This is a genomic window from Flavobacterium tructae, assembly GCF_002217475.1.
GTDB lineage: Bacteria > Bacteroidota > Bacteroidia > Flavobacteriales > Flavobacteriaceae > Flavobacterium > Flavobacterium tructae.
In genome coordinates this window covers 1-57671 of record NZ_MUHH01000036.1, presented here as the reverse complement: position 1 = coordinate 57671, position 57671 = coordinate 1, and the positions used below count along the sequence as shown (strand labels likewise).

At 35.4% G+C, this 57671-nt stretch carries 49 protein-coding genes (1 of these 49 running past the window's edge); 35 read left to right on the top strand and 14 right to left on the bottom strand.

The genetic code is table 11. The features are described from left to right. The 3 genes from B0A80_RS16485 to B0A80_RS16475 form a co-directional block, all read right to left on the bottom strand. Window positions 1–306: the beginning of a LytR/AlgR family response regulator transcription factor gene (locus tag B0A80_RS16485; RefSeq protein ID WP_070908526.1), read on the bottom strand. 417 nt of this gene lie to the left of the window's left edge; only the first 306 of its 723 coding nucleotides appear in the window; the start codon lies at window positions 304–306; its stop codon lies off the left edge, out of view. A 2-nt stretch (window positions 307–308) separates the two neighbouring features. After that, window positions 309–1382, bottom strand: coding sequence for a sensor histidine kinase (locus B0A80_RS16480; RefSeq protein ID WP_089077991.1), 1074 nt, complete (start codon window positions 1380–1382; stop codon window positions 309–311). Window positions 1383–1635: 253 nt separating this feature from the next. After that, window positions 1636–3819: a prolyl oligopeptidase family serine peptidase gene (locus B0A80_RS16475; RefSeq protein ID WP_089077990.1), complete on the bottom strand. Its 2184-nt coding sequence runs from the start codon at window positions 3817–3819 to the stop codon at window positions 1636–1638. 379 nt (window positions 3820–4198) lie between these two features. Here B0A80_RS16475 and B0A80_RS16470 point away from each other — a divergent pair, with 379 nt between their 5' ends. Further along, the gene (locus B0A80_RS16470; protein WP_017497113.1) at window positions 4199–4840 is read left to right on the top strand and encodes a protein-L-isoaspartate(D-aspartate) O-methyltransferase; all 642 of its coding nucleotides are present in this window, start codon (window positions 4199–4201) and stop codon (window positions 4838–4840) included. Window positions 4841–4872: 32 nt separating this feature from the next. Here the strand turns inward: B0A80_RS16470 and B0A80_RS16465 are convergent, their stop codons facing one another. Next, a complete protein-coding gene (locus B0A80_RS16465) occupies window positions 4873–5922 on the bottom strand; it encodes a Fic family protein (protein WP_089077989.1) in 1050 nt (349 codons plus the stop codon). A gap of 200 nt (window positions 5923–6122) precedes the next feature. Beyond that, window positions 6123–6578 (bottom strand): SsrA-binding protein SmpB, encoded by a 456-nt coding sequence (gene smpB / locus B0A80_RS16460; RefSeq protein WP_017497111.1) that lies wholly within the window; start codon window positions 6576–6578, stop codon window positions 6123–6125. Window positions 6579–6719: 141 nt separating this feature from the next. On the opposite strand from smpB, the gene B0A80_RS16455 reads away from it, so the two are divergent. Beyond that, window positions 6720–7358 carry a hypothetical protein gene (locus B0A80_RS16455; RefSeq protein WP_089077988.1) on the top strand — a complete coding sequence of 213 codons (639 nt, stop codon included), beginning with the start codon at window positions 6720–6722 and terminating at the stop codon, window positions 7356–7358. Between the two features lie 104 nt (window positions 7359–7462). Then, window positions 7463–7690: a VF530 family protein gene (locus B0A80_RS16450; protein WP_089077987.1), complete on the top strand. Its 228-nt coding sequence runs from the start codon at window positions 7463–7465 to the stop codon at window positions 7688–7690. A 1-nt stretch (window position 7691) separates the two neighbouring features. Here B0A80_RS16450 and B0A80_RS16445 read toward each other — a convergent pair whose 3' ends face one another. The 3 genes from B0A80_RS16445 to B0A80_RS16435 form a co-directional block, all read right to left on the bottom strand. After that, entirely contained in the window at window positions 7692–8246 is a 555-nt protein-coding gene (locus B0A80_RS16445) for a DUF3575 domain-containing protein (RefSeq protein ID WP_089077986.1), read from the bottom strand. A 126-nt stretch (window positions 8247–8372) separates the two neighbouring features. Next, a complete protein-coding gene (locus tag B0A80_RS16440; protein ID WP_017497107.1) occupies window positions 8373–8930 on the bottom strand; it encodes a GNAT family N-acetyltransferase in 558 nt (185 codons plus the stop codon). 11 nt (window positions 8931–8941) lie between these two features. Beyond that, window positions 8942–9793 carry an aldose 1-epimerase family protein gene (locus B0A80_RS16435; protein ID WP_089078014.1) on the bottom strand — a complete coding sequence of 284 codons (852 nt, stop codon included), beginning with the start codon at window positions 9791–9793 and terminating at the stop codon, window positions 8942–8944. 186 nt (window positions 9794–9979) lie between these two features. On the opposite strand from B0A80_RS16435, the gene B0A80_RS16430 reads away from it, so the two are divergent. The 13 genes from B0A80_RS16430 to B0A80_RS16370 all read left to right on the top strand — a co-directional run bounded on the left by B0A80_RS16430 (window position 9980) and on the right by B0A80_RS16370 (window position 26141). After that, the gene (locus B0A80_RS16430; RefSeq protein WP_089077985.1) at window positions 9980–12250 is read left to right on the top strand and encodes a M1 family metallopeptidase; all 2271 of its coding nucleotides are present in this window, start codon (window positions 9980–9982) and stop codon (window positions 12248–12250) included. Window positions 12251–12718: 468 nt separating this feature from the next. Then, on the top strand, window positions 12719–13360 hold the full coding sequence (locus B0A80_RS16425; protein WP_017497103.1) for a GNAT family N-acetyltransferase: 642 nt from the start codon (window positions 12719–12721) through the stop codon (window positions 13358–13360). 66 nt (window positions 13361–13426) lie between these two features. After that, window positions 13427–14620 (top strand): argininosuccinate synthase, encoded by a 1194-nt coding sequence (locus B0A80_RS16420; RefSeq protein ID WP_089077984.1) that lies wholly within the window; start codon window positions 13427–13429, stop codon window positions 14618–14620. Further along, window positions 14613–15590, top strand: coding sequence for an N-acetyl-gamma-glutamyl-phosphate reductase (argC, locus tag B0A80_RS16415; RefSeq protein ID WP_089077983.1), 978 nt, complete (start codon window positions 14613–14615; stop codon window positions 15588–15590). Before B0A80_RS16420 ends, argC begins: the two co-directional genes overlap by 8 nt. Window positions 15591–15734: 144 nt before the next feature. Then, on the top strand, window positions 15735–16874 hold the full coding sequence (locus tag B0A80_RS16410; protein WP_089077982.1) for an aspartate aminotransferase family protein: 1140 nt from the start codon (window positions 15735–15737) through the stop codon (window positions 16872–16874). Window positions 16875–16960: 86 nt separating this feature from the next. After that, window positions 16961–18154 carry a glutamate-5-semialdehyde dehydrogenase gene (locus B0A80_RS16405; RefSeq protein ID WP_089077981.1) on the top strand — a complete coding sequence of 398 codons (1194 nt, stop codon included), beginning with the start codon at window positions 16961–16963 and terminating at the stop codon, window positions 18152–18154. Window positions 18155–18427: 273 nt separating this feature from the next. Next, window positions 18428–19189 (top strand): glutamate 5-kinase, encoded by a 762-nt coding sequence (gene proB, locus B0A80_RS16400; protein WP_089077980.1) that lies wholly within the window; start codon window positions 18428–18430, stop codon window positions 19187–19189. Between the two features lie 120 nt (window positions 19190–19309). Continuing rightward, on the top strand, window positions 19310–20257 hold the full coding sequence (locus tag B0A80_RS16395; protein WP_089077979.1) for an N-acetylornithine carbamoyltransferase: 948 nt from the start codon (window positions 19310–19312) through the stop codon (window positions 20255–20257). A gap of 92 nt (window positions 20258–20349) precedes the next feature. Continuing rightward, on the top strand, window positions 20350–21126 hold the full coding sequence (gene argB, locus B0A80_RS16390) for an acetylglutamate kinase (RefSeq protein WP_089077978.1): 777 nt from the start codon (window positions 20350–20352) through the stop codon (window positions 21124–21126). An 85-nt stretch (window positions 21127–21211) separates the two neighbouring features. Then, window positions 21212–22282: a M20 family metallo-hydrolase gene (locus tag B0A80_RS16385; protein WP_089077977.1), complete on the top strand. Its 1071-nt coding sequence runs from the start codon at window positions 21212–21214 to the stop codon at window positions 22280–22282. 231 nt (window positions 22283–22513) lie between these two features. Then, window positions 22514–23794 (top strand): argininosuccinate lyase, encoded by a 1281-nt coding sequence (gene argH, locus B0A80_RS16380; RefSeq protein WP_089077976.1) that lies wholly within the window; start codon window positions 22514–22516, stop codon window positions 23792–23794. A gap of 182 nt (window positions 23795–23976) precedes the next feature. Continuing rightward, window positions 23977–24978, top strand: a complete 1002-nt coding sequence (locus tag B0A80_RS16375; RefSeq protein WP_089077975.1) for a DUF2157 domain-containing protein — start codon at window positions 23977–23979, stop codon at window positions 24976–24978. Beyond that, window positions 24975–26141: a hypothetical protein gene (locus B0A80_RS16370; RefSeq protein WP_089077974.1), complete on the top strand. Its 1167-nt coding sequence runs from the start codon at window positions 24975–24977 to the stop codon at window positions 26139–26141. The genes B0A80_RS16375 and B0A80_RS16370 overlap by 4 nt, the downstream gene beginning before the upstream one ends. Before the next feature lie 72 nt (window positions 26142–26213). On the opposite strand, the gene ytxJ is transcribed toward B0A80_RS16370, so the two are convergent. Next, on the bottom strand, window positions 26214–26603 hold the full coding sequence (gene ytxJ, locus B0A80_RS16365; RefSeq protein ID WP_089077973.1) for a bacillithiol system redox-active protein YtxJ: 390 nt from the start codon (window positions 26601–26603) through the stop codon (window positions 26214–26216). A 208-nt stretch (window positions 26604–26811) separates the two neighbouring features. Between ytxJ and clpB the strand changes: the two genes are divergently transcribed. The 7 genes from clpB to B0A80_RS16330 all read left to right on the top strand — a co-directional run bounded on the left by clpB (window position 26812) and on the right by B0A80_RS16330 (window position 35380). Next, window positions 26812–29415 (top strand): ATP-dependent chaperone ClpB, encoded by a 2604-nt coding sequence (gene clpB, locus B0A80_RS16360; protein ID WP_089077972.1) that lies wholly within the window; start codon window positions 26812–26814, stop codon window positions 29413–29415. 147 nt (window positions 29416–29562) lie between these two features. Then, window positions 29563–30057 (top strand): T9SS type A sorting domain-containing protein, encoded by a 495-nt coding sequence (locus B0A80_RS16355; protein ID WP_070908503.1) that lies wholly within the window; start codon window positions 29563–29565, stop codon window positions 30055–30057. A gap of 22 nt (window positions 30058–30079) precedes the next feature. Continuing rightward, entirely contained in the window at window positions 30080–31117 is a 1038-nt protein-coding gene (locus B0A80_RS16350) for a hypothetical protein (RefSeq protein WP_089077971.1), read from the top strand. Between the two features lie 94 nt (window positions 31118–31211). After that, window positions 31212–32246: a hypothetical protein gene (locus tag B0A80_RS16345; protein ID WP_165769273.1), complete on the top strand. Its 1035-nt coding sequence runs from the start codon at window positions 31212–31214 to the stop codon at window positions 32244–32246. A gap of 438 nt (window positions 32247–32684) precedes the next feature. Next, window positions 32685–33572 (top strand): DUF808 domain-containing protein, encoded by an 888-nt coding sequence (locus tag B0A80_RS16340; RefSeq protein ID WP_089077970.1) that lies wholly within the window; start codon window positions 32685–32687, stop codon window positions 33570–33572. Window positions 33573–33908: 336 nt separating this feature from the next. Next, window positions 33909–34322: a hypothetical protein gene (locus B0A80_RS16335; protein ID WP_017497082.1), complete on the top strand. Its 414-nt coding sequence runs from the start codon at window positions 33909–33911 to the stop codon at window positions 34320–34322. 170 nt (window positions 34323–34492) lie between these two features. Beyond that, window positions 34493–35380, top strand: coding sequence for a carbon-nitrogen hydrolase (locus B0A80_RS16330; protein ID WP_070908498.1), 888 nt, complete (start codon window positions 34493–34495; stop codon window positions 35378–35380). A gap of 118 nt (window positions 35381–35498) precedes the next feature. Here B0A80_RS16330 and B0A80_RS16325 read toward each other — a convergent pair whose 3' ends face one another. Together B0A80_RS16325 and B0A80_RS16320 are read right to left on the bottom strand one after the other, a co-directional pair. Continuing rightward, window positions 35499–36767 carry an OmpA family protein gene (locus B0A80_RS16325; protein WP_089077969.1) on the bottom strand — a complete coding sequence of 423 codons (1269 nt, stop codon included), beginning with the start codon at window positions 36765–36767 and terminating at the stop codon, window positions 35499–35501. A 218-nt stretch (window positions 36768–36985) separates the two neighbouring features. Then, window positions 36986–38506 carry a choice-of-anchor I family protein gene (locus B0A80_RS16320; RefSeq protein WP_089077968.1) on the bottom strand — a complete coding sequence of 507 codons (1521 nt, stop codon included), beginning with the start codon at window positions 38504–38506 and terminating at the stop codon, window positions 36986–36988. A 229-nt stretch (window positions 38507–38735) separates the two neighbouring features. On the opposite strand from B0A80_RS16320, the gene B0A80_RS16315 reads away from it, so the two are divergent. Next, the gene (locus B0A80_RS16315; RefSeq protein WP_089077967.1) at window positions 38736–39776 is read left to right on the top strand and encodes an agmatine deiminase family protein; all 1041 of its coding nucleotides are present in this window, start codon (window positions 38736–38738) and stop codon (window positions 39774–39776) included. 173 nt (window positions 39777–39949) lie between these two features. Here the strand turns inward: B0A80_RS16315 and fahA are convergent, their stop codons facing one another. Beyond that, a complete protein-coding gene (gene fahA / locus B0A80_RS16310; RefSeq protein WP_089077966.1) occupies window positions 39950–41233 on the bottom strand; it encodes a fumarylacetoacetase in 1284 nt (427 codons plus the stop codon). 108 nt (window positions 41234–41341) lie between these two features. Here fahA and glyA point away from each other — a divergent pair, with 108 nt between their 5' ends. The 4 genes from glyA to B0A80_RS16290 all read left to right on the top strand — a co-directional run bounded on the left by glyA (window position 41342) and on the right by B0A80_RS16290 (window position 45161). Further along, on the top strand, window positions 41342–42616 hold the full coding sequence (gene glyA, locus B0A80_RS16305; protein ID WP_089077965.1) for a serine hydroxymethyltransferase: 1275 nt from the start codon (window positions 41342–41344) through the stop codon (window positions 42614–42616). Between the two features lie 227 nt (window positions 42617–42843). Then, on the top strand, window positions 42844–43437 hold the full coding sequence (gene miaE / locus B0A80_RS16300; protein WP_089077964.1) for a tRNA-(ms[2]io[6]A)-hydroxylase: 594 nt from the start codon (window positions 42844–42846) through the stop codon (window positions 43435–43437). Between the two features lie 163 nt (window positions 43438–43600). Next, on the top strand, window positions 43601–44641 hold the full coding sequence (locus tag B0A80_RS16295) for a GMP reductase (RefSeq protein WP_089077963.1): 1041 nt from the start codon (window positions 43601–43603) through the stop codon (window positions 44639–44641). A gap of 22 nt (window positions 44642–44663) precedes the next feature. Then, complete coding sequence (locus tag B0A80_RS16290) at window positions 44664–45161, top strand: GNAT family N-acetyltransferase (protein ID WP_089077962.1); 498 nt, start codon at window positions 44664–44666, stop codon at window positions 45159–45161. Between the two features lie 571 nt (window positions 45162–45732). On the opposite strand, the gene B0A80_RS16285 is transcribed toward B0A80_RS16290, so the two are convergent. Further along, window positions 45733–46311 (bottom strand): pentapeptide repeat-containing protein, encoded by a 579-nt coding sequence (locus tag B0A80_RS16285; RefSeq protein ID WP_089077961.1) that lies wholly within the window; start codon window positions 46309–46311, stop codon window positions 45733–45735. Window positions 46312–46646: 335 nt separating this feature from the next. On the opposite strand from B0A80_RS16285, the gene aspA reads away from it, so the two are divergent. The 5 genes from aspA to B0A80_RS16260 all read left to right on the top strand — a co-directional run bounded on the left by aspA (window position 46647) and on the right by B0A80_RS16260 (window position 52090). Next, the gene (aspA, locus tag B0A80_RS16280) at window positions 46647–48056 is read left to right on the top strand and encodes an aspartate ammonia-lyase (RefSeq protein ID WP_017497071.1); all 1410 of its coding nucleotides are present in this window, start codon (window positions 46647–46649) and stop codon (window positions 48054–48056) included. Window positions 48057–48215: 159 nt separating this feature from the next. Continuing rightward, on the top strand, window positions 48216–48890 hold the full coding sequence (locus tag B0A80_RS16275; RefSeq protein ID WP_017497070.1) for a response regulator transcription factor: 675 nt from the start codon (window positions 48216–48218) through the stop codon (window positions 48888–48890). A 1-nt stretch (window position 48891) separates the two neighbouring features. After that, window positions 48892–50295: a sensor histidine kinase gene (locus B0A80_RS16270; protein WP_017497069.1), complete on the top strand. Its 1404-nt coding sequence runs from the start codon at window positions 48892–48894 to the stop codon at window positions 50293–50295. Window positions 50296–50372: 77 nt separating this feature from the next. After that, window positions 50373–51095, top strand: a complete 723-nt coding sequence (locus tag B0A80_RS16265) for an adenine nucleotide alpha hydrolase family protein (RefSeq protein WP_017497068.1) — start codon at window positions 50373–50375, stop codon at window positions 51093–51095. Between the two features lie 47 nt (window positions 51096–51142). Next, on the top strand, window positions 51143–52090 hold the full coding sequence (locus tag B0A80_RS16260; RefSeq protein WP_017497067.1) for a bestrophin family protein: 948 nt from the start codon (window positions 51143–51145) through the stop codon (window positions 52088–52090). Between the two features lie 194 nt (window positions 52091–52284). Here B0A80_RS16260 and B0A80_RS16255 read toward each other — a convergent pair whose 3' ends face one another. After that, the gene (locus B0A80_RS16255) at window positions 52285–53703 is read right to left on the bottom strand and encodes an aminotransferase-like domain-containing protein (RefSeq protein ID WP_017497066.1); all 1419 of its coding nucleotides are present in this window, start codon (window positions 53701–53703) and stop codon (window positions 52285–52287) included. 105 nt (window positions 53704–53808) lie between these two features. On the opposite strand from B0A80_RS16255, the gene B0A80_RS16250 reads away from it, so the two are divergent. After that, window positions 53809–54726 (top strand): EamA family transporter, encoded by a 918-nt coding sequence (locus B0A80_RS16250; protein WP_089077960.1) that lies wholly within the window; start codon window positions 53809–53811, stop codon window positions 54724–54726. A gap of 664 nt (window positions 54727–55390) precedes the next feature. Then, complete coding sequence (locus tag B0A80_RS16245; protein WP_089077959.1) at window positions 55391–57649, top strand: acyl-CoA dehydrogenase family protein; 2259 nt, start codon at window positions 55391–55393, stop codon at window positions 57647–57649. The last annotated feature ends 22 nt before the right edge of the window (window positions 57650–57671 follow it).

The window sequence follows — 57671 nt, the reverse complement described above, 5'->3', positions numbered from 1 at the left end:
AGGTTTTAGTAAATAATCTAAAGCATTGTATTCGAAAGATTTAATAGCGTACTCATCAAAAGCCGTTGTGAATATTGTAATGGGAACTTTGTCAAGCATTTCCAACAATTCAAAACCATCTTTTTCGGGCATATTGATATCCAGAAAAAGCAAATCGGGTTGGGTTTCTTGTATTAATTTAAAGCCTGAATCTACATTTTCTGCTTCTCCAATAATTTCAATTTCCGGATGATTTTTAATTAATTCTTTAAGCTCATTTCTGGCCAGACGGGAATCTTCAACAATAACAGCTTTTATTTTTTTCATACTTAAAGTATTGGAATTGTTATTTTTGCAATTACTTTATTTTCTATTTCCTGCAATTTAAAACGAGCTTTCTCGCCATAGATTAAATGCAGTCTTTTCTCAATATTTTTGATACCTAGTTGTGTAGAATCTTTTTCAATGGTAAGTACACCTGTATTCGAAACTTCAATGGTCAAATTGTTGTTTTCCATATTGGTTTCTAATGCAATTTGACCTCCTTCTTTTAATTTTGCAATCCCATGTTTAGCTGCATTTTCGATCAGCATTTGGATGATCATAGGGGGGATTTGCAGCTGTAAAGTATTTGGGGCAATTTGAGAAGTAAAATTCAAACGTTCTTCCATCTGAATTTTTGAAATTTCAATGAAGTTTTCTACCATTTCAATTTCTTCTTCCAATGCAATTGTTGTAATCTCGTTTTTGGTGAGGGAATATCGAAGCATTTCGGACAATCGAGTGATCATTTCTCTTGATTTTTCAGGATTTTCCAGAATTAATCCGCGAATATTATTTAAGCTGTTAAACATAAAATGAGGATTGATTTGCCCTTTTAAAGCATTCAGTTGAGAATCTTTTAAAGTATTTTCAATTTCCATTCGATCCATTTTATTGTTCTTGATTTGTGAGGTCGTTTTGTAAATGGTGTACACAACTATCCAAAGAAAGAACAGAAATCCCATCACAAAAACAAATAAAACTTGTCTTTTTGCGGATTGAGACGGATGATCAAAAACTTCCGGGTTTTCATAAACATAAGTGATCATTAGATAATTATACGCGGTTAGCGCCCCATAATAAAAAAGGGCAGAGGCGAAAATTAGAAAAAGCAGTTTAATAATTTCCCAAAGCTTAAAATCGTCCAGTTTTATGTATCGATCATAAAAATGTTTTAAAGCTATCGAAACTAATGTAAGCACGCAAACACTAAAGAAGTAGTCTAACAGAAGCTGCCAATTTTTATATCCCAGGAAATTTAATTCCGGAATGATAATTTGAGGAATAAAAATTATTCCTGTATAGATAGTCCATATAATGATCTGAACTAAAATGAAAACGTGATTCTTTTTTTGAAACATTTTTATAAGTTATTTTACCTTTAGCGGTGTGTGGTACCCATAATACATTCCTGCGATAAAAGCGCCTAAAAAGAGCAGACAGAATAGTACGACTAAAGTCATCAGAATTTTTGCGGTTAATTTCACTAAGATAAAATTTTAAATAACAAATTGCTTATTTCAATTGTCAAAGCTATAATTATTTTGATCATAATTTTAAGTTTTAAAAACTTTGGCAATGCTACCAGCATTGCCAAAGTTACATTTTAAATAACTAATTTTTAGGTTGAAAATCCGGGTGACCCACTTGCCATAGTGCAAAGCTTAAAACATCAGCAACTTCTTCATACGATTTTGCTTTTGAAGCTCCGCCAAAATGACCTGCTTCATAATCGACTTTTAACAAAGTTGGTTTTTTAGACGCATTTACCTCAAGCAATCGAGCAGCAAATTTAGCAGGTGACCAAACAATGATTCTAGGGTCATTGAATCCTGCTGTTGTTAGGGTTGCAGGATATTTAACCCCTTCTTTTAGTTGTAAATAGGAGTCCATTTCTATAAGAGCTTTGGCTTCATCTTCGATTTTCATAGTTCCAAATTCAGGTGTATTTGCAGGTCCGTTTGGTGCATTTTCACCTCTAACGGTATTCATGCTTCCTACTCCCGGAATGGCTACGGCATATAAATCGGGTCTTTCAGTAATGGCTCTTCCTACCAGAATTCCACCGGCGCTTCTGCTGTAGATTGCCGTTTTTGTCGGATTTGTATACCCTTCTTTAATCATATATTCGGTACAGGCAATTACGTCTTTCCAGGTATTTGGTTTTGTGCTTTTTTGACCTTCCAAATGCCATTTTTCGCCTAATTCTCCACCGCCTCTTACGTGAGCAACAGCAAGTATTCCGCCTCTTTCTACCCATAAAAGCAGACTAGGATTAAAAGTAGGAGACATAGACATTCCGTAGGCACCATAACCATAGAATAAAACAGGATTGTTTGCATCTTTTTTGATTCCTTTTTTATAAATAAGGGATAGTGGAACTTCGACACCATCATACGATTTTACCATTAATTCTTCAATTTCAAAATTTTCAAATTCTGGATATTCAGTAATAGTGGAGAGCTCTTCTCTGACAAAATTGTTTTTCTTTACATCGTATTTATAACGCTCTCCTTTGGTGGTCCAGCCTGTTGTTCGAACCCATAAGTCTGAAAACTTACTTCCTCTTGAGCTTAAAACAATAGTAGCGGATTTTTTTGGTGTTTTGATTTCACTGTGTTTTTTTCCTTCAAAATCAGTGAAGAACAATTTACTTTCGATTCCGTTTTTTGTTTTGGTATAAAAAATCCCGTCTTTGGTAATCGTAATAGGGTTCAAATTGGCTTCTTTGTCTTCAGGGATCACCAGTGTTGCAGTTGCTAAATTTGGATTAGCCATACTGGTTTTTGTTACTTTAAATTTTGGAGCATTTAAACTTGTGAAAAAATAAATGTCTTTATCGCTGAAAGCAAAATTTTTAATTTCATCTTTTCTGTCCGTTAATAATTTCCAGCTAATTTTAGCACTTTTCAACTCTGAACCTTTGGCAATAAACATTTTCATGTTCGGATTTACAGAATAAGGCATCAGAAAAAGCATCTTGCTGTCTACGTCATAACCCATAATAGGGATTTCTTCTTCTGCAATTTTTAATTCAGGATAGATGGCCTTCGAAAAAATCACTTTATCCTTTGTAATTTCATTTCCTATAACGTGCAGTTTTGTAACGATATTCAATTGCGCTTTTGCATCATGAATATCGGCTGTTGGTGATTGTGAGTACAAAAATGATTTGTCATCGTCTAACCAATTGGCATTTCCAAATCTTAACTTGTCGATTTTATCCGCCAAAATTTTATTGTCGGCTGTATTTATTAAAAACATTTCGCTCATTTCACCACCATTTTTGGAAATGTTTACAGCAATTAGTTTTCCGCTCTTATTGGGAGAGAAAGAACTAATAGTAAAGATGTCTTTTGCTTCACCTTTTAGCGTTTGTGGGTCAAAGATTAACGTCTCTTTTCCTTTTAAACCAGCTCTTTTATACAGTTTTGCAACCTGATCTTTTGGAGTTGTTTTTTGATAAAAATAAGTGCCATCTTCCATAATCTGCGTTCCGCTGATCGCTTCGGTAACTCTGTCATTTATAGAAGTCAACTCATCAATAAGAGTTTTTTTTCCCGGAATTGAGTTTAAAATATTGTTTGTATAATCTGCCTGAGCCTTTAACCAGCTTAAGGTTTGTTCATTTTTTAAATCCTCAAGGTTTCTGTATTTGTCTTCCACCGTAATTCCAAAATAAGTGTCTTTAGCAGGGACAGAGGGTGCTTTTTCGGGTTTGTTTTGTGCAAATAAATTTCCTGTCGAAATAACTCCTAGAGATAGAAAAGCGATCTTTTTAAGTGTATTGGTTTTCATGATTGATATTTTTTGATTGAAGATTAGATTAATTCAGTACGACTACAGTGATAAATTTATAAAGCGCAAATCCGATTATAAATCCTACGATAAATGATTTAACAATTTTGTAAACGTTTACTTCTTTTTGGGTTTCCATAATTTTGGTTTTACTTATTGGTTAATTTTATTGATTGATTGATTGATTGATGTTTCAAAAGTAGGAACACATCAGCTGAAAATTTTGAAAAAAATGACGAACGGTTGATACAAGCATTTGAGTGGTAAATGGTTCTGATTACATTAAATTGAAAGAAGTTTCTGAGTTGAAAACATTCTGCGTGAAAGCATTTAAAATTGATTTACTTTCCTATTTTTGCAAAAATAAAACCAATCCATTTTGAAAGATACTGCCAAACATCAAGGACTTCGCAATCAATTAGTAAGCACTTTAGAACAAAAAGGAATTACTGATAAAGCAGTTTTAGATGCGATAAAAAAAATCCCGAGACACCTTTTTTTAAATTCAAGTTTTGAAGATTATGCATATCAGGATAAGGCATTTCCTATAGGAGCAGGGCAAACTATTTCGCAACCTTATACAGTTGCTTTTCAATCGCAATTATTGGAGGTTAAAAAAGATCATAAGATTTTAGAAATTGGTACAGGATCGGGGTATCAAACAGCGGTTTTGTTTATGTTGGGAGCAAAAGTGTACAGTGTGGAAAGACAGAGTGAGTTGTTTAGAACAACTTCTAATTTGTTTCCAAAATTAAACATTCGTCCAAAACACTTGTCTTTCGGAGACGGTTATAAAGGGTTGCCGAGCTACGCGCCTTTTGATAGTATTATTGTTACTGCCGGAGCTCCGTTTATTCCACAGCCTTTAATGGCACAGCTTAAAATAGGAGGAAGACTTGTTATTCCGTTAGGAGAAGATGTTCAGATTATGACTCTATTGATTCGAAAGAATGAAACACAATTCGAAAAACATGAGTTTGGAGAATTTAGATTCGTTCCTTTATTAGAAGATAAAAATTAAAATAAAACCCACTAGCAATAGTGGGTTTTGTTTTATTGGCCAATAATACTAATATAACGCTCCAGACTTTCTTTTTCGATTTTGGCGATGAAGAATAAAAAATCTTCTTTGTCTTTTTTTATTTGAGCGGTTTCCAGAGATTGATAGTATTGCATTCTGTTTTCATAATCTCCTTTTATATTGGCGATCAGATAGCCTTTTTGCATTAAAATTAAATTCATGACTAATCTGGAGGTTCTGCCGTTTCCATCGATAAAAGGGTGAATAGTAACTAGCCTTTCGTGTATTTCGGCTGCAAGAATAACTGGATGTAATTTATTTTTGTTGATTTCATACCAAATAAAATACTCTTCCATTTCCTTTGCAATTAAAAAAGGCTGTGGAGGCATGTGACTGCTTCCCTGAATCATGACTTGCACTTTTCGATAACGGCCTGCATCTTCGGGAATTATACCTCGCAGAATTAAATTATGGATAGCTAAAAGATCGCGTTCATTTAAGCTGTTGTTTTTTTGTATTAAATCTTTGATCAAACCTATAGCTTCCTGATGATTAATGATTTCAAGATGTTCTCTCATACTTTTTCCTGAAATGGTCAAGCCTTCGTTGATGACCATATCGGTCTCACGAAGCGTCATGGTATTTCCTTCAATTCGATTACTTTCAAAAGTATATTCGAGCTCAAGTGCCTGACTAATTTTATAGCTATCGAACTGTCTGTAAGTATCCAGTTTTTCTTTTAAAACATCTATTTCACTAAGGATTTTTTCTAAAGTGGTTGATAATTTTAATTTGGAGACTGTTTTATTGTATTTGATTTCTTTCTCTGCAACTTCAAGCGCTTTTAAAGCAAATTCGTTATCACCAATTTCATATAGAATTTTTTCTTTCAGCCATGCGATCATTAAAGTCTCATAGTCTATTTCTAGAAGTTGAGACAGCTTAACAATTTGATCTTTGGTTGGTTTTCGCGAACCGCTTTCAAATTTGCTTATTAAAGCCTGATCGATGCCAAGTAGTTGTGCTACTTCACGGGTTTTTAGACCTTTTTGTTCTCTTGCATTTTTAAGGAGCGATTTCATTTTTATTTTATTTAAAATGTCTTGACAAATTTGGTCATAAATTTAGTAAAAAAAAAAGCAATATCAAAATATTGCTTTTTAAAATACTATTTAAGAGGAAGTGAACCGTCTTTTTTCATTTCTTTTGCCACTGTTTGCATAATTGTATCAACGGTTTGACCAAGGTCGATAACATATCCTGATTTGGAAAGATGTTCTCTTTAGTTGTATGCTTTTTTGATTCGGTCTAAATCACGTTTGGTATCCTGTTCTTTCAGAGATTCGCGTTTGTCGTAGTTTTTCTTTCCTTTACAAAGACCTATTTGCAGTTTGGCAAGTCCTTTTTCGTTGGTAAATAATTTCAATGGGACAATAGTTAGTCCTTTGGCCTGAACATTTTTATGCAACGTTTTAAGCTCCTTTTTGTTCAAAAGTAATTTTCTTTCACTTCTGGATTTATGATTGAATTGATTCCCAAAAGAATACTCTTCGATATAGGTATTAATGGCAAAGAGTTCCATGTTGTTAAATTCACAAAAGCTTTCAGTAATATTAGCTTTACCTAGACGTATGGATTTAATTTCGGTTCCCGACAAAACAATTCCCGCTGTATAAGTGTCGATTATTTCATAATCAAAACGGGCTCTTTTATTAAGTATATTGACTGTTTTTAACATAGTGTACAAATGTAAAACAAAAAAGAAAAACTTTAATAAAATCTGAAAAAATTAAAGCTTTTTTTGCAATCTATGATTTTAATCATATTCAAGGAAAAAACTTACACATAAGTTTGTTGAATAATTTAAACAAACTAAAACATGAAAAAAATTTTAACATTAGTAAGTATTGCATTTATTGGTTTAACAGCAAAAGCACAGGATACAAATCAGGGTTTAAAAGGGACCTGGTTTGCAACATCACAATTTGGATATCAGCAAACTAAGACAGGCGACGTTAAAAATACAAATCTTTCTGTATTACCAATTGTGGGAACATTTGTAACGCCTTCCGTTGCAGTAGGAACGGGGTTTGGTATTATTAATATAAAAGCTGATGCAAAAGCAGGAACTGTAGCAAAAACAGATTTGCTTGTTATTCAGCCGTTGGCTAGAAAATACTGGAATGTAGCAGGTTCGCTATATTTCTTCGGACAGGTAGCAGCTCCTATTATCACAGGAAAAGAGAAAGAAAGTGATTTGAAGATTAGTCAATATGGCTTATCAGTTTCAGGAGGGTTTGATTATTTTATTAGTAAAAATTTCTCGGTTGAGTTTTCATACGATCTGGCAAACTTTACGTCTACGACATTAGATCCAAAAAATGGTGAGAAAACCACAGTAACCAATTTTGGACTGGCACATGTTGCAAATGTTGACCCTTTTTATAATACAGCTTTGGCAGGAAGCAGGCCAAATTTGACTTCTCCACTTTCTTTTGGGTTTAAGTTTCTCTTTTAAAAAGACGATGAAATAGATGTAAATTAATTTACTAGTTTTGTAAAAAAAAAAGACCGTACTTTCAAAAAGTACGGTCTTTTAGTAAGATTATTTAAAAGTATAAAATGCAAAATCAATCGAAAGATCCTTTACATGGTATAACGCTTCAGAAAATTGTAGAAGCATTAGTAGAATACTATGGTTTTGATACTCTGGCGGAATTAATTCCGATAAAGTGCTTTGTTTCAAATCCAAGTGTAAAATCAAGCTTGACTTTTTTAAGAAAAACCGATTGGGCAAGAAAAAAAGTTGAAAACTTATATGTAAAAACATTGTCTAAATTAGCAAAGTAGTTTACAATTTATAAGAAATCATAACACCTCCGCGGTAGGGAAGCCATTCGCCACTTTTGTTCCAGTTTTGTGCTTTTTCATATCTACCCGGAGTTCCATCGTTGTAATAACCGTGGTAAAAACCTTGGTGCCATCCACCTCCTGCAAAAATATCCAGTAAAAATTTATCATTTAGTTTAATGTTATACCCAACAGTAACTCCTAAGCGGTAACCAAAACCATGTTCATATTTATTAGTATCCCAGTAATTCCATTTTTGAATTTGGTAAATATCTGGTCCTGCATGGCCACCCACATAAAAACCTTTATAGTTTTCTTTAAAATGATAACGAAGTTCAGGTGTTAGTGTGTAGAGTTTCATTGGGCTATGTCCGTTAAAAGACTCCCAAAATGACGCCATTACGTCAACACTAAAAGTTAGATTTTTCCCAATACTGGTTTCAACTCCAACATTTGGCACTGCCAATAAAGCGGTTGCGGCATTAAACTTGATAAAAGTTTGACTTTGAGACTGAATCGAAAAGAAAAGAACAAGGGCAATAAATATTTTTTTCATAAAAAGGGCTTTCGTGATGTCGAAATAAGCTCTTTTTTCTTATTTCGACTGCAAATATAACGCAAACCAATAGTTACTATTATCCGGAACCATTAATTTAACAGGAATATTTTTTTTCAAAAAAAGCTATTGTTTTTTATTGCTTAATAATGAGTAGATTACGCTATCGATGAACTTGCCGTCATAAAATTCACATTCTTTAAAATGCCCTTCTTTTACAAAGCCGCACTTTTGTAATACTTTTTCAGAGGCATAATTTTCAGGGTCAATTACTGCTTCAATCGAATGTAATTTTAATTCTTCAAAACCATAAGTGATCAATCCGTTTACTGATTCCGGGATGATTCCTTTTCCGTGAAATTCCGGTAGTAAAATATATCCAATTTCAGCACGATGATGCTCTGGCTGCATTCTGTAATAGCCAATGATTCCCAATAATTTTGGGTTGTCTTTTAGCGTAATTCCCCAATTGATTCCTTCATTTGCGACAATTTTGTCTTCAATCATCTTAATATGTGCTAAGGCATCTTCAGAATCTTTAACTAAGGGACGAGGGATGAATTTCATCGTTTCAGGATTTGAACGCAACTCGAAAACTTCATTAACGTCGTCATTTGTGATTCTTCGTAAAAGCAAACGTTCTGTTTCGATTACAGGGAAGGGAGTAAAATTAAATTCCAGCATTTTTTTGTAGATTATAATATTGAGATACTAAATTTTGAATTAAAGTTTTGATTAGCTTCGAGAACTAAAATTCCTTCTTTTTCGAATAAATTTCCCGAATTTTCAGCAGTGTCAGAGTATCCAAGCCAGGGTTCTATACAAATAAAAGGAGCTTGTGGTTTTGTCCAGATTCCTAAACTAGGGAAATCTTCAAAATCTACTTTGACATAGGGTTTGGAGTTTTGAAGCAGTATTAGCGATTTTGATTCCAGGGTTTTAAAAATTAATGCATCGTTTTCGAATAATTGATAGTCAAACGGAATTAATCCATTTTCATTTTTCAAGGTTTCTGTTTGATTAGAAATCAAATCATTCTCTAAGAGATAATATTTTAAAACTTCTTGTTTTTCGAATTGGAAAGCATAATTTTTAAAATCTCCCGGTAGAGCTATTGCAGGGTGAGCTCCAATCGAAAATGGCATTTTGCTTTTTCCTGTATTGATTACTTTATATTCAATATTCAAAGTTGTGTTTTCAACGCTGTAAATAAGCTGTAGTTCAAATTCAAAAGGATATTTTTCTAATGTTTCGGCATTTGATTTTAAAGAGAAGATTGCTGTATTTTCAGTCTTTTCGATCAATTCAAAGTTCATATCACGTGCAAAACCGTGTCTTGGTAGCTGGTATGCTTTTTCGTCGATTGTATAAGTATTGTTTTTAAGGGTTCCTACAATAGGAAAAAGTACCGGAGAATGTTTACCCCAAAAGTCTGGATTGCCCTCCCAGATGTATTCTTTATTTTGATTGTCTTTTAATGAAAATAATTCTGCTCCGGAATGTTTTATTGAGACGCTTATAGCTGAATTGTTGATAGTTGTGTTCAAAGTGTTTGACATTGAAAAAGATTACTGATATACTGATGTAAATATATTTTATAAATTTTATTTTTTTAGGAAAATGGCTTAAAATATTTTTTGCATAAAATTTTGCTAAAATTGAATTTACGTTTTATAATTTCTCTGTAAATAGCTTTTTTTTTCATTAATTTGCTACATAAACAGCTAAAAATTATGAAAAAACAATCCTCAAAAGCCTTATTAACCATGGCTTTGTTTGTTGGAGTTTCTTCTGTCTGGGCACAGCAAACACCTCCTGCAACAGTAGTAAATCCTGTTAACAATTACGATTACCACGATGCGTTTGGACCAAATTTCTATACCAAAAACGGAACACCAACGCGCTCTGCAAACGGTCAGCCGGGAGTTGAATATTGGCAAAACAGAGCCGATTATCAGATTACGGCAAAATTAAACGGAATTACGAATGAAATTACCGGTACAGATGAAATTACCTATACCAATAATAGTCCGGAAAAAATGTCATTTGTATGGTTGAATTTAGATCAGAATTTATTCAAAAATGATTCAAGAGGAAATGCGGTGGTGCCGCTTTCAGGAAGTCGTAACGGTGCTCAGGGACAGGTTTTTGACGGAGGAAACAAAATTAAATCGGTTAAAGTAATTTCAGGTGGAAAGAAAAAGACTGAAATTGAAGCAAAATATATAGTTACAGATACCAGAATGCAGATATTTCTTCCGGAAATATTGGCATCAAAAGGAGGAGCTGTAAAAATTAAAATTGAGTTTTCGTTCGTTGCACCTTTTGAAGGATCAGACAGAATGGGAGTTTTGGAAACTAAAAACGGTAAAATTTTTACGATTGCGCAATGGTATCCGCGTATGTGTGTGTACGATGACGTAAAAGGATGGAATACTGCCCCTTACTTGGGGGCATCAGAGTTTTATTTAGAATATGGAAATTTTGATGTAAAGTTAACGGTACCTGCAAATCATTATGTTGTAGGATCAGGAGAATTGATAAACGGTGCAGAAGTATTACCGGCAGAACAGCTTAAACGCTATAAAGAAGCTGGTCAGAGCGACAAAACCGTAACAATTCGTTCTGCTGAAGAAGTTGCTGCTACGGCAAATTCAAAAACAACAGGAGAGAAAACATGGCATTATCAAATAAAAAATGCTCGTGATTTTTCATGGGCTTCTTCAGCAGCTTTTGTTTTAGACGGTGCCAAAATTAATCTGCCTAGTGGTAAAAAAGCACTCGCTTTATCAGCTTATCCGGTAGAAAGTGGCGGAAATGAAGCTTACGGACGTTCCACTGAATATGTAAAAGCATCGATTGAGCACTATTCTAAAAAATGGTTCGAATATCCTTATCCAGTAGCCACAAACGTTGCAGGAAACGAAGGCGGAATGGAATATCCGGGAATTGTTTTTTGCAGCTGGGAGTCAAAAGGACAAGATTTATGGGGGGTAACCGATCATGAATTTGGGCATATCTGGTTTCCTATGATTGTAGGTTCAAACGAAAGATTATTCGCCTGGATGGATGAAGGATTTAATACTTTTATTAATTCATTAAGCACTGAGGAATTTAATAAAGGCGAATATAAAGAAGCGCCATCGAATTTGCACAAATTAGCAGAGCCGTTCACAAGACCGGATCTGGAAACGATAATGAGTTCTCCTGATAATATGAAAGAGGCTAATATTGGGATGCTGTGTTATTTTAAGCCAAGTTCAGGTTTGGTAATTTTAAGAGAGCAGATTTTAGGAAAAGAGCGTTTTGATCTTGCTTTCCGTACTTACATAGAGCGTTGGGCTTATAAACATCCTCAGCCGGATGATTTCTTCCGATCAATGGAAAATGTTGCAGGTGAAGATTTAAGCTGGTTCTGGAGAAGCTGGTTTGTAAACAATTGGCGCTTTAATCAGGGGATCAATTCAATTAAGTACATAAAAAATGATCCGTCAAAAGGAGTTGCAATCACAGTTGAAAATTTTGATAAAATGCCTATGCCGGTTATTTTAGATGTGAAAACAAAAAGTGGGAAAGTGACAAGAGTTAAATTGCCTGTTGAAGTATGGCAACGTAACAATGTTTGGACATTTAAACACAATTCTACTGAAGAAATAGAAAGTATCACGCTTGATCCGGATAATGTTTTTCCAGACAATAATCAAGCTAATAATGTTTGGACAGCCAGTAACGGTAAAATAGAAAAAGATGTAGTTTTAGATGGTTATTTAGGAACATATTCGACTTCAAAAGCTCCTTTGAAAATTGATTTTACAGAAAAGAATAATGTATTGAATGTTCTGATAACAAATTATCCGAAGTTTACAGTTAAGGCGGTAGAAAATGAAAAAGATGTCTTTCAATCAGCTGAAGCCGGACTAAAGTTCAAATTTAATGAGGCTAAAACAGGTTTTGATATGATTATTTTGAGCAACGGTAATGCAATACCGTTTACTAAAAATTAAAAGATAAAAAAGTAAATACTTAAGAACCCGATAGTTATTTTGAACTATCGGGTTTTTTATGGACCAATATTAACATTCTGTAAAAAAAATGTTAGAATTTTATTTTTTTGTTTTGTAAATAAAAAAATAGTGTACTTTTGCAGTCGATGAATAAAATAAGTTTACATATAACTTCTTTGTCACGGACAAACTCAGCTGTAACTTCTCCCGAAGTACGGACACTATCTCTATAGTATCCACAGAGTTTTTCGCCGCGTATTTATTTATATTCATTTTTCATTTTGAAATCACATCATTTGTCCATTGGACAAACATATCCTAAAAGTATATATTATTTTTTAAATTTTCTTAATCAAGTTTTTGATTTTGAGAATGTTACTTCTATTTTGCTTATTTTTATTGGATTGAATTCAGGATTTCAAACTAAACAATACGTTTTAATTTTTAACTCTAACTTCAACTATTGAAATGAAAATCTCTATTGTTGTTACTCAGGAAGAACACTTCAAATTCGCACAGGAAATTTGCGATACAATAGAATCATCAGCCTTATTAAGAGGCACCGGGATTGCTAAAAGAACTCCTGAATACATTCAGAAAAAAATGTCAAATGGTGATGCGATGATTGCTTTGGCAGACGGAAAATTTGCAGGTTTTTGTTACATCGAAAGTTGGGAGCACGGAAAGTTTGTTGCTCATTCCGGCTTAATTGTGCATCCGGATTACAGAAGTTTAGGCTTAGCCAAAAAAATCAAATCAAAAGTTTTCGATTACTCTCTTGAAAGATATCCTGATGCCAAGATATTTGGAATTACAACAGGTTTGGCGGTTATGAAAATAAATTCTGACTTAGGATATAAACCTGTACCTTTTTCTGAACTGACTACCGATCCAAGTTTTTGGGCTGGCTGTAAAACCTGCACGAATTACGAAATTTTAAAAAGTAAAGAAAACAAAATGTGTCTTTGTACAGGGATGTTGCATGATCCGAAAGACAAACAAAAAGATCCGCCAAAACACCCATTTAACGTAGCCGTTTTAAGCAGATTGAAAAAAATCAAACAAGCTTTGTTCCTGAATAAAACATTGTTTTTCGGGTTCTTATCTTAAAAATTAAACTAAAAATTAGAATCTCAAACTTGCTAAATACGAAAGTATTGGCCTAAATTATAAAAAATGAAAAAAGTTGTATTAGCTTATAGTGGAGGATTAGATACCTCGTATTGTTTGAAATATTTAAAAAATGAAAAAGGATACGAAGTTCATACGGTTCTGGTAGATACAGGAGGATTTGATGAAGAAGAATTGTCAGCTATCGAAAAGAGAGCGTATGAGTTAGGAAGTGCACAACATGCAAACCTAACAATTGTAGACAAATATTATGACAAAGCTATAAAATATTTGATTTTCGGAAATGTGTTAAAAAACAACACCTATCCTTTATCTGTGAGCGCTGAACGTGTTTTTCAGGCAATTGAAGCAATCAAATATGCTAAAAAAGTTGGAGCAAGTGCCATTGCACATGGAAGTACAGGTGCAGGAAATGATCAAATCCGTTTCGATTTGATTTTCCAGACTATTGCTCCTGAAATTGAAATCATTACTCCAATTAGAGATTTAAAACTTTCAAGACAAGAAGAAGTAGATTATTTATCTAAAAATGGAGTGCATTATTCTTGGGAGAAAGCACAATATTCAATTAACAAAGGACTTTGGGGAACAAGTGTTGGAGGTAAAGAAACCTTAACATCAAGTGAGCCTTTGCCAAGTGAAGCTTATCCTTCGCAATTGCAAAAAGAAGGAGAAGAAAAAGTGACTTTGCATTTTGAGCAGGGAGAATTAGTAGCCTTAAACGGTAAAAAAGATGTTCCTGAAAAAAATATTGTCAAACTTGAAAAGCTGGCAAATGCGTATGCTATCGGGAGAGATATTCACGTAGGTGATACCATTATCGGAATTAAAGGAAGAGTTGGTTTTGAAGCTGCCGCACCTTTAATTATCATCAAAGCTCACCATTTATTGGAGAAACATACACTTGGTAAATGGCAGCAATACTGGAAAGAACAATTAGGAAACTGGTACGGAATGTTATTTCACGAAGGGCAGTTTTTAGATCCGGTAATGCGTAATATCGAAACCTTTTTGCAGGACACACAGAAAACAGTGAATGGAATCGTAACAGTTTCATTAAAACCATATCATTTTTCACTTGACGGAATTGAATCTAAAAATGATTTAATGAATACAGGTTTTGGTCAGTATGGAGAAATGAATAATGCGTGGACATCTGACGATGCAAAAGGATTTATTAAGATTTTAGGTAATGCTCAAAACATATTTTCATCTGTAAACCATTTAGATCATGATTAATATCGGAATAATTGGTGGCTCAGGCTATACAGCCGGAGAGCTCATCAGAATCTTAATGAATCATCCCAAAGTAAACATTGATTTTGTTTACAGTACAACCAATTCGGGAAAACCGCTTTCTGTGGCACATCAGGATTTGATGGGAGATATCGAAATGAACTTTACAGATGTGGTTAATCCGAATGTAAACGTGGTGTTTTTATGTCTTGGTCACGGAAAATCTATTTCGTTTTTGAAAGAGAATCAGTTTGCAAGCCACACGAAAATCATCGACCTAGGAAATGATTTCAGATTGAACAAAGATGCCCATTTTGAAGGAAAAGATTTTGTTTATGGTCTTCCGGAATTGAATAAATCAGCGATCAAAAAGGCAAATTATATTGCAAATCCGGGTTGTTTTGCCACAGCGATCCAATTGGCTTTACTGCCTTTGGCAAACAGTGATTTATTGCTTAATGATGTACATATTAATGCAACAACCGGAAGTACCGGAGCCGGAGTAGGACTTTCAGAAACGTCCCATTTTAGCTGGAGAAACAACAATATGTCACATTACAAAGCTTTTGAACACCAGCATTTGGGAGAAATTGGAGAAAGTTTGGTTCAGTTACAAGATGATTTTGAAAGTGAATTACTTTTTATTCCAAACAGAGGAGATTTTCCAAGAGGAATTTTTGCCACCTTATATACAATTTCTGACGAGAGTCTGGAACAAACAGTGACCAGATACGAAGAATTCTATAAAAATGAGCCTTTTGTTACCATAACAACGACAAACATCAATATGAAACAAGTCGTTCAAACTAACAAATGTATCATTAGTTTAATGAAAAAAGGAAACCGGATTCTGATCACCTCAATTATTGATAATTTAACCAAAGGTGCTTCGGGACAAGCCATTCAAAACATGAATTTAATGTTCGGATTAGAAGAAACCACCGGTTTAAAATTGAAACCAAGCGGATTTTAGGAAAAATTTGTTTCAAGTTTCAGGTTTCACGTTCTATACGTAACTTGAGATTTGAAACTCAAATCAAGTTCAGGTTGAAGTTCCAGGTTTAACGTTTAGCGAGCAACCTGAAACATGAAACATGAAACAAAATAAACAAAAAAAATGAACTTATTCAACGTTTATCCATTATACGACATCACTCCGGTTAAAGCTATAGATTGTACAATTGTAGATGACAAAGGAGTAGAATACTTAGATTTATACAGCGGACATGGCGTAATTTCGATTGGCCATACACAACCGGATTATGTAGCTAAATTAAAAGATCAATTAGATCACTTAGGATTTTATTCTAACGCGATTCAGAATCCGTTACAGGTAGAATTGGCGCAGAAATTAGGAAAGCTTTCCGGATTAGAAGATTATGAATTGTTTTTATGCAGTTCAGGTGCTGAAGCAAACGAAAATGCTTTGAAATTAGCCTCTTTTCATAACGGAAAATCAAGAGTGGTAGCTTTTGATAATTCTTTTCACGGAAGAACCTCTGCAGCAGTTGCTGTTACCGATAATAAAAAAATTGTTGCGCCAATAAATGCGCAACAGGAAGTTACTTTTTTACCCTTAAATCAAATCGAATTAGTTGAAGAAGAACTTGCAAAAGGTGATGTTACAGCAGTAATTATTGAAGGAATTCAGGGAGTTGGAGGTTTAGACGAGGGAACAACTGAATTTTTTCAGGCCCTGGAAAAAGCCTGTAAAAAGTACGATGTGGTTTTGATTTTAGACGAAGTACAGTCAGGATATGGAAGAAGCGGAAAATTCTTTGCCTTTCAACATCACGGAATCAACGCTGATATTATTTCTGTTGCCAAAGGAATGGGGAATGGTTTTCCGGTTGGAGCTATTTTAATCTCTCCAAAATTTGAAGCAAGTTTCGGATTGTTGGGAACCACTTTTGGAGGTAGTCATTTATCATGTGCTGCCGGAATTGCAGTGCTGGATGTAATTGAAAAATTGGATCTACAGAAGAATGTAAACGAAGTTTCGGCTTATTTCTTAGAAAAAATTAAAGAAGTTGAAGGAATTAAAAAAGTAAAAGGAAAAGGTTTGATGCTTGGAGTAGAGTTTGATTTTGATGTAGCAGCTTTAAGGAAAAAACTAATCATCGAAAAACATATTTTCACCGGAAGTGCCAACAATAAAAATCTGTTAAGAATTCTTCCTCCATTAACAGTAAAGAAATCAGATATTGATACTTTCATTGCAGCTTTAAAAGAAAGTTTGGAAGAACTTAAAAATTAAAGTTTACCCATATACATAATACTGTTGATTCGTTTAATTGGTTAAACGATTAAACGAATTAACGGCTAACCAATTAAACCAAAAAAATGAACCCATTATCAATTGAAAAACGTAATCTGGTTTTGCGTGCTATGGCGCAGCTGGTCGAGCAGGAGCGGAACCAGATTATCTTAACCAATCAGGAAGATCTTGCCGATTACGACGGCTCAGATTTAGCGATGGAAGAACGCCTGAAAGTAGATGATAAAAAAGTCGACGAGATGATTTTATCTCTCAATCAACTAGCTTCGCAAGAAGATCCGGTTGGAGTAGAGCGTTTTCATTTTGTTCATGATAATGGCATAAAAGTGATTAACAAAACGGCCGCTTTCGGGACGATCTTAATCATTTACGAATCCCGCCCGGATGTTACGATTGAAGCGGGTGGAATAGCTTTTAAATCCGGAAATAAGATTTTATTGAAAGGTGGAAAAGAAGCTTTAAAATCGAATTTGAAAATTGTGGATTTGTGGCATCAGGCTTTAGAGAAAAACGGAGTTTCAAAGGACTGGGTGGAGTATTTGAATTATAATCGCACAGAAACTCAGGCCTTTTTAGAAAAACCAACTCAAAAAGTAGATTTAATTGTTCCCAGAGGAGGAGAAAAGTTAATTGAGTTTGTAAAAGCACATGCCAGTTGCCCGGTTATTGTAAGCGGACGAGGAAATAATTTTGTTTACGTTCATGAAAAGGCAGATACGGATTTGGCTTTAAAAATCATTATAAATGCCAAAACCTCTAAAATCTCAGCGTGTAATGCAGTTGATAAGGTTTTAATAGATTCGAAGCTGCCTAATTTTGAAGGATTTACAGCTATTTTAATTGAAGAATTAAAACAGTATAAAGTAGAAGTAATTGTAGATGAATCTCTAAAAAGCTTTGAAGATACAACAACACTTCAAAACGAAGATATTTGGTACGAAGAGTTTCTGGATTATAAAATAGTAATCGGAAGCATTGATTCTGAAGAAAATGCAATCGAAAAAATAAATAAATATTGCGGAGGGCACTCGGCAGTAATAATTACAAGAGATAATAAGGCAGCACAGGAATTTATGGATGCCGTGGATACTGCAGCCGTTTATCAAAATGCCTCAACACGTTTTACAGATGGAGGACAGTTTGGTCTGGGAGGAGAATTAGCGATAAGTACCGATAAATTACATCAGCGAGGCCCTATCGGACTTCAGCATCTCGTAACCAATAAATGGTATGTGTACGGAGAAGGGCAAATTAGGTAATTGAGGCAATTAGATAATTAGACAGTTAGATCGTTGGACTTTCTTAGGATTTTAGATTGTAATTATTAGAATTTGGAATTTTAAAATTTGGAATTTATAAAAACAAAGCTTTGCGAGCTTAGCGTTTATCCAGACAAAGAAATTAAAAAACCTTGCGCCCTTTGTGGTTAAATAGAGAATATGGCAAATAAGATAATTAAGGGAATTAGATAATTAGACAATTCTGAAAAAACTTAGAATCTCAGCATCTTAGAACCTTAGCACCTTTAAAAAATGAGTAAGAAGAGGATTTTATTAAAAATTGGAAGTAATACTTTAACCAAAGAAACCAATCATATTTCACGGGGAAAGATTGAAGACCTCGGAATGCAGATTGCAGCTTTAAACAAAGAGTACGAGTTTGTAATTGTGAGTTCCGGAGCAATCGCAGCTGCAAAGCAATTTGTAAAGCTCGAAAGTAAAGGAAAAGAAATTGTTGTGAAACAAGCCCTAGCTTCAATTGGTCAGCCACATTTGATGCGGATTTTCCACGAGAATTTCAGTGATTTGGGATTATTGACTTCTCAATGTTTATTATCTTATTCTGATTTTGAGAAAGAGCAGTCTAAAGTCAATATTGTCAATACGATAAACGTTTTGGTAGAGAACAATTACATTCCGATTATTAATGAAAATGATACGGTTGCCACAGATGAGATTCGGTTTGGAGACAACGATAAACTGGCAGCTCTGACAGCCGTTCTTTTAAATGTTGATATTCTGATTATTGCCACCAATACAAACGGAATTTATACCAAAGATTCTATTCACGATGAAATTCCTGAAACGATCAAAGTGGTAAAGGATTTAAAAGTATTGGAAAATGAAATTGGAGAATCAAAATCATCACATGGAACAGGGGGGATGCAGTCGAAGATAGAAGCAGCCGCAATTGCAAAAGCTGCCAATATTGAAACCTGGATCGTAAATGGATTAGATGATAATTTTATTTTAAAGGCTTTAAAGGATGAAATTCCATTTACCAGGATTGTGTAAAGATGTTTATTTGTTTAACCGTTAATTTGGTTAATCGAAGTAATATCACTAGAAAAAAATAAAAGTTAATAAGTTTTATCAAATAAACAAATTAACGATTAACCGATTAAACAGAAAGAGATGAACTATATTTCAATTCAAGATATCGACTCATTATCAAAATGGGTAAAAAGTGCGTTAAAAATTAAAAAGAACCCGCTTAAAAATCAAAGTTTAGGAAAAAATAAAACCTTAGGGATGTTATTTTTTAACCCAAGTTTAAGAACGCGTCTGAGTACTCAGAAGGCAGCAATGAACTTAGGGATGAATGTTATGGTAATGAATTTTACCAACGAAGGCTGGACGTTAGAATTCGAAGATGGTGCCATTATGGATTCCGGTGCGTCAGAGCACATTAAAGAAGCTGCAGAAGTAGTGTCACAATATTGCGATATTATTGCCATTCGTGCTTTCGCAGGTTTGGCAGACAAAGAAAAAGATTATGCTGAAACGGTGATTTCAGGATTCTTGAAACACGCAACTGTACCCATCGTAAATATGGAAAGCGCCGTTCGTCATCCGATGCAATCTTTAGCGGATGCTATTACCATGGAAGAATACAAAACCAAGCATAAACCAAAAGTAGTACTTTCCTGGGCGCCTCACCCGAAAGCTTTGCCACAGGCCGTTGCCAATTCATTCGTAGAAATGATGCAAATGCAAAAAGATATGGATTTTGTAATCACACACCCCGAAGGTTACGAACTTAGCCCTGAAATTACGAAAGACTGTAAAATAGAATACGATCAGAACAAAGCGTTTGAAAATGCCGATTTTGTGTACGTAAAAAACTGGAGTAATTTTAACGATTACGGAAAAGTAACCAATACAGACCCAAACTGGACTGTTACAGCCGAGAAAATGGCTTTAACTAATAATGGGAAATTCATGCATTGTCTTCCCGTTCGTCGTAACGTTATTGTAAGTGATGAAGTGCTCGACGGTAAGAATTCAATCGTAATTCAACAGGCGAATAACAGAACGTATTCGGCACAGTTAGTTTTACAGAAGATTTTGAAGAAATTATAATTTTGGAGGTACTAAGGTTCTGAGTTTCTAAGATGCTGAGAAACTGTTGAAAAAAAACTTAGTCCCTCAGAACCTTAGCAACTTAGAACCTCATGGAAAAAGTTACAATAATAAAAATAGGCGGAAACATCATTGATAATCCACAGGAACTAGAGCAATTCTTAACTGATTTTTCTAAAATAAAAGGTCATAAAGTACTAGTTCATGGTGGAGGAAAATCCGCTACAAAAATGGCTCAGAGTATTGGATTGGTACCACAAATGATTGAGGGACGCCGAATTACAGATGCCGCAATGCTTGATGTTGTGGTCATGATTTACGCAGGCCAAATCAACAAACATATTGTAGCGCAATTACAGTCAAAAGACAACAATGCGATAGGGTTCTCTGGAGCTGATGGAAATTTAATCCAGTCTGTAAAACGAAACCATCCTACAATCGATTATGGCTTTGTGGGAGATGTAAAACAAGTTAACACTAAGTTATTGGCTACGTTATTAGAAAACGGAATTATTCCTGTTTTCTGTGCTATCACACACGACAAAAACGGACAATTGTTAAACACCAATGCCGATACCATTGCAAGTGAGTTATCCATTGCTTTGTCTGAAGTTTTTGAGGTTACATTGACTTATTGTTTTGAAAAGCAGGGAGTTTTGCAGGATTCAGAAGACGATACATCAGTAATAACCGAAATCAACGAAGCCTTATACAACAAACTTAAAGAAGAAAAAGTAATCCATTCCGGAATGATTCCAAAATTAGATAATTGCTTCAATAGTTTGTCAAGAGGAGTACAGCAAATTAAAATTGGACACCACAAAATGCTTCAAAATTCAGAGATTCCGCATACAACGATTACGTTATAAAAGAAAAAGTTGCTAAGTTCCCAAGAAACTAAGACTTTTGCAGTCTTAGAACCTTAGAATCTTAGTGCCTCAGTACCTAATAAAAATGAAAAACATAGAAACGCTTACCCAGGAAGCAATTAGTTTATTAAAAAGTCTTATCGAGACCCCTTCCTTTTCAAGTGAAGAAGACCAAACAGCCCTTTTAATCGAAAATTGGTTCAATCAAAACGAAATTCCTTTCCAAAGAGAAAACAATAATGTGTGGGCTTTCAACAAATATTTCGATGAAAATAAACCGACACTTTTATTAAACTCACATCACGATACCGTAAAACCCAATCAGGCTTATACTAACGATCCGTTTAAAGCCATCGAAAAGGATGGGAAACTATTTGGATTAGGAAGTAATGATGCCGGAGGTTGTCTGGTTTCGTTGCTGGCAACATTTGTACATTTCTACGAAAATCAAAACTTATCACATAATATCGTTATTGTAGCTTCTGCCGAAGAAGAAAGCAGCGGAAAGAATGGTCTAAACAGCGTTTTAAAGCACTTACCAGAATTAGATTGCGCTATTGTGGGCGAACCTACTTTAATGCAGTTGGCGGTTGCCGAAAAAGGATTGTTAGTTTTAGACGTAAAAGTCAAAGGAACCGCAAGTCATGCCGCACATCAAAACGACGACAATGCTATTTATAAATCAATTCCCGTAATGGAATGGTTTAAAAATTATAAATTCGATAAAATTTCAGAGGTTCTAGGTCCTGTAAAAATGACCGTAACACAAATCAGTGCAGGAAAACAGCACAATGTAGTACCTTCAGAATGTGATTTAGTGGTGGATATTCGTGTGACCGATTGTTATTCGAATACCGAAATTTTGGAAGTAGTAAAAGCCAATATAAACGCCGAAGTAACGCCAAGATCAATGCACCTGAATGCTTCATCAATTCCGGTTGCACATGGTTTGGTACAAGCTGGAATCGCTTTAGGAAGAACCACTTATGGCTCGCCTACACTTTCAGATCAGTCCGTTTTAAGCTGTCAGTCTTTAAAATTAGGACCTGGTGAAACCCTGCGTTCACATTCAGCAGATGAATTTATTTTTGTAAATGAAATTGAAGAAGGAATCGATTTGTATATCAAAATACTAACAGGATTCTTTAAATTATAATATTAATTAGGAGCTATTTCCCGCTATCCGTTCCAAACGAAGTTCACTGAACTCCGATTAAAATGAGAATTAAGTGAAGTAATCTTTTATTTTTTAAAGAAAAAAATAAAAGGATTTCCACTACTATTGGGGCTATGGCAATCAGGAAATAAGAAACATACAATAAAACAAGAACTTTGTGGATCTCTGAGACTCTTTGAGTAGCTCTGTGAAACAAAAAACATACATCTTATGAAACTTTGGGAAAAAGGAATACCAACAGATAAACAAATCGAACAATTTACAGTTGGAAACGATCGTGAACTGGATTTAGTTTTAGCAAAATACGACGCACTGGGGTCCATTGCACATGCCAAAATGCTCGGGCAAATTGGTTTATTAACCCAGGAAGAAACCACTTCTTTAGTGGATGCGTTAAATGAGATTATTGCTGATGTAACCGTTGGAAATTTCGAAATAGAAAACAGTTTTGAAGACGTACACTCAAAAATAGAGTATTTACTCACCGTAAAACTGGGAGACGCCGGAAAAAAAATCCACACAGCGCGTTCCCGTAACGATCAGGTTTTGGTAGACGTTCATTTGTATTTAAAAGACGAGTTAAAAGCAATAAAAGAGCAGGTAAAAACACTTTTTGATTTGTTGATGGAATCTGCAGAGAAACATCAGAATGTTTTGTTGCCCGGATATACACATTTGCAGATCGCGATGCCATCGTCTTTTGGAATGTGGTTTTCAGCCTATGCCGAAAGCTTAATTGATGATATCACCATGTTAAATGCAGCCTCGAAAGTAGTCGATCAGAATCCGCTGGGATCTGCAGCAGGGTATGGAAGCTCGTTCCCAATCAACAGAACCTTTACCACTCAGGAATTAGGATTTGAAACCTTAAAGTTCAATGCCGTCGCAGCTCAAATGAGCCGCGGAAAAGCAGAAAAAACAGTAGCTTTTGCCATGAGCAGTGTCGCTGCAACCTTGTCAAAATTTGCCATGGACGTTTGTTTGTATATGAGCCAGAACTTTGATTTTATAAGTTTGCCATCGCATCTTACAACAGGTTCCAGTATTATGCCTCACAAGAAAAACCCGGATGTTTTCGAATTGATCAGAGGAAAATGCAATAAGATTCAGTCACTTCCTTACGAAATAACTTTAATCACTAATAATTTGCCGAGTGGTTACCACAGAGACTTTCAGCTTTTAAAAGAAGGTTTGTTTCCTGCGATTCAAAACTTAAAAGCCTGTCTGGATATTGCTATTTTTTCTGTAAAAGATATTACCGTGAAAGACAACATACTGAAAGATAAAAAATACGATTATTTGTTTACAGTAGATACTTTAAACGAAATGGTAGTGGCTGGTACGCCTTTCAGAGACGCGTACAAAGAAGTTGCGGAACAATTGGAAGCCGGAACGTATCAATCGCCCAAAGAAACAAAACACACCCATGAAGGCAGTATCAATAATTTATGCCTGAATGCTATTAAAGATAAAATGAAAGCAGCTTTGTAAAGAAAGCAAACCCATCAAAAAACCGATTTGTATCTGATACGAATCGGTTTTTTTGTTTATTGCCGTTCAAAAGTATTCGGGTTTGCGTTTGAATGATCTGGTTTAGTAAGTTTTTTTTTACTTAAGATAATTATTCTTGGTAAAAAAAGTTTATTTTTGATTTTTAGTTTGAAAATTAAAGTATGAATAAGTTTGATGATCAGGCCACCAAAGGCCTTTGGGAAAGGGGATTATTGAGTAAAAATAAGTATGAGGAAATTACGTCCTATCGCGGATTGAATATTTTTTCACTAAATGCAGAACTTAAATTAGCCCTGTACTTGTCCGTATTGTTGTTTACTTCAGGAATCGGAATTTTGATTTACAAAAATATTGATTCCATAGGTCACATTGCAATTCTTTCGTTGTTGTTGATTGTTATTGGAGTTTGTTTTTACTTCTGTTTTAAAAATGCCAAAGGATTTCAAAAAACAGAAACCACCTTTGAGCACCCGGTTTTAGAATACCTGGTTCTGGCTGCTAATATACTTACTTGTATTTTTATTGGGTATTTACAGTTCCAGTACCAAACGTTCGGAACGCATTACGGACTGGCGACTTTAATCCCAACTCTGGTAAGTTTCTTTTGTGCGTATTATTTCGATAATAAAAGCGTTTTGACAATCGCAATTACGGGTTTGGCAGCTTATGTAGGACTTTCTGTTACGCCACAGGATTTGGTGAATAACAGTAATTTCTACCAAGATCCAAGTTTAAGTTATTCGGCAATTTTATTGGCTGCTTTACTTATTTTATGGACGGTTTACAGCTCCAGAATTCAGTTAAAAACGCATTTTACTATCATTTATCACACTTTTGCCTTGCACATTGCCAGTATTGCATTAATTCATAACCTGACGGATTCTTATACGGATGGTATTTGGCTGCTTTTTGCAATTGTTTTGGCTGCGTCAACCTATTATTTTTATAAAGTAAGTTACAAGCTTAAAGCTATTTCATTGTATGTTTTTATGATTATTTATGCTTATATAGGTCTCAATATATTCGTGTTTAGAGTTTTTGAGAGCATTAATTTTTCTGATATCTGGGAGTTATTTATTTTAATCCTTCCTTTATATTTTATAGGCTCAATCATACTATTCATTAAATTAATTAAGAAATTCAATAAAGAAACGGCAGCATGACAGCATACGATAAAGAGGAATTAGATGATTTGATTTTAATAGAAGAAGCTGCTTCTTTGTATTCAGCTGGTTTTATAGACAAAAATCAGAAAGATAGAATTAAAAGTGAGTTGACTGCTTTTAGAATGCAAAACAATATTCTGGTTCGACTGGGATTTTTTCTGCTGGGATCATTTTTGTATCTGTCCATTTGCGGAGCCATTTCATTATTAGGACTTAGCGGAGAGCAATTCTTTTTCAGTATCTGCTGTTATATTTTTGCTTTGGTTGGTTTTGTCGGAGCGGAACTTTTGGCTAATCTGAAATATTACCGACATGGTCTGGACGATGCTTTTGTTTTAGGATCAATTTTAAACCTGGGAATTGCTGTCGCAATCACTACTGAGGGATACGAACTAATAATCGCCATTTTTGTGGCATTCAAGTCGTTTCTGCTCTACAGAAGGTATTTGAATTTACCGGCATTATTGGTATTTTGTGTGGCTTCGGCTGCTGTTTTATTCTTTGGGCTATTAGAATTGGGAGAAATTGGAAAAATGATTTTACCCTTTGTGACGCTATTATTTTCGGCAGGATTTTATTTTTTCACTAAAAAAAATATTCAAAAACTAACCGAAACGTATCACTATAATGGACTTTTGTTTGCCAATAGTTTTTGTTTGATACTGTTTTATCTTTCTTGCAATTATTTAGTGGTTAGGGAACTTTCGGTGATTCTTATGGATAACCCAATAGCTGAAGGGAAGGACATACCATTTGCTTTTTTCTTTTATGCTTTTACGTTGATCGTGCCTTTTGTGTATTTGGTGCAAGCTTTGAAAACTAAGGATAGAATCTTGCTATGGATTAGTTTTTTAGCGATAGGCTTTTCAATTTATACGATTCGGTTTTATCATTCGGTTTTACCAATAGAAATTGCGCTGACACTTGGCGGGATAGTTTTGTTTGCAATAGCTTATTTTTCAATAAAGAAGCTAAAGGACAAAGAAAGCGACTTGACATTTAAACCGGATCGATTGAATTCGTCAAATCCATTTTTAAATATGGAAACCTTAATTGTCGCTTCAGCATTTGGAGTAAAACCCGAAGCAAAGACAGAAGACTCTCCAATGGATTTTGGAGGTGGCGGTTTCAGCGGAGGAGGCTCAGAAGGAACTTTTTAAGTTAAATGTGAGATGTGAAAAGTGACTAGGATAGTTTCATATCTCACATTTCACATCTCACAAGAAAAAAGTCTAGATTTTACTTTTCAATGCTTCTGCATCAATATCGCTGTGAGAAACATCATAAACAGCCTTCCCGTTTCTGATCAGGATTAATTGTGGAGATTCATGGTAAACATTGAATCGCGATGCAATTTCGTTTGATACATCACGATACGCTATTAAATCCAAAAAATAAGCGCCCACAGTATCTTCTAAAGCATATTCACGTTCGAATTGCTTCAAAGCCATGCGGCTAATACTGCATCTTGTACTGTGTTTAAAAATGACTACCGGTTTTTCGTTAGATATCGCTTCGATTTCCATTAATTGGGCAACATCGGTTAATTGGGTCCAATTTACATTACTTTTTGGGGCATCTGCTGACTCCGAATTCCCGAAGATTGAATTTAAAAAACTCATATTTGACTTGTTTTGTGACTTTTTGACATTTTAAATGGATTGAAAATCAATTAAAAACGCCATTTTGTCTGTATTTTTAGTGTGGAATATAATTTGAACGTTCTGATAGCAAAGTTAGAATATTTAAAGTTAAAAATTTAATCCAATAAATTGTAATTTTAAAGATCTCGAACTATATCACTAATAATCAATCCTAAATCCTATACATATGAATATAAATAAATTTACAATAAAGTCGCAGGAAGCCATACAGTTGTCACAGCAACTGGCGCAACGCAACGGACAACAACAGATTGAAAATGAACACATTTTTAAAGCTATTTTTGAAGTAGATGAAAATGTTGCTCCGTTTATTTTGAAAAAACTAAACGTAAACGTACCGTTGTTTTTACAAATATTAGACAGTACTATTGCAAGCTTTCCAAAAGTTTCGGGAGGAGATATATTACTTTCCAGAGACGCAAACAAAGCATTGAATGAAGCAGAAATTATTGCCCAAAAAATGAACGATGAATACGTTTCTATCGAACATTTAATTTTGGCTATTTTTGATTCTAAAAGCAAAGTTTCACAGATTTTAAAAGATCAGGGAGTTACGGGAAAAGGGCTTAAAGCTGCCATTGAAGAACTTCGAAAAGGAGAACGAGTAACATCGGCTTCAGCTGAAGAAACGTATAATTCATTAAATAAATACGCTAAAAATCTAAACGAACTGGCTCGTACCGGAAAACTTGATCCTGTAATCGGACGTGACGAAGAAATCCGTCGTGTATTACAGATTTTAACGCGAAGAACCAAAAATAACCCAATGTTAATTGGAGAACCGGGAGTTGGTAAAACAGCTATCGCCGAGGGACTGGCACACCGAATTGTAGATGGTGACGTGCCGGAAAACTTAAAAGATAAAATCGTTTTCTCCTTGGATATGGGAGCATTGATTGCCGGTGCAAAGTTCAAAGGTGAATTTGAAGAACGTTTAAAAGCTGTAGTAAAAGAAGTTACTTCTGCCGAAGGAGATATTGTTTTATTCATTGATGAAATTCACACGCTTGTAGGTGCAGGTGGAGGAGAAGGCGCGATGGATGCGGCTAATATTCTGAAACCGGCTTTGGCTCGTGGTGAGTTAAGAGCAATCGGAGCAACAACTTTGGATGAGTATCAAAAGTATTTTGAAAAAGATAAAGCCCTGGAACGTCGTTTCCAAAAAATCTTAATCGATGAGCCGGACACAGAAAGTGCTATTTCGATCTTACGTGGAATCAAAGAAAAGTATGAAACGCACCATAAAGTTCAGATTAAAGATGAGGCCATTATTGCTGCGGTAGAATTGTCACAGCGCTACATTACCAATCGTTTTTTACCGGACAAAGCTATCGATTTGATGGATGAAGCCGCTTCAAAACTGCGTATGGAAATCAATTCAAAACCGGAAGAGCTGGATGTATTGGATCGTAAAATCATGCAGCTGGAGATTGAAATTGAAGCCATTAAGCGTGAAAAAGAAGAAAGCAAACTGAAAATACTGGGTATGGATCTTGCGAACTTAAAAGAAGAACGCAATGAGATCTATGCAAGATGGAAATCAGAAAAAGATATTGTAGACGGAATTCAGGCGGTAAAACTCGAAATAGAGGGATTTAAATACGAAGCGGAACGTGCGGAACGTGATGGAGATTATGGAAAAGTAGCCGAAATTCGTTATGGTAAGATAAAAGAAGCGCAGGAACGTCAGGAGGTGTTGCAAAAACAATTGCTGGAGTTTCAATCCGGTAATTCTTTGATTAAAGAAGAAGTAACCCGTGAAGATATTGCGGAAGTGGTTGCAAAATGGACCGGAATTCCGGTGATGAAAATGCTTCAGACCGAAAGAGAAAAACTATTGCATTTGGAAGACGAATTGCACAAACGTGTGGTAGGTCAGGAAGAGGCAATTGAAGCAGTAAGTGATGCCGTACGCAGAAGCCGTGCCGGTTTGCAGGATATGAAAAAACCTGTTGGAACGTTCTTGTTTTTAGGAACTACCGGAGTAGGTAAAACGGAATTGGCAAAAGCTTTGGCGGAATATCTTTTTGACGACGAAAATGCCATGACCCGTATCGATATGAGTGAGTATCAGGAACGTCATAGCGTGAGCCGATTAGTTGGTGCGCCTCCAGGGTATGTGGGTTATGATGAAGGTGGCCAGCTAACTGAAGCGGTTCGTAGAAAACCATATTCTGTTATTCTGTTAGATGAGATTGAAAAAGCGCATCCGGACACGTTTAACATCCTGCTTCAGGTTTTAGACGAAGGTCGTTTGACGGATAATAAAGGACGTCTGGCTGATTTTAAAAACACGATTATCATTATGACTTCTAACATGGGAAGTCAGATCATACAGGATAAGTTTGAAAATTTAAAAGGAAGTATTGAATCGGCTACTGAATCGGCAAAGGTTGAAGTTTTAGGATTACTGAAACAAACCGTCCGTCCGGAATTTATCAACCGTATCGACGAGATTGTGATGTTTACGCCTTTAACTGTAGATAATATTTCTAAAATTGTAGGTTTACAGCTTAAGAGTGTTACAAAAATGCTGGCTCTGCAAGGTATTACAATGGACGCAACACCGGAGGCAATCGCTTATTTGTCAGATAAAGGTTATGATCCTCAGTTTGGTGCTAGACCTGTAAAACGAGTAGTTCAGAGAGAAGTATTGAACCAGCTGTCAAAAGAAATTCTGGCAGGAAAGATTACGACAGACAGTATCATCCTATTAGACGCTTTTGACGGGCAATTGGTTTTCAGAAATCAAACACACAAGGAAGAATAATAAAAAAAGAGGTGTAGTACATCTTTACTATAATCAAAAAGACACCGGCAGAAATGCTGGTGTTTTTTTTACACAATCTTTTCTTGGTAATAATATTCTGTATAATAATTATTCTATATTTGAATAACTAATCAGTAAATCAATTATATGAAAAAAAATCTACGCACTTTTTTAATTTTATTTATTACGGTTTTTTCATTTATTGCCAATGGCTATTCACAAGAGAGTGTAGTCGTTTCAGGTGGGAATGCCACCGGGAATGGGGGTAGCTCGAGTTACTCAGTAGGACAGATTGCCTACACAAGTTTACCCGGAGGAGCTAATGGCTTTGTTTTGCAAGGTGTTCAACAGGCTTATGAAATAATCAGCCTTGGAAATGATGAATTTAAAGGTATTACTCTTGCAATGACTGCTTATCCTAACCCTGCTGTTGATGTACTTAGTTTGACTGTTGCTACAAACGAATGGAATAATTTATCATGCCAATTATTTGACACTAACGGAAAAATCGTATCCAAAAAAGTAGAAGTAACAAGCCCTGATACCAGTGTACCTATGCAAGGGTTAAATAGCGGTATTTATTTTCTGACAGTAAGTAACAGTGGTAAAGCCATAAAAACGTTTAAAATCATAAAAAAATAACTTTCTAACAGCAGAAAAAGATATGAAAAAAATTACTCTTGCATTACTATTATTAAGTTCTTTTACCTTTTTATTTGCGCAGGCTCCGCAAAAAATGAGCTATCAATCGGTTATTCGTAAAACCGACGGTACTTTGGTTGCCGGTACTTTAGTGAGTATTAAAACAAGTATTCTGGCTGGCTCAACAACTGGTACAGCTTCTTATGTAGAAACCCAAACCACCACAACAAACAGTAATGGATTAGCCACTATAGAAATAGGAGGCGGAACACCAACTACAGGAACTTTTTCAGGAATAAACTGGGGCTCCGGATCGCACTTTATCAAAACCGAGATTGATCCAACAGGAGGTAGTAATTACACCATTAGCGGTACAAGTCAGTTGTTAAGTGTGCCATATGCCTTGTACGCTGGAAACAGTCAAAGCAAAGGTAAGACAAGTGTAATAATAGCTGGTGACATTACAGATGCACAAGCGGCAGCGCAAATGGCTGCTGAGTTCGGACCTGAGACGGAAAATGTTTACATTATGAATACCACAAATTTGACAACTTTAGACTTAAGTGCTGCAAAAAGGCTGGTGGAATTAAGTATAAAAAGTAACTCAAGTTTAGTTAATGTAACTTTGGGCAACCTTGTGGAAGTTTATAATGTATTATATGTAGAAGGCAATGCAAAATTGGCTTCCATTTCATTTCCTGTTTTAAAAACAGTACTCGCTTCTGAAATTTATTTTTCAGGTAATTCGGCATTACAATCTGTTTCTTTTCCTTTATTAGCTAAAACTAAAACGATTTACATCAGTGCTAATCCGTTTCTTTCTTATATTGATTTACCGGTTTTTTCTGCATTTTATAGTACTCAGTACAGTTTTCAAGTGAGTAGAAATGCACTTCCAAGTTATCACATCAATTCACTTTTAAGTAAACTGCTAAATGTTACCCCTGCAAGCGGAAAGTTTATTGATTTGTCAGGTCAGACTCCACCAGCTCCACCTACCGGACAAGGGATTATCGATAAAGCAACTATAAAAACAAATAATAGTATTTCAACCGATTAAATTTAGGATTAATCCTTTTTTGCCAGCAAGAACCATGGCAAGACAATAAAAAGGTAAAAAATCATAAAGAAAACCTCTAACAATAGAAAAATTGATGAAAAAAATTACTCTTGCATTACTATTATTGAACTCCTTTACTGTTTTATTTGCACAGGCTCCGCAAAAAATGAGTTACCAATCAGTCATTCGTAAAACCGACGGGACATTGGTTGCCGGTACTTTAGTGAGCATCAAAACGAGTATACTGGCAGGCTCAACTAGTGGTACAGCTTCTTATGTAGAAACCCAAACCACCACAACAAACAGCAATGGATTAGCCACTATAGAAATAGGAGGCGGAACACCAACTACAGGAACTTTTTCAGGAATAAATTGGGGCTCCGGATCACACTTTATCAAGACCGAAATCGATCCGACAGGAGGAACAAACTATACTATCAGTGGCACAAGCCAGTTGTTAAGTGTGCCTTATGCTTTATATGCAGGAAGCAGTCAGAACAAAGGAAAACCAAGTATAATAATTACTGGCGATATTACAGATGCACAGGCTGTGGCGCAAATAGATGCTGAGTTCGGGCCTTATACCGAGAATATTTATGTGACAAGCACAACAAATTTGACAAGTATAGATTTGAGTGCCGTGAAAAAACTGGTAACCTTAAAGATTCAGAATAATTCAAAGTTGACTAATGTAAATTTGAGCAATCTTCAGGAGGTTTACAATGATTTAGATGTAGATAATAACAATAAATTAGGATCGATTATATTTCCTGCATTGAAAATAATACAGGGATACGATACTGGTATTCTGAATAATCCATCTTTAACGTTTATTGCGTTTCCTGTATTAACGACAAGTAAAGGCTTATATTTTCACAATAACATACTTCTAACTTCTATTGAATTGCCTTCTTTGTCTACAATCGCAGATAAGGATACAACTCTTGATTTTACAAGTAATGCACTTCCAAGTTCTCAGATTAATCTGATCTTAAGCAGGTTTTTAAATCTCTCTTCTTTTAAGGGAGTTAGATTAGAAAATCAAAAACCATCGGCTCCTCCTACGGGACAAGGTGTTGTGGATAAAGCTACTTTAATTGGCAGAGGTTCAAGTGTTACAACAGATTAAGTTTACTTTTAATCATAGTACTTATAAAAATGCTGGCCGAAAGGCTGGCATTTTGTTTTATTTAAGAATTTCGATTCATAAATAATGTAATCTTTTCTTAAAGTAGTATAAAATAATTACGAATAAAGTATAGAACTTTACGGTAGTGGTTTGAAAATCAAATCAAAAGAGGAATAATCTTAATCGAAATACAATGAACAATATTTTTAGAGGATTAATAGCGGGTTACGGTGCGAAAAAATTAGGAGGAGGTTGTTTTGGAACTATTTTCGTGTTTATTATTATTTGGGTACTTTTAGGACAATGTAGTTAATTTTTGGCTAGAAAAATCAACAAAAAAGTCTTAGATTCGCAGCAATAAACAACCAGGATCACGTATTAATTTGGTGTATTTAAAACCAGTTAATTAAGTGATTTTTCTAAAACAAAATAAGTATAATGGCATCAGGTTTTTTCGTACTATTAGACGATATCGCAGCAATCATGGATGATGTTGCAGTAATGAGTAAAGTTGCAGCAAAAAAAACAGCAGGTATTTTGGGTGATGATTTGGCCGTAAATGCTGAGAAAGCTTCAGGATTTGCATCCTCAAGAGAGCTTCCGGTATTATGGGCAATCAGTAAGGGTTCCTTATTGAATAAAGTGATTATTTTACCGATTGCTTTTGTGTTAAGTGCTTTTTTGCCGGTAGCGATCATTATAATTCTGGTACTTGGAGGTTTATTTTTGGCTTACGAAGGAGCAGAAAAAATCTACGAATTTATATTTCCGCACCAACACGAAGAATCTGAGGGAATCACAGATGAAACGTTTACAGAAGAAGAAATTTTAGAAGCTGAAAAAGGAAAAATAAAATCGGCGATCGTAACCGATTTTATCTTATCTGTCGAAATCGTAATTATTGCTTTAGGCACCGTAATTGGTCAGCCCCTTAGTCAGCAAATCATAGTAACGTCAATAATTGCCTTAGTTGCAACTGTTGGTGTTTATGGTATCGTGGCACTTATTGTCAGAATGGATGAAGCAGGGTATAAGCTTATTAAATTCAGTAAAAAAGAGAAAAGCATATCGAAATTTATCGGAAATATACTAGTAAAAGCATTGCCTTTGGTCATTAAAAGTTTAACCGTGATTGGTACAATAGCTTTGATTTTAGTAGCAGGAGGAATTTTTGTACACTATATTCCGTTTTTACATCATCTAATGGAAGAGATTAATGTCCCTTCTATCATAAAAGAATTTGTCACAGGTTTAGTGTTAGGTTTTGTAGTATTGGCTGTAATAAATGTGTTTAAAAAGATATTCGGTAAAAAAGAAGCTGCTTAAAAGAAACAGTATCCTAAATACAACAAACACCAGTCGAAAGGCTGGTGTTTTTTTTTGAAGCACTGTAACTCATTTTTAAAAGAACTTTTGTCCCGCTATTCACTCTATCTTTTCCCTGCTAAAGAAGCAGGAAAAAGGATGCCGTTTCTATCGGGGCTAGGCGATAAATTTTGGTTTTTCATAAGAAACGGGTATTTTTTTTAAAGTATTTTGGTGAAATAAAGGTTTGATTTTTAGCGGTTTATTGGTTTTGTAGAAAGAATTAACAAATTTGAAAAGCAACCATTGCCATCCAACGGCATCTTCATAGTAATTAACAATTAATTATTATTTTATATGAAAAGGTTTAAATTAAAATCAGTTTTTGTAGTATTATTTTTAGCTATTGGATTAGTTTCATGCAGTAACGATAATGACGCACCAAGCATTCCTGAATCAATTACTAAAGCTGCTTTAGTGACCGAAGTGAAAGGTCCTGCAACCGGGAAGGTTAACGAAGAACTAAGCTACGATGTTACTTTTATTGTCGATAACGCTTGTGGAGAATTCAGTAAAATTAGCGAAGTAACAATTGGAGGAGTAAAAGGGTTGCAAGTGGAAGCAAAATATCCAACAGGACCTTGTACGATGCAGGTACCGGATCCTAAAAAGACAGTTTATAAATTTAAGTCTGCAACAAAAGGAACATTTGAAATCAAATTCAAAAAATCAGAAACGGAGTTTATCACGACAAAAGTGGTTATTGAATAATTAAGTTCTTACCGGATAAATCTTAGGTAACGAAACCATTTTGCAAATATTTGATTCTTTAATAGAATGAAATATTTGTAAGATGGTTTTCTTTTTTATAAGAACTGGAAGATAGGTGTTCTTTGTCATTCTTTCAAAAAATACTATTTTTGCACTCTAAATTTTATGTCATGCCGAAAAGAAAGTATAAAATAGCCGTTATTCAGTTAAATCTGAATGATGTTGCCGAGAATAATCTTAAAAAATGTATCAGCTGGGTAAGAGACGCAGCTACTAAGGGAGCTGAAGTAATCTTGCTTCCGGAATTGTACAGCAGTCATTATTTTTGCCAAAGCGAAGATGTAGATAATTTTGCATTAGCCGAGCCGCTTTACAGCACTTCATTTATTGCTTTTAGTGCCTTAGCAAAGGAATTAGGGGTGGTAATTATTGTTCCTTTCTTTGAGAAAAGAATGGCAGGAATTTATCATAATAGTGCTTACATCATTGATACGGATGGAACAGAAGCAGGATTATACCGTAAAATGCATATTCCGGACGATCCGCATTTCTATGAAAAATTCTATTTCACACCGGGTGACTTAGGTTTTCAGGCTATTGAGACTAAAAAAGGAAAAATCGGAACACTTATTTGCTGGGATCAATGGTATCCGGAAGCAGCACGTATTACTGCTTTAAAAGGAGCTGAGGTTTTATTTTATCCAACAGCAATTGGATGGCATCCAAAAGAAAAAGAAGAGTATGGAGTAAATCAATATGGCGCATGGATGAACGTAATGAAAGGTCATGCTGTTGCGAATGGTGTTTTTGTTGCCGCTGCAAACCGTATTGGATTAGAAAAGTATATTGAAGGAACAGAAGGAATTCAGTTTTGGGGAGCTTCGTTTATCGCGGGACCTCAGGGGGAGATTTTAGCTCAGGCTTCTCATGACCAGGAAGAAATTCTAATTGCTGAAGTTGATTTGGATCTACAGGAAAACGTACGTCAGAACTGGCCATTTTTCAGAGACAGAAGAATTGATGCTTTTGGCGACATTACCAAAAGAGCGATCGATTAGTTTTAACTGATACTCAAAAATAAAAGAAAGGACGAAATCTAAATTTCGTCCTTTTTTTGTGCAAAAAAAATCCACTTCAAAACTAGTCTGAAGTGGATTTTAAAAATATATAGAGAGATTATTTCACCTGGAAAGTAACTCTTCTTACGATTTGACGTGCTTCTTTTGAATTTTTGTTCACAGAAGTGTCTTCACCATTAGCAATCACATTCAGCCTTGAAGCATCGATTCCTGCATTTGTTGCAATCTTTTTAACTGCTTCAGCTCTTTTTCTTGATAATTCAGTATTGTAGCTTGAGTTTCCAATTTCGTCAGCATAACCAATGATATCAGCAGATTTACCAGAATTGTTTTTCAGGTATTTCACTAAGAAATCAACACCAGATAGAGAAGTATTGGTTGGTTTAGAAGAATTGAAATCAAAGTATACATTTACATACCCTCCGTTAATTAATTCTTCAACCGTTTTGTTTGTTGGAGCTGCTTCACTTCCTTTTTTAGCATAAGTTTTATCTAAATAGCTCTCTAATTCGTCCGGAACACCATTTTGATTGGTGTCAATAGATTGTCCTTTAGTATTAACAGCCACTCCTGAAATTGTATTGGGTTCTAAATCATACAAATCAGCTACACCATCTTTATCGGTATCAATAAGATTAGTTTCAATTGTATTTACTCGGTCTTCTAATTTATTCAGTCTTTCATTGTCTTCAGAATACCAGTCAGCATGTTTTGTATTTTTACCCAGGTAGAATGTCAAACCAACAGATGCATTTAACAGCACACCATCTAATGAACCGGTAGCAGGAACTCCTTTTCCGTCGAAGTTGTGGTTTTGTCTTCCGTTAACAATTCCGGTAAGATCTCCGGTTAAAGCAACTCTGTTGCTTAATCTCACTTGTCCGGTTAATCCCATAATTCCGTGAGCCATATAATCTTTACCGTCAAAACCTTTATCGCTGCTTAATTGAGAAACACCAAAACCTCCATGTGCCAATAAACCAAAAGTATTTGTCCAGGTTTCAAAGTTTAAAGCTCTTCCAAGGTTAACAACCCCTTGTAAACTTGCTCTGTAATATTTGCTGTCAAACTCCGGAGTGTCTTTACGCTCCTGAAATTGATCGTATCCAACATCCAGCTTCAAACCAAATTTAGGATTAAACATATATCTTGCACCTAAATCGGCATGAAATGCACTAAGTGATTCTGTTGAATAGCCAGGTGTTATGGCTCTCATAGGTTTGTTTAAACCTCCGTTTAATTCTATAGACCATTTATTGTAAGCAGGTTTGTCAATTGAAGACTGGGCCGATGTCGTTGTCGTGTTTTGCGCACTGGCAGCGATTGATAGTAGTAAAAGTGATACTGAAGCTAATTTCTTTTTCATGATATCCAAATTTTTATTTAATATTATTTTTGAGCCTTAACTTTTAAACTCAGGACAAATTTAGAGTACGAAATTTAGATAGTGTTCTATTTGGTCTTACATAATTCCCATCTTTTGGGTTTTAATTATGCAAATATGTTAATGAAATCAAAATATTTGGTCAAAAAAAGGGGCTAAATTTAATTTTTAGCCCCTTTTTGAAATTGTAAATGTGAAGGTTATTTTAAATCTGGCTGGTATATTTTTACAGTTCCATCTCCTTCACTGCTAACCACTAACAAACTTCTTTTGGTTGGACTTTTAGAAGCCGGAATGAAGAGTATTCCTTCCGGAGCATCACCGGTTTTTACGGTTTGTAAATATTGTGGTGAAGCAGGATTTGTTACATCATAAGTCATAAAAGCATCAGATCTTTCTAAACCTACAAATAAAATATTCTGAGTTCCCATTTTAACGGCAACGACTGCTTCCGGCTCAGAACCTTTGTCATCACTGCGTTTGTCATCGTAAGTTCCGAGCTCATTCGTTTTTTTGTCAACATCATTTTTACTGTCATAAACAATTTTTCCGGTATTTCCATTCCAGATAGAGAAGGAGCGGGCTCCAAAAGCGACCAACTCATCCAGGTCACCGTCGCCGTCAGTATCTCCCATATCAGCAATAAGATTAAGTCTTCCTAAATTAGTTTCCAATTTTAAAGCCGCAGCATCAGGGAAAGCAGTAGCATCCAGTTTCATGTCTTTCATTCTTTTAATATCTGCGTAGGCAGCATATTCTCTGGCATCACCTTCGTTGGCTGTAATAAAATAAGGAGTATTGTTAGCTGAAAAATGACTAATGGCATCCGGCATGTACATTCCTTTTACTTTCCAGGGATTAAAAGCAATTTTATCGTCTTTATCACTTACATCAATGGCATTTTCGGCGGTATTGAAATTTTTAAAGCCCAAAGGATAAAGAGCTGTGATGGTTTTAGAAGTTAAATCTACTTTGGCAACACCATTGTTTTCCTGTAAAGTAACCCAGGCCGTTTTAGAATCATCAGATATGGTGATGTATTCAGGTTCTATGTCCTGAGCAAAACTCTTGGCAAATTTTGAAATTCTAAATCCTTCTTTTTTCAAAGCTTCGGCCTGACCACTAAAAGAACTGAAATCTAAAGTTGTAACTGCATAAGTAGCTGTATCAATAATAGAAATGGTTCCGTTTGGATCCTGCGTATAATCAGTGTTAGGTTCTCCTTCGTTAGCCGTCATGATGAATTTTCCATCCGGTGAAAACGTAATCATATCCGGTAATGCACCAACGGTGACTTGTTTGATTAAGCTGTAGTCGCTGGTATTAAAAATAACTACCTTTCCATTTCCTTGTTTGTTAAGGGTTGATTCTAAAGCAACAGCCAGTTTCCCATCGTAAACCGCAACACTATTGGAAGCACCTTCGTAGGGAGTTAGATCGATTTTACCAATTTTAACGGGTTTTGTAGGATCGGAAATATCAATGACATCAATTTGATTCGTTCCGCTATTATTTACTGTAAAAAGTCTTTTTGTTTTTTCATCATAAGTCGAAATCTCGGCGGCTGCTTCTCCGCCAATGGTAATAGAACCGATTTCTTTGAAAGAACCCGGATTTTCGTTGACCACAACTTCGGATTCCTGATTTTTTGAGGTTTCATCATTATTACAGCTTGCCATAACAAATAAAGCAGCTAATAATGAAAGGCTTACATTTTTCATTTTTGTGTTTTTTAGTTTTGCCAAATGTAATTAGCAGATTGTGGTCTTATATTAAGGCTTTATTATTTAATCTTTAATTTAATCTGTCAATTAGATAATTGGTTAATTTGTTAATTATTAAATTGTTAGATTGTTCAATTGTCTAATTGTCCAATTATCTAATTATCACATTATCTAATTATCACATTATCTCATTATCTTTGTGCACTTTCAAATTTAGAATCATTTTATGTCAACAAATAATAGAAGATTTCCGGCGGAATGGGAGAAACAACAAGGAATTGTATTGTGTTTTCCGCATAACGGAAACGACTGGCCGGGAAAATACGAAGCTGTTCAATGGGCTTTTGTAGAATTTATTAAAAAAGTAGCCACTTTTGAAACTGTTTTTTTGGTTGTAGCCGATGAAAAACTAAAAGAAAAAGTAAGTGGAATGCTGGAAATGGGACGTGTGAATCTGGCGAATGTTTCCTTTATTGTTCACAAAACCAATAGAAGCTGGATGCGTGATTCGGGACCAATTATTGTACAAAATGGTTCAAAAAGAGAAGCTTTGAATTTTAATTTCAATGGTTGGGCGAAGTATAAAAATTACCAGCTGGATAAATTTGTTCCTGCTAAAATAGCCGATTTTATTGATGTTCCGCTTACACAGGTAATGTATAAGGGGAAACCTGTAATTGTAGAAGGCGGTGCAATTGATGTAAACGGAAAAGGAACTTTATTGACTTCTGAAGAATGTTTGATGCATCCGACCATTCAGGTTAGAAATGCAGGTTTTACCAAAGAAGATTACGAGGCTGTTTTTAAGGAATACTTAGGAGTTACCAATGTAATATGGCTCGGTGACGGAATAGAAGGAGATGATACACACGGACATATCGACGATTTATGCCGATTTGTAAACGAAGATACCATTGTAACGATTGTAGAAACGGATAAAAACGATTCTAATTATAAACCATTACAGGACAATTTGAAACGTTTGCAAAATGCAAAACTGGAAGACGGAAAATCACCGACTATCGTAGTATTACCAATGCCAAAACGTGTTGATTTTGATACGTTAAGATTACCGGCCAGCTATGCGAATTTCCTAATTTTGAATAATTGTGTTTTGGTTCCTACTTTTAACGACAGCAATGATCGTGTAGCTTTGAATATACTTGCCGAATGTTTTCCTGACAGAGAAGTAATCGGTATCAGCTGTATTGATTTTATCTGGGGCTTTGGAACATTACACTGCTTGAGTCAACAGATTCCGGCTTAATTTTTAGATTTCGAAGGGTATCGAATTTTTTTGCCACAGATTAAAGGATTCTTGCAGATTATAAAAAATCAGTTTTTAATCCTTTAATCTGTGGCAAAAAGAATAAAAAAAAACCTTGTTAGCTGACTAACAAGGTTTTTTGCTTATATATCTTCCGATACGGCAGGATCTCTTCATTGTCTCACAAAAGGAGGTAATAATTGGCTTGAAACTTCTCCAAAACCAATACGTACTTCATTACTTTCGCAGTAACCTCTAATGATTACGGTATCGCCATCTTCGATAAACTTACGTTCGCCACCACCGTTTAAGGTTATAGGGTTTTTTCCTCCCCATGTTAATTCCAGCATAGAACCTAAGCTGTCAGGAGTTGGTCCTGAAATAGTTCCTGAACCCATCATGTCACCGGAGTTTACACGACATCCGTTAGAGGTATGATGTGTTAACTGCTGTGCCATAGACCAGTACATGTATTTAAAGTTAGATCTTGAAAGTAGAGTTTCTTCTTGATCTTCAGGCTTTAAGGAAACTTCTAAATGAATATCATACGCTTTCTTTCCTTTTGTCTGTAAATACGGAAGTGGGGTAGGATCTTGTTTAGGGCCTTTAGTTCTAAAAGGTTCCAAGGCATCCATTGTAATAATCCACGGAGAAATTGAAGAAGCAAAGTTTTTAGCTAAAAATGGCCCAAGTGGTACATATTCCCATCTTTGGATATCACGGGCACTCCAGTCGTTTAATAGAACCATTCCGAAGATATAGTCCTCTGCTTCATAAGTTGAAATGTTTTCACCCATTACATTTACATCTGTAGTGATGAAAGCAGTTTCTAATTCAAAGTCTACTAAACGAGAAGCACCAAATACCGGAGTATCATGACCGGCAGGTAAAGTCTGTCCCATTGGACGGTGTACCGGAATTCCTGACGGAACAATGGTAGAACTTCTTCCGTGGTAACCTATTGGTATGTGCAACCAGTTAGGAAATAAAGCGTTTTCAGGATCACGGAACATTTTTCCAACGTTCGTTGCGTGTTCTTTACTGGAATAGAAATCAGTATAATCACCAATTAAAACCGGTAATTGCATTTCGACATCATCAATATTGAAAATAACAATATCGCGGTCTTTTTTTGAATCTCTTAATTGTGGATTGGTCTCGTCGAAAATATCAGCGATTCGGTTACGGACTAATCTCCAGGTTATTTTTCCATAAGAAATGAAATCATTAAGAGTGTCCTGCATGAACATATCATCAGTCAGATCTATTCCTGCAAAGTAGTTTAATTGTTGTAGAGCCCCTAAGTCTATAGCGTAATCGCCAATTCTTGTTCCTACAGTAACAACATTTTCTTTGGTAAGAAAGATACCGAATGGAATATTTTGAATAGGGAAATCACTATTTTCTGGTACTTCTAACCATGATTTTCTCTTAGTATCGTTAGCGGTTATTGGCATGTGAATGTTAATTATTTGTTGAAAAATTCTATGTCAAATATATCATAATCTAACAGTTTGACAAACGTTTTTTTGTATTTTTGCAGGAAATTAACGAAAAACGAAAAAATGCAACGCGACGAACAAATTTTTGACCTTATACTAGAAGAAAAGGACAGACAAATTCACGGATTAGAACTTATTGCTTCAGAAAATTTTGTAAGTGATGAGGTAATGAAAGCAGCTGGTTCTGTTTTAACTAACAAATATGCCGAGGGTTACCCTGGCAAAAGATACTACGGAGGATGCGAAGTAGTAGACGTAATTGAGCAAATTGCCATTGACAGAGCCAAAGAATTATTTGGAGCTGAATATGCAAACGTTCAGCCACACTCTGGATCTCAGGCTAATACATCAGTTTACCATGCATGTTTAAATCCTGGAGATACTATTTTAGGTTTCGACTTATCTCACGGAGGTCACTTAACTCACGGTTCTCCTGTAAATTTCTCAGGTCGTTTGTACCGTCCTGTTTTTTATGGTGTAGATGCTGAAACGGGTCGTTTAGACTATGATAAAATTCAGGAAATCGCCACTAAAGAACAGCCAAAATTAATTATTGCAGGAGCTTCGGCTTATTCACGTGATATGGATTTTGCACGTTTCAGACAAATTGCAGACAGTGTAGGAGCTATCTTGTTTGCTGATATTTCTCATCCTGCAGGTCTTATCGCTAAAGGATTGATGAATGACCCGATTCCACATTGTCATATTGTTTCTACAACTACTCATAAAACATTACGCGGACCACGTGGAGGTTTGATTTTGATGGGGAAAGATTTCGAGAACCCACAAGGTTTAAAAACTCCAAAAGGAGAAATCAGAATGATGTCTTCTTTATTAGATCTTGCTGTTTTCCCTGGAAATCAAGGTGGACCTTTAATGCATATTATCGCTGCTAAAGCAGTAGCTTTTGGTGAAGCACTTAAAGATGATTTCTTTACTTATGCTATGCAATTGCAGAAAAATGCAAACGCTATGGCTGATGCTTTTGTAAAAAGAGGATACAACATTATTTCTGGCGGAACAGATAATCATATGATGCTGATCGACTTAAGAAATAAAGGTATTTCTGGTAAAGAAGCTGAAAATGCATTAGTAAAAGCAGAAATTACAGTAAATAAAAATATGGTTCCATTTGATGATAAATCACCATTTGTAACTTCAGGAATCCGTATAGGAACAGCTGCAATCACTACTCGTGGTTTAGTAGAAGAAGATATGGAAAAGATTGTTGCTTTAATTGACAAAGTACTTACAGATCATACAAACGAAGCAGTTATCGAAGAAGTAGCAGACGAAGTAAATGAAATGATGAGCGAAAGACCAATTTTCGTATACTAATAAAGTTTCAAGCTTAAAAGTTTCAAGTTTAAAGTTTTGTACTGTAAAAAGTATAGAACTTTAAACTTTTTTTAGTTCTGGGAGTAATTAAGTTTCATGTTTTTTACCGCGGAAAATATAGAACGTTAAATCTTGTAAGTTGTGGAAGCAACCTGAAACTTGAAACAAAAGGAACTTGAAACTTGAAACCTGAAACAAAAGAAACCTGAAACAAATAAAACAAAAAAATGGGCGTACTAAGATTACAACTGCCAACAGACCCAAGATGGGTGAATATCGTAGAGAAAAATATTGAAGAAATCCTGACGGATCATGCGTGGTGCGAGCAGAAAGCAGCAACAAATGCGATTACAATTATCACTAACAATTCTGAGTATCAGGATTTAGTGCAGGATTTATTGGCCTTAGCCAAAGAAGAAATCGACCATTTTGAGCAGGTTCATAATATTATCATTAAAAGAGGGTTGAAGCTTGGACGTGAGCGTAAAGACGATTACGTAAACGAACTGTATCAGTACATGAAGAAAAGCGGAGACGGAAGCCGTGTTTCCGGACTGGTAGAAAGATTGCTTTTTTCTGCAATGATCGAGGCCAGAAGCTGTGAGCGCTTCAAGGTGCTTTCTGAAAATATTCAGGACGAAGAACTGGCCGTTTTTTACAGAGAGTTAATGGAAAGTGAAGCAGGACATTATACTACTTTTATTACCTATGCCCGAAAGTACGGCGTTGGAATTGACGTAGAAAAGCGTTGGAGAGAGTGGCTGGCTTTTGAAGAATCAATTATTACCAATTACGGAAAAGGAGAAACTATTCACGGGTAATGTTTTTAGTTTACAGTTTACAGTTTTCGTTGGACAGTATTTAGGATTCAGTTCACATCCAATATTTCACATTTAACAGTTCACATCTAACATTTTACATCTAAAATTTCACCATTCACAATCCGTAATTCACTATATTTGAGTGCCACAAAAACGGAAACCTATGAGAATAGAAACTGATTTGAAACTGGGATTTAAAGATGTAATGATTCGTCCAAAGAGATCAACGCTAAAAAGCAGATCTGAAGTTTCTTTAAAACAAGATTTTAAGTTTTTGCACAGTACTTCGTGCTGGTCCGGAGTTCCAATTATGGCGGCGAATATGGATACGGTCGGAACTTTTGAAATGGCCAGAGTTCTAGCGAAAGAAAGACTCTTTACAGCGATTCATAAACACTATTCTCCACAAGAATGGAAGGTGTTTTTAAAAGATAAGACAACTGATTTTTATGATCATATTGCGATCAGTACGGGAACAGGAACAGATGATTTTGAAAAAATAAGCCGGATTATTACAGAGAATCCATTGCTTAAATTTATTTGTATCGATGTTGCAAATGGTTACTCAGAACATTTTGTGCAGTTTTTGAAGCAAACCCGCAAACAATATTCAGACAAAGTTATAATTGCCGGAAATGTAGTTACGGGAGAAATGGTTGAAGAACTGCTGTTGGCCGGTGCTGATATAGTAAAAGTAGGAATTGGCGGTGGTTCTGTTTGTACTACCCGTGTAAAAACAGGTGTAGGATATCCGCAGCTTTCGGCTATTATTGAGTGTGCTGACGCTGCTCACGGTTTAGGCGGACATATTATTAGTGATGGCGGCTGTAAGACACCGGGAGATGTGGCAAAAGCATTTGGTGCAGGATCAGATTTTGTAATGTTAGGCGGAATGTTGGCAGGACATACGGAAAGTGGCGGCGAAGTGATTGAAAAAAAGGGACAGAAATTCAAGCAGTTTTACGGAATGAGTTCTAAAACAGCTATGGAGAAACATGTTGGAGGAGTGGCTGAGTACCGGGCAAGTGAAGGTAAAACAGTGCAGGTGCCTTTTAAAGGTGAGGTCATAAATACAATATTAGATATATTGGGAGGTTTGCGAAGTACTTGTACCTATGTAGGGGCTTCACGTCTAAAGGAACTTACCAAAAGAACTACCTTTATTAGGGTAAGTGAACAGGAAAATCAAGTTTTTACAAAGTAATAAAAGCATTTTAAAATAGAATATGATTGCAATTTCACAAGCTACAGTTAGCGATATTAAACAAATTCAAAAAATAGTACATATAACATGGCCGATTACATACGGTGAAATCTTAACCAAAGAACAATTAGATTATATGTTGGATCTTTTTTATTCAGAAGAAGCTTTGGCTGATCAGTTAGATAAAAAAGAGCAGTTGTTTTATATGATTGAGGATGATATGACCAATATAGGGTTTATCGGAATTGAACACAATTATAAAGAAAAAGCAGTAACCAAAATTCATAAAATTTACCTTTTACCGGAAACTCAGGGCAAAGGAATTGGTAAAAAAGTGATTGAAGAAATTGAAAGACTTGGGGCAGTACACAATTCTCAGGCATTATCCCTAAATGTGAACCGATTTAATACCGCTCTGGGTTTTTATAAAAAGATAGGTTTTGAAATTGTTGGAGAATCCGATCTTGATATTGGAAACGGTTACTTGATGGAAGATTATGTAATGGAGAAGAAGTTTTAAAATTGACCCCGTTGTTCTATATAATTAGAATAAGACATAGAGGAAGGAAGTAAAATGTAAGTTGTGAAATGTAAGATGTGAAATACGTGAAGTAGGTGTAAGTGAAACACATTTCTTTTTATGACTTTCTGTTATTACTAAAAGTGATACACTCTTTTCAGTTAGACAACCTATGAATTAGAATAGAGAAAGCAATAAGCCAGTTTTTTTTGACTGGCTTTTTTTGGATTTATTCGAAAACTTAAGGTGTTGTTAAAGAGCCTGTTTGCTTGTTAAGTAAGGCTGTGGATTTTTTTTCGATAATCGGAAGTTTTTCTGTTTTTTTTGAGATCTATAGTTTAAAAAAAATAATCTACAGTCGAAGTTTTAGAATCAAACCGCATAAAAAAAGTAAAGCTCTGAAGGAGCACCAGCATCAGCATAGTGCGAAGCGCTATGAAAGATATCGAGTATGAGTTTAGCCCTGTAAGGGCGAAAGCCTAACCGCAAAGAAAATACGGCATGCAATTTAGAAAAAGAACTATTCTATAAATCGATCGGAGTTTTCTATGTTCTCTTGTTATTTCAGTATCTAACTAACAATAATATCATGCTTGAATAACAATCCTTTTACTTCATTCAAAGCAAAAACTGCTTTTTTGAGTTTAGTTTTTGAAGGATCAATGGTGTAATTGTAACTGGTTTTAAAATCGGCTTTATTGGCGATGGCTTTGTCAAATTCAGAGCGGTACAAATCGCAATTCTCAAACAGAACGCTGGTGAGGTCGGTAGCCATAAAATCTACAGCAATTAAACTGCAATTCGTAAAAGTAGTTCCCTTAATCTTCAAAGTGTAAAATTTTGAAAAATCCAAAATACAATCGTAAAAATGAATTTCAAAGATCAGCTTGTCGCACATGGCAAAATTAACGTCTTTAATTTCACAGCGATTAAAAGTGGCGGTTCGAAAGGCAACATAGTTAATTTTGGCTTCACTGAAAATACAATCGTTGAAAACACAATCGATAAAAGTAACGGCTAAAAAGGTACAGGCAGAAAAATTACAATTGTTAAAAACACAGCACTCAAAATCTTTAAAATTGACATCCTCTTTACCATAAATAATGGTATCGTATTCTTTATCAAGGAAATATTGAGATTCTTTTTTCAAGGTGATTTTTAAAGATAATTTTCAGACCGAAAAGATACTAATTATACGAGTACTAGCAGACGATAAATAAAGATAATTTTCGATTCCTGCGGTGACTTTCGGATGGAGTAGAAAAGAAGGTTAAGACCTTTTGCCTGATGCAGTTAAGGAGCTCTGTTCGGAGGCGTTTTTTGTGAATTTGATATTTTTTGCCTCTTAAAATGTTAAGTACTTAATTTTAGAGGTAAAATTTAAGAAAATCTTAGCAGTATTTAATTTGAAATATTTTCCTATGAGGGTAATTTGATGTAGATTTACACTGTTTTTTAAAGTTAAAACGTAATAATTCAAATTATATGGGATCAACAAGAAAAGAGCATGATTTTTTAGGGGAATTAGACATTCCAAATCATCTATATTATGGTATCCAAACCTTCAGAGCGGTAGAGAATTTTAATATCACAGGAATTCCTATTTCAAAAGAACCTTTATTCATCAAAGCATTAGGTTATGTAAAAAAAGCGGCAGCTTTGGCCAACAAAGATTGTGGCGCATTAGACGCTAAAATTGCCGAAGCAATTTGTTATGGAAGTGATCAGGTAATTGCCGGTAAATTTGATCAGGAATTTGTAAGCGATTTAATTCAGGGTGGAGCCGGAACTTCGGTAAACATGAACGCTAATGAAGTAATCGCTAATATTGGTTTAGAATATTTAGGACATAAAAAAGGAGATTATAACTTCTTACACCCAAACAATCACGTAAACTGTTCTCAGTCTACTAATGACGCCTATCCGTCAGCTTTTAGAATTGCACTTTATCTGAAAATAGAAAGTTTTATTAAAACTTTAGAAGGCCTTGAAGTAGCATTTGCTGCAAAAGGTGAAGAGTTTAAAAGTGTTCTGAAAATGGGAAGAACACAATTGCAGGATGCTGTTCCTATGACTTTAGGACAGGAGTTTAACTCTTATGCTACCACTATTGGAGAAGATGTTAGAAGATTAAGAGATGCTCAGAGTTTGGTTTTAGAGATCAATATGGGAGCAACAGCTATCGGAACAAGAGTAAACGCACCGGAAGGATACCCTGAAATTTGTGTAAACTACTTAGCAAAAGAAGTTGGAATTCCGTTAACCCTTTCTCCTGATTTAATTGAAGCTACTGTAGATACCGGAGCTTATGTTCAAATCATGGGAACATTGAAAAGAACGGCGGTTAAAATTTCTAAAATCTGTAACGATTTAAGATTGTTGAGTTCAGGACCAAGAACAGGATTCAACGAAATCAATCTGCCTGCACGTCAGCCGGGATCTTCTATCATGCCAGGGAAAGTAAACCCTGTAATTCCGGAAGTGGTAAATCAGACTTGTTTCTATGTAATCGGACAGGATTTGACTGTAACTATGGCAGCCGAAGCGGGACAATTGCAATTGAATGTAATGGAGCCGGTAATTGCTTTCGCTATGTTTACTTCATTGGATTATCTTTCAAATGCAATTCAGACTTTAATTGATAAATGTATCATTGGAATTACTGCAAACGAAGATCACTGTTACAATATGGTCATGAATAGTATTGGAATCGTGACTCAGCTAAACCCAATTTTAGGATATGAAGAAAGTGCTAGTATTGCAGGTGAAGCTTTGAAATTGAACAAAAGTGTACATCAGATTGCCGTGATCGAAAGAAAATTAATCACTCAGGAAAAATGGGACGAAATTTATTCATTGGATAATTTGATCAACCCAAAATTCATTACAAAATAGGAGAGACTCTCTCTATTTACAGAAAGCCGACATTATTTTTAGTGTCGGCTTTTTTTATGGAAACGGATCTATTGTTCATAATTAAATCATAATTTATAACGAGTGTGATTTATATTTTTAATGCCAATCCCTATTTTTGCTATTCATACCTGAACTAAGATGAAATTACTTATAGTCGAAGACGAACCAAATCTATTGTCCATTTTGAGGAAAGGATTTGCCGAAAACAATAATGAAGTTAGTGTGGCTCTGGATGGCAGAACTGCTCTGGAGATGATTCACAATTATAATTTTGATGTTGTCGTTTTGGATGTAATGCTTCCGGATATTAACGGAATTGAGATTTGCAGAAGACTTCGCGCCAGTAAGAATTTCGTTCCGGTGTTACTGTTAACCGCTCTTGGGACGTCAGAAAATATAGTGACCGGACTTAATGCAGGAGCAGATGATTATCTGGTAAAACCTTTTAAGTTTGGAGAACTTGATGCCAGAGTCAATGCACTACATCGGAGAGCTCATCAGGATACCGAAAAAGTAGATACCATAACCATTGGCGACTTGGAAATAAACGGTCGGGCTAAGACAGTAAAGAGAGAAGGAGAATCGATTATTCTGACCGCAAAAGAATTTAAATTATTATACTATCTCGCTAAAAATAGCGGTCGCATCGTTTCCCGAGATCAGATTTTAGATAACGTCTGGGATATTAATTTTGATATGAACACCAATGTTGTCGATGTATACATTACTTATTTAAGAAAAAAAATCGATAAACCTTTTGAAACCAAACTCATCCATACCATGAAAGGTCTGGGTTATGTGATACAGCCATAAAATGGATATAAGAAAAAAAATAACATACACTTATGTAGCCTTGTCGTCTTTTAGTACATTACTTCTATGTATTGTTGTTTTTGTTCTATTCAGAGAAAATAATCGTTACCATTTCTTAAAAAGGCTTGAAGACAGAGCTAAAATTGTCGCATCTATTCATTTTCAGAACGATCCTGAAAAAATAAAATACTACAGTAATCTTAAAAAAAACGGACTGGAAGAACTTATCGAAGAAGAAGAGTTCGTTCTCAAGATAAACAGTGCCAATAGTTTTGATTACAATACAAAACTGAATTTACCGAATGAGTTTTATACCAATATCTTAAAAACAGGAAAAGACTATTTTGAGGTAGAAAACAAGTATTATTTAGGACAGGTTTTTACAGAGAATAATCAAAAATACATTGTAATTGTAGGAGCTCGTGACCGAAAAGGACCCACTACCACAATCTATATTTTAAAAATCATGTTGTTCGGAGGTATAGGTTTTATATTTCTGGCCTTCTTTTTAGGACGTTTCCTGGCCAAAAGAGTTATTAATCCTGTGGCAAGAATTACCAAAGAAGTAAACAGAATTAGTGCTTCCAACCTTCACAATCGCTTGCCGGAAGTTAAAAACTCAGATGAAATCTCAGATCTTACGGAGACCTTCAACGATATGCTGGATCGTTTGGAAACCTCATTCGAAATACAAGCCAATTTTATCAATAATGCTTCACACGAGTTAAAAACGCCAATCACAACAATTATAGCGGAGTCTGAAATCATGCTTTTGAAAGAAAGAGAAGTTCCGGAATACATTCAGTCCCTTGAAAATATTTACAGTCAGGCTTCCCGATTAGGAAACTTGACAGAGAGTTTGCTAAAGCTTACACAAACAGGTTACGATGGTAAAAAACAGGTGTTGGATATTGCCAGAATCGACGAAGTATTAATGGATGTAAAGTCGGATTTAGATAAAATTTATCCGGACAATCGTGTAAGTATCAAACTTAACTTTGCGCCTAAAGACTCCAATTTACTTTTAATTCCGTGTAATAAACCGCTTTTAGAGCTTGCTATTAACAATATTATTACCAATGGCGTAAAATATTCCGATAACAATGAGGTTTTTGTTACTCTTTCAGCCAATCAGGACTGGATAAAGGTCGCTATCAACGATATCGGGATCGGGATTCCACCGGAAGACATTCCGCATTTATACGAACCTTTCTTTAGAGGTAAAATTGCAACTAAATATATAGGATACGGTTTAGGACTTCCATTGGCTTCCAAAATCATTCGCATGCACGACGGAGAGATTCAGGTGCAGTCAGAGCAAAACAAAGGCACCATTGTAACCATTGTTTTCAATAAAACAAGTTCGAAGAAAAGCAACATTAAGACTTCTAATGTTGAATCTTAGAAAATTCTAATTTCATATTAAGACCCTTCTAATTTGACGGGAGTTACTTTGTAAGTATAAACTAAAAGAGTATACTTATGAAAAATTTCCTTATACCTACTACTTTAAAAGACGATACAATTTGTGCTGTAAAATCAGCTGTTGGTCAGGCAAAAGATTCAGATTGCGAAATTATTCTTATGATGGTGTCAGAAACTCCTGATGCTTTTTCATCCTCTAATTTTTTACGTGAAATGCGCACCGGACTTACTGCAAGTCAGGAAGAAGTGCTGGACACTTGCCGATACATTATTGAACACACACCCAATTGTAAAATAAAAGTTCACAATCAATACGGACTTTCGTCTCCGATTTTTAAACGTATTATTGATGTTTTTGCTATAAAACTGGTAGTTCTTACCAATTCGTATAAGCAGGAAACAAAACGAATTCACCAATATTTGGTTCAATTAGCCGGAAATCAAAAATGTCCAATTCTGCATTTAGGTTCAGAGCAGTACAAAGAAGACTTCAATAAAGCACTTTATATCGAAAACGGCCGTGCCAACATGCATGTAAAAGACGTTCAGCAATTTTTGAACAACAATTTTTCATTTGAAATTGTAAGTCAGACTTCCAGTTTTGAAGACAACTACGAAAATTTTGCTCCTTATTTATCAGAAGCGATTTCAAAATACGATATCGATTTGTTAGTAGAAACCCGCAAAGGAGAGAAAATACAATTCAAGAAAAATAAAAAAGAGAGCATAAACGATAAAACGGGTCTCCCGGTGCTTTCGCTCTACGAAGAATTGGTGTAAAGCCAATTTCTTCAAAAAAAATAGAAGTTTAATTTAAACGGAAAGATATGTTATTAAAGAAAAGAATTCCAATGAGGTACGTTCTCGGGAAAATTAAGGTGGAATTGGCACTTGTAATGACTTACACCATTTTATTTGAAATTTTTCATCATTATTTTATCAATGTAGCGATTGAAATACCAATCGCAATTCCTACCATGGTAGGTACAATTATATCCTTATTACTGGCTTTTAAATCCAATCAGGCTTATGACAGATGGTGGGAAGCACGCATTATTTGGGGATCAATTGTAAATGAGTCCAGAACTTTGGTGCGACAAATGCTTACTTTTTATAAAGATCCGGGGTTTTCTGTTGAAGCGAATGAATTCAAGGAGAACTTCACCAAAAGACAAATTGCATGGTGTTACAGCCTAGGACAGGCCCTGCGTAATAAAGATGCGATAAAACCGATCAAAGATTTGATTAGCGAAGAAGAACTGAATTTTGTCAAAAACCATCAGAATATCCCAAATGCGATATTATTGCTTCATGGTAGAGATCTTAGAATTGCTAAAAAGGATAAACGATTAAATGCTTATCAGCAGGTTGAAATAGACAATACTTTGTCAAGATTATGTGATGCAATGGGAAAATGTGAGCGTATTAAAAATACCATCTTTCCAACCACTTACAGCATGTACATCAGAATGACGCTGTGTTTGTTTATTTTGTTATTGCCTTTTGGATTGATCAGTTTATTGAGCTGGTTTGCTGTTCCGTTAATTACAATTATCGGTGGAACGTTCTTCTTAATTGAAAAAATGGCAATTCATTTACAGGATCCATTCGAAAACAGACCTACAGATACACCTGTAACCGCAATTTCGAATACTATCGAAAAGAATCTGATGCAAATGTTAAACGAGTATCAAAGCGAGTTTGACATCATCAAAGAATTCGATCTTCAACCCGATTTAAAGAAAGCGGAAAACAACGCTTATTTTGTTTTATAATTATGTGAATTGATTTTGGTTTCTCAATTTGTTAACTGGACAGCGCTTTGTTAATGCGGCTGTCCAGTTTTTTTTATGTATTTTAACCCATTGGATGTAAGAAAAAAAAATCTGCATAATCTGCGGGATCTGCGAGAAAAAAAATGGGTGTAAAATATGAGATGTGAAATGTGACTGCAAACTGCGACTTGGTTTTATTGATCAATCAATTTTCCCAGAGTTTGAATAGAGGATCTTAATTCATTGGTCCACGGAAGTCCAAAACTCAATCGCATGCAATTTGAAAACTGATTTTGAAAAGTAAAGATTCTTCCCGGAGCAAAACTAATTTTATGCTGCATTGCTAATTGATAAAAAGCAGCCGTATCTATATTCTTATCAAGTTCAATCCAAAGAAAAAAACCTCCCTGTGGCTGACTTACCTTGGTTCCTTTCGGAAATGACTCTAAAACCGTATTGATATAGTTCGTACAGTTGTGATTCAATATCTGTCGTATTTTTCGAAGATGATTTTCATAGCGGCCATTTTTCAGAAAGTCGCCAACCACCTGATGCGTGATGGTAGGAGTGGAGAGGGTGTGATAGATTTTGTTGCGTAAAATCTCTTTTTTGAATTTCCCCGGAGAAACCCAGCCCACACGATATCCCGGTGCCAAAGTTTTTGAAACCGAACTGCAGCAAAGTACAATGCCACTTTCGTCATAGGTTTTGCAATTGGTTGGACGACTCGAGCCAAAGTACAAATCACCGTGAATATCGTCTTCAATTAATGGAACGTTGTAAAATTCCATTAATCGCACCACTTCCTTTTTATGTTCAACTGGCATCATACTTCCAGAAGGATTACTGAAGTTACTCATCAGCAAACAGAGTTTTACTTTTTTAGTAGAAAGTGCTTTTTTCAGGGCATCCAGTTCTATTCCCGTAGTCATATTGGTAGGCAGTTCCATAATATACAAACCCAGAGATTTGGCCAACTGCAGGATGCCAAAATAAGCAGGACTTTCGGTAATAATAGTATCTCCCGGTTTGGTTAGTGTCATCAAACAATGTGATATGGCACTCGTACAGCCCGGCATGGTGATAATGTCTCTTTCTGTTAAAGAACCTCCCCAGGTAAAGGACCATCTTGCAATTTCTTTTCTTAGATTAAGATTACCCTGTACCTGCTCATAACTTGTACCGCTATTAGGAAGCTGCCGCATGGCCTGAATCATTCCCTTATTTAATTTGGCAATAGGCAGCAATTCGTTCGAGGGAAAGCCCAAAGAAAGCATCGTAATACTCGGATCTGTCATGTTTTTGTAAACCTGATCAATTAAATCTTCCCGGTCAATGTTCACACATTTTAAAACAGGACTGCTGGGCGAAGGCTCAGGAATGGTTCTGGCCGAAATGTTAGTTACATAATAACCGGATTGAGGCCTGGATTCTATAAGTGACCTGCTTTCAATTTCATAATAGGCTTTGCTTACAGTGCTCATGCTGTAACCCGTTTCGGCACAGACTTCACGTATCGAGGGCAGCTTATCGCCAACATTTAAAACACCCGATTTTATTTGCTTTTCAATTCGGTCTGCAAATTGCAGATACAAGTAGTTGGAATTTTTCATAAAAAAGAAACTGTTATGGTGCAATTTACAAAAACTGTATCTGTATTGCTGTTTTATTTTTTAGAAATTTGCTTTATTCAATAACGAACCTAAAAAGAATAACTTGTGAAAACAACAAAATATTATATAGCGGCCATTACCTGTTTCGTCATCTGGGGATTTTTTAGCTTGGCATTAAAGCCCATTCACGAATATCCTTCTTTAGATATTTTATTCTATCGTGTTTTCAGCTGCAGCATTCTCATGTTATTGATTGCCTTTACTTTTAAAAGAAAAAGAATCAAAGAAACCATCGCTACCTTTAAAGCATTACCAGCTTTGGAAAGACGCAGATCACTTTTGTTGAATATTGGAGGAAGTGTTTTTTTAATGGCCAACTGGTTTACTTTTATTTATGTAATGAATCATGTTAGTGTAAAAGCAACTTCTTTGGCCTACTTAGTGTGTCCAATTTTGACCACCTTACTGGCGTACTTTATTCTGAATGAAAAATTAAGCAAAACACAATGGATGGCTGTAGGGCTAAGTGTTTCCGGTTGTTTGCTTTTATCCTATGCCAATATTATGGATATGGTTTTTAGTATTGTCATTGGTTCTACTTATGCTTCGTATTTAGTAAGTCAAAGAATCAACAAAGGATTCGATAAATTTATTGTGCTCACCTTTCATATTACATTGGCAGCCTTATTTTTATTACCCTTTTATCCGGCTTACAGCGGACCGATTCCAACAGAATTTAAATTTTATTTCTGTATTGAAACTATTGCGATTCTGTTTACCATATTCCCGTTGTTTCTCAATTTATATGCACTTTCCGGAATCAACTCATCAACAGTCGGTATGCTTTTAAATATCAACCCAATGATTGCATTTCTATTGGCTCTCTTTTGGTATCATGAGCCAATAGGATCCATACAAATTGTGGCTTATAGCATTGTTTTTCTGGCTGTATTGGTTTTTAATTCACATCATATTTTCGCCATTAAGCAAAAAATAACGCAATATCCAAAGGTTCTCAAGTAATTTGAAATGCTTTATGTTTTTTATTGGTTTAAAATCTAAAGTATCAGAATCTTATCGGATGTGTAAACAGGAATGAATATTTTTCATTCCTGTTTTTTTTTAGAATGTGCACTTTTCTTTGTCTGCTTTTGCCCTTTCAGGGCAATACTTTCTTTCAATTTAGCTTATAGTGCGTTGCACTATGCTTGTGCTATTGGGCTTTCAGCCCTTTTACTCATTTGAGATATTTGTGCTCTTTCTTAATTTAGATCATAGTACGTTGTATTATGCTGAAGTTATTAAGTCTTCAGTTCTTTTATTCATCGAGGACACTTATACTCAAATGTGAATTGATTAACCTTTAGGGAGTGAGCATTCGAAAATACTTGCTCTGAAAGAGCTTTAGCCATAGCATAGTGCGAAGCACTATGAATAATTAGAAATGATCGTTTGCGCCCTGAAAGGGCAAAAGCCTAATTCCAAAGAGAAACAATTCTCGTATTTTGTATTGTTATTTTCCGGAACGAAGCTAAAATTACCACAATCTTAACAAGGTATGTAAGCAGGAATGAGTATTTTCATTTTTACTTTTTTATATCACATAAAGGGTAAACACATAAAAGAGATCTAAGCGGCATAATTCGCTAAAAAACCGATGTTTCGACACCTAAAAAACAATATTCCTATGAAAAATACCAAGCTCCAGGCCTTTATTCCGTTGTTTTATTTAGTGTGGTCCGATGATTTACTGACTCAGAAAGAGTTTGTTACCATTCAGAAATTTATCAATGACCTTACCTGGCTTTCGCCCGAAGAAAAACAACAATTGATTTCCAGAGTTGATATTTCAAATCCGCCGGGACGAAATGAACTGGCACAATGGAAATTGGATATAGAGAAAAGCATTGAAAATAAAGAAGATATTAGATCGATTTTTGATATTGCCGTGGCACTTTCAGAAAAGGATCTGGACATTTCGACCTTAAAATCAAATTTTATCCAACTGGAAAATGATCTTGGAATTTTAGGGGAAGAAGCGCTTCAGAATTTTAAAACGAAAGCGAGTTCCTTTACATCAAATTCTCAGACGAACAGTGAATTTGATGTTCAAAAAATTACAGCTCTTTTAAATGGTAAAGAAGCCGGGATAATCAATAGAGTAAAAGCAATTATTTCAAGACCTGAATTTGCATACGAAACTTCGACAGATATTAAGGTGTATCGTCAGACGGTTTATAATTGGTGTAAGCTTCTCGCCGAAGAAAATCTCGGCAATATGGCCTACCCAAAACAATATGGAGGAGGAGAAAACATAGCCGATTATTTTGCGATTATGGAAACCTTAAGTTATCATGACCTGAGTTTGGTAATCAAATTTGGCGTTCAGTTCGGACTTTGGGGCATGAGTGTTCAATCGTTAGGAACAGAAAAACATTATGCTAAATATTTAAGAGACATTGGAACATTAAAAATTCCGGGCTGTTTTGCCATGACCGAAACACATCATGGTTCTAATGTAAAAGGGCTGGAAACGACAGCAACTTATAATCATGCAGATCAGACTTTTATCATTCATACGCCAAATAAAAATGCTCAAAAAGAATATATCGGAAATGCAGCCGTTCACGGTCAGATGGCGACCGTTTTCGCAAAATTAATCATTGACGATCATGATTATGGCGTAAATGCATTTGTTGTTCCATTAAGAGATGCCAACGGAACCGTACTAAAAGGAATTACGATTGGAGATTGCGGACATAAGATGGGTTTGAATGGAGTAGATAACGGAACCATTAGTTTCGATCAGGTAGTGATTCCGAAAGAAAATATGTTGGATCGTTTCGCCTCTGTAAATGACAAAGGGGAATTTGAAAGTCCGATTCCGAGTGACAACAGACGTTTTTTTACGATGTTAGGGACTTTGGTAGGCGGTCGCATAGGGATTCCCCGTTCAGCGTTGGCGGCAGCCAAATCCGGACTGACAATTGCTATTCGCTACAGTGATCAACGTCGACAGTTTGGACCTGAAGGCGGATCAGAAGTTCCGATTCTGAACTACAGAATGCACCAGCGTCGATTGATTCCGCCATTGGCAAAAACATATGCTGTACATTTTGCGCTGCAGTACCTCACTAATCGGTTTTTAAACAGAACTGAAGATGAAATGCAGGAAATTGAAGCATTGGCCGCAGGAATGAAATCCTATTCGACCTGGAGTACAAGAGATATACTGCAGGAATGCCGCGAAGCCTGTGGTGGAAAGGGATATTTATCTGAGAACCGAATCGATGCTTTGAAAAATGATACCGAAATTTATACCACTTTTGAAGGTGATAATACTGTTTTGATGCAGTTGGTAGCGAAAAACAGGCTCTCAGAATTCAGAAAATCTTTCGGAGAAATGGGCTCGTTAGGGATTATCAATTATGTGTATGAAAATGCAAAAACGGCACTTACCGAGAAAAACCCAATAGCAACCAGAAAAACGGATGACGAACATTTGCTGGATGGGGATTTTCATTTACAGGCATTTGTTCACAGAGAGAAAACAATTTTAGCTTCGGCAGCACGACGCATCAAAAAATTGGTTGATGGAGGTTTAGAACCTTACGACGCTTTTAATGTCGTGCAGCACCAAATGATCGACGTGGCTCAGGCTTATCTGGACAGAGTGCTACTGGAGCAGTTTCAACTGGCAATTCAGGCAATAGAAGATGTTAAGACCAAAGAAATACTCATTAAACTCAATCAATTGTACGCACTTTCACAATTAGAAAAAAATAAAGCCTGGTATCTCGAAGACGGTTATATGGAAGCCATCAAAACTAAGGCAATTCGTAAAATAGTCAATCAGCTTTGCTGGGATATCCGACCGGATGTTGTGGCCCTGGTGGATGCTTTTGATATTCCGGAGAGCTGTCTGTCTGCACCAATTGCGGTTTAGTAGAGTAAAGAGTAAAGAGTAA

Bases quoted from the DNA above. Each gene is read 5' to 3' on its own strand.
- B0A80_RS16480 (WP_089077991.1), bottom strand. From the start codon at position 1,382: ATGTTTCAAAAAAAGAATCACGTTTTCATTTTAGTTCAGATCATTATA.
- B0A80_RS16475 (WP_089077990.1), bottom strand. From the start codon at position 3,819: ATGAAAACCAATACACTTAAAAAGATCGCTTTTCTATCTCTAGGAGTT.
- B0A80_RS16465 (WP_089077989.1), bottom strand. From the start codon at position 5,922: ATGAAATCGCTCCTTAAAAATGCAAGAGAACAAAAAGGTCTAAAAACC.
- smpB (WP_017497111.1), bottom strand. From the start codon at position 6,578: ATGTTAAAAACAGTCAATATACTTAATAAAAGAGCCCGTTTTGATTAT.
- B0A80_RS16455 (WP_089077988.1), top strand. From the start codon at position 6,720: ATGAAAAAAATTTTAACATTAGTAAGTATTGCATTTATTGGTTTAACA.
- B0A80_RS16450 (WP_089077987.1), top strand. From the start codon at position 7,463: ATGCAAAATCAATCGAAAGATCCTTTACATGGTATAACGCTTCAGAAA.
- B0A80_RS16445 (WP_089077986.1), bottom strand. From the start codon at position 8,246: ATGAAAAAAATATTTATTGCCCTTGTTCTTTTCTTTTCGATTCAGTCT.
- B0A80_RS16440 (WP_017497107.1), bottom strand. From the start codon at position 8,930: ATGCTGGAATTTAATTTTACTCCCTTCCCTGTAATCGAAACAGAACGT.
- B0A80_RS16430 (WP_089077985.1), top strand. From the start codon at position 9,980: ATGAAAAAACAATCCTCAAAAGCCTTATTAACCATGGCTTTGTTTGTT.
- B0A80_RS16425 (WP_017497103.1), top strand. From the start codon at position 12,719: ATGAAAATCTCTATTGTTGTTACTCAGGAAGAACACTTCAAATTCGCA.
- B0A80_RS16420 (WP_089077984.1), top strand. From the start codon at position 13,427: ATGAAAAAAGTTGTATTAGCTTATAGTGGAGGATTAGATACCTCGTAT.
- argC (WP_089077983.1), top strand. From the start codon at position 14,613: ATGATTAATATCGGAATAATTGGTGGCTCAGGCTATACAGCCGGAGAG.
- B0A80_RS16410 (WP_089077982.1), top strand. From the start codon at position 15,735: ATGAACTTATTCAACGTTTATCCATTATACGACATCACTCCGGTTAAA.
- B0A80_RS16405 (WP_089077981.1), top strand. From the start codon at position 16,961: ATGAACCCATTATCAATTGAAAAACGTAATCTGGTTTTGCGTGCTATG.
- proB (WP_089077980.1), top strand. From the start codon at position 18,428: ATGAGTAAGAAGAGGATTTTATTAAAAATTGGAAGTAATACTTTAACC.
- B0A80_RS16395 (WP_089077979.1), top strand. From the start codon at position 19,310: ATGAACTATATTTCAATTCAAGATATCGACTCATTATCAAAATGGGTA.
- argB (WP_089077978.1), top strand. From the start codon at position 20,350: ATGGAAAAAGTTACAATAATAAAAATAGGCGGAAACATCATTGATAAT.
- B0A80_RS16385 (WP_089077977.1), top strand. From the start codon at position 21,212: ATGAAAAACATAGAAACGCTTACCCAGGAAGCAATTAGTTTATTAAAA.
- argH (WP_089077976.1), top strand. From the start codon at position 22,514: ATGAAACTTTGGGAAAAAGGAATACCAACAGATAAACAAATCGAACAA.
- B0A80_RS16375 (WP_089077975.1), top strand. From the start codon at position 23,977: ATGAATAAGTTTGATGATCAGGCCACCAAAGGCCTTTGGGAAAGGGGA.
- B0A80_RS16370 (WP_089077974.1), top strand. From the start codon at position 24,975: ATGACAGCATACGATAAAGAGGAATTAGATGATTTGATTTTAATAGAA.
- ytxJ (WP_089077973.1), bottom strand. From the start codon at position 26,603: ATGAGTTTTTTAAATTCAATCTTCGGGAATTCGGAGTCAGCAGATGCC.
- clpB (WP_089077972.1), top strand. From the start codon at position 26,812: ATGAATATAAATAAATTTACAATAAAGTCGCAGGAAGCCATACAGTTG.
- B0A80_RS16355 (WP_070908503.1), top strand. From the start codon at position 29,563: ATGAAAAAAAATCTACGCACTTTTTTAATTTTATTTATTACGGTTTTT.
- B0A80_RS16350 (WP_089077971.1), top strand. From the start codon at position 30,080: ATGAAAAAAATTACTCTTGCATTACTATTATTAAGTTCTTTTACCTTT.
- B0A80_RS16345 (WP_165769273.1), top strand. From the start codon at position 31,212: ATGAAAAAAATTACTCTTGCATTACTATTATTGAACTCCTTTACTGTT.
- B0A80_RS16340 (WP_089077970.1), top strand. From the start codon at position 32,685: ATGGCATCAGGTTTTTTCGTACTATTAGACGATATCGCAGCAATCATG.
- B0A80_RS16335 (WP_017497082.1), top strand. From the start codon at position 33,909: ATGAAAAGGTTTAAATTAAAATCAGTTTTTGTAGTATTATTTTTAGCT.
- B0A80_RS16330 (WP_070908498.1), top strand. From the start codon at position 34,493: ATGCCGAAAAGAAAGTATAAAATAGCCGTTATTCAGTTAAATCTGAAT.
- B0A80_RS16325 (WP_089077969.1), bottom strand. From the start codon at position 36,767: ATGAAAAAGAAATTAGCTTCAGTATCACTTTTACTACTATCAATCGCT.
- B0A80_RS16320 (WP_089077968.1), bottom strand. From the start codon at position 38,506: ATGAAAAATGTAAGCCTTTCATTATTAGCTGCTTTATTTGTTATGGCA.
- B0A80_RS16315 (WP_089077967.1), top strand. From the start codon at position 38,736: ATGTCAACAAATAATAGAAGATTTCCGGCGGAATGGGAGAAACAACAA.
- fahA (WP_089077966.1), bottom strand. From the start codon at position 41,233: ATGCCAATAACCGCTAACGATACTAAGAGAAAATCATGGTTAGAAGTA.
- glyA (WP_089077965.1), top strand. From the start codon at position 41,342: ATGCAACGCGACGAACAAATTTTTGACCTTATACTAGAAGAAAAGGAC.
- miaE (WP_089077964.1), top strand. From the start codon at position 42,844: ATGGGCGTACTAAGATTACAACTGCCAACAGACCCAAGATGGGTGAAT.
- B0A80_RS16295 (WP_089077963.1), top strand. From the start codon at position 43,601: ATGAGAATAGAAACTGATTTGAAACTGGGATTTAAAGATGTAATGATT.
- B0A80_RS16290 (WP_089077962.1), top strand. From the start codon at position 44,664: ATGATTGCAATTTCACAAGCTACAGTTAGCGATATTAAACAAATTCAA.
- aspA (WP_017497071.1), top strand. From the start codon at position 46,647: ATGGGATCAACAAGAAAAGAGCATGATTTTTTAGGGGAATTAGACATT.
- B0A80_RS16275 (WP_017497070.1), top strand. From the start codon at position 48,216: ATGAAATTACTTATAGTCGAAGACGAACCAAATCTATTGTCCATTTTG.
- B0A80_RS16270 (WP_017497069.1), top strand. From the start codon at position 48,892: ATGGATATAAGAAAAAAAATAACATACACTTATGTAGCCTTGTCGTCT.
- B0A80_RS16265 (WP_017497068.1), top strand. From the start codon at position 50,373: ATGAAAAATTTCCTTATACCTACTACTTTAAAAGACGATACAATTTGT.
- B0A80_RS16260 (WP_017497067.1), top strand. From the start codon at position 51,143: ATGTTATTAAAGAAAAGAATTCCAATGAGGTACGTTCTCGGGAAAATT.
- B0A80_RS16255 (WP_017497066.1), bottom strand. From the start codon at position 53,703: ATGAAAAATTCCAACTACTTGTATCTGCAATTTGCAGACCGAATTGAA.
- B0A80_RS16245 (WP_089077959.1), top strand. From the start codon at position 55,391: ATGAAAAATACCAAGCTCCAGGCCTTTATTCCGTTGTTTTATTTAGTG.